Annotated in this window: 48 protein-coding genes (1 of these 48 running past the window's edge); 32 read left to right on the top strand and 16 right to left on the bottom strand. The window is 40.3% G+C overall.

Going from position 1 to position 57,671, the window contains the following annotated elements; all coding sequences use genetic code 11:
* From IQ259_RS01300 to IQ259_RS01290, 3 genes are all read left to right on the top strand, one after another.
* Positions 1 to 626, top strand: the 3' portion of a protein-coding gene (locus tag IQ259_RS01300) for a pitrilysin family protein (protein ID WP_193879681.1). 658 nt of this gene lie to the left of the window's left edge; 626 of the gene's 1,284 nt are visible here — the last part of the coding sequence; the start codon falls outside the window, past its left edge; it ends in the stop codon at positions 624 to 626.
* Between the two features lie 100 nt (positions 627 to 726).
* The gene (locus IQ259_RS01295) at positions 727 to 1,590 is read left to right on the top strand and encodes a fructosamine kinase family protein (protein ID WP_193880097.1); all 864 of its coding nucleotides are present in this window, start codon (positions 727 to 729) and stop codon (positions 1,588 to 1,590) included.
* 88 nt (positions 1,591 to 1,678) lie between these two features.
* Positions 1,679 to 2,317 carry a Uma2 family endonuclease gene (locus IQ259_RS01290; protein ID WP_193879678.1) on the top strand — a complete coding sequence of 213 codons (639 nt, stop codon included), beginning with the start codon at positions 1,679 to 1,681 and terminating at the stop codon, positions 2,315 to 2,317.
* Between the two features lie 42 nt (positions 2,318 to 2,359).
* On the opposite strand, the gene IQ259_RS01285 is transcribed toward IQ259_RS01290, so the two are convergent.
* Together IQ259_RS01285 and IQ259_RS01280 are read right to left on the bottom strand one after the other, a co-directional pair.
* Complete coding sequence (locus IQ259_RS01285) at positions 2,360 to 3,391, bottom strand: tetratricopeptide repeat protein (RefSeq protein ID WP_193880093.1); 1,032 nt, start codon at positions 3,389 to 3,391, stop codon at positions 2,360 to 2,362.
* Positions 3,392 to 3,703: 312 nt separating this feature from the next.
* Positions 3,704 to 4,342, bottom strand: a complete 639-nt coding sequence (locus tag IQ259_RS01280) for a sigma-70 family RNA polymerase sigma factor (RefSeq protein WP_193879674.1) — start codon at positions 4,340 to 4,342, stop codon at positions 3,704 to 3,706.
* Between the two features lie 211 nt (positions 4,343 to 4,553).
* Here IQ259_RS01280 and IQ259_RS01275 point away from each other — a divergent pair, with 211 nt between their 5' ends.
* The 5 genes from IQ259_RS01275 to arsS all read left to right on the top strand — a co-directional run bounded on the left by IQ259_RS01275 (position 4,554) and on the right by arsS (position 9,326).
* Positions 4,554 to 5,150: a glyoxalase-like domain protein gene (locus IQ259_RS01275; RefSeq protein ID WP_193879671.1), complete on the top strand. Its 597-nt coding sequence runs from the start codon at positions 4,554 to 4,556 to the stop codon at positions 5,148 to 5,150.
* A gap of 84 nt (positions 5,151 to 5,234) precedes the next feature.
* The gene (gene cutA / locus IQ259_RS01270) at positions 5,235 to 5,546 is read left to right on the top strand and encodes a divalent-cation tolerance protein CutA (RefSeq protein ID WP_193879668.1); all 312 of its coding nucleotides are present in this window, start codon (positions 5,235 to 5,237) and stop codon (positions 5,544 to 5,546) included.
* 793 nt (positions 5,547 to 6,339) lie between these two features.
* Positions 6,340 to 7,308 (top strand): arsenosugar biosynthesis arsenite methyltransferase ArsM, encoded by a 969-nt coding sequence (arsM, locus tag IQ259_RS01265; protein WP_193879665.1) that lies wholly within the window; start codon positions 6,340 to 6,342, stop codon positions 7,306 to 7,308.
* Positions 7,309 to 7,323: 15 nt separating this feature from the next.
* On the top strand, positions 7,324 to 8,283 hold the full coding sequence (locus IQ259_RS01260; protein ID WP_193879662.1) for an inorganic phosphate transporter: 960 nt from the start codon (positions 7,324 to 7,326) through the stop codon (positions 8,281 to 8,283).
* Positions 8,284 to 8,318: 35 nt separating this feature from the next.
* The gene (arsS, locus tag IQ259_RS01255; RefSeq protein WP_193879659.1) at positions 8,319 to 9,326 is read left to right on the top strand and encodes an arsenosugar biosynthesis radical SAM (seleno)protein ArsS; all 1,008 of its coding nucleotides are present in this window, start codon (positions 8,319 to 8,321) and stop codon (positions 9,324 to 9,326) included.
* A gap of 1,200 nt (positions 9,327 to 10,526) precedes the next feature.
* Here arsS and IQ259_RS01250 read toward each other — a convergent pair.
* Positions 10,527 to 10,853: a hypothetical protein gene (locus tag IQ259_RS01250; RefSeq protein WP_193879656.1), complete on the bottom strand. Its 327-nt coding sequence runs from the start codon at positions 10,851 to 10,853 to the stop codon at positions 10,527 to 10,529.
* A 125-nt stretch (positions 10,854 to 10,978) separates the two neighbouring features.
* Entirely contained in the window at positions 10,979 to 11,938 is a 960-nt protein-coding gene (locus tag IQ259_RS01245; RefSeq protein ID WP_193879653.1) for an orange carotenoid-binding protein, read from the bottom strand.
* Between the two features lie 466 nt (positions 11,939 to 12,404).
* On the opposite strand from IQ259_RS01245, the gene IQ259_RS01240 reads away from it, so the two are divergent.
* On the top strand, positions 12,405 to 12,713 hold the full coding sequence (locus tag IQ259_RS01240) for a type II toxin-antitoxin system VapC family toxin (RefSeq protein ID WP_228014282.1): 309 nt from the start codon (positions 12,405 to 12,407) through the stop codon (positions 12,711 to 12,713).
* A 290-nt stretch (positions 12,714 to 13,003) separates the two neighbouring features.
* Positions 13,004 to 13,714 (top strand): mobilization protein, encoded by a 711-nt coding sequence (locus IQ259_RS01235; RefSeq protein WP_193879650.1) that lies wholly within the window; start codon positions 13,004 to 13,006, stop codon positions 13,712 to 13,714.
* A 247-nt stretch (positions 13,715 to 13,961) separates the two neighbouring features.
* Here IQ259_RS01235 and IQ259_RS01230 read toward each other — a convergent pair whose 3' ends face one another.
* A complete protein-coding gene (locus IQ259_RS01230) occupies positions 13,962 to 14,291 on the bottom strand; it encodes a hypothetical protein (RefSeq protein WP_193880086.1) in 330 nt (109 codons plus the stop codon).
* Positions 14,292 to 14,737: 446 nt separating this feature from the next.
* Here IQ259_RS01230 and IQ259_RS01225 point away from each other — a divergent pair, with 446 nt between their 5' ends.
* Entirely contained in the window at positions 14,738 to 14,971 is a 234-nt protein-coding gene (locus tag IQ259_RS01225) for a Nif11-like leader peptide family natural product precursor (protein WP_193879647.1), read from the top strand.
* A 780-nt stretch (positions 14,972 to 15,751) separates the two neighbouring features.
* Positions 15,752 to 16,855: a saccharopine dehydrogenase family protein gene (locus tag IQ259_RS01220; protein ID WP_193879644.1), complete on the top strand. Its 1,104-nt coding sequence runs from the start codon at positions 15,752 to 15,754 to the stop codon at positions 16,853 to 16,855.
* A gap of 144 nt (positions 16,856 to 16,999) precedes the next feature.
* Here IQ259_RS01220 and IQ259_RS01215 read toward each other — a convergent pair whose 3' ends face one another.
* From IQ259_RS01215 to IQ259_RS01205, 3 genes are all read right to left on the bottom strand, one after another.
* Positions 17,000 to 17,692 carry a DevA family ABC transporter ATP-binding protein gene (locus tag IQ259_RS01215; RefSeq protein WP_193879641.1) on the bottom strand — a complete coding sequence of 231 codons (693 nt, stop codon included), beginning with the start codon at positions 17,690 to 17,692 and terminating at the stop codon, positions 17,000 to 17,002.
* A gap of 61 nt (positions 17,693 to 17,753) precedes the next feature.
* Positions 17,754 to 18,929, bottom strand: a complete 1,176-nt coding sequence (gene devC / locus IQ259_RS01210) for an ABC transporter permease DevC (RefSeq protein WP_370567989.1) — start codon at positions 18,927 to 18,929, stop codon at positions 17,754 to 17,756.
* A 111-nt stretch (positions 18,930 to 19,040) separates the two neighbouring features.
* The gene (locus IQ259_RS01205) at positions 19,041 to 20,237 is read right to left on the bottom strand and encodes an ABC exporter membrane fusion protein (RefSeq protein WP_193879636.1); all 1,197 of its coding nucleotides are present in this window, start codon (positions 20,235 to 20,237) and stop codon (positions 19,041 to 19,043) included.
* A gap of 327 nt (positions 20,238 to 20,564) precedes the next feature.
* On the opposite strand from IQ259_RS01205, the gene IQ259_RS01200 reads away from it, so the two are divergent.
* Complete coding sequence (locus IQ259_RS01200; RefSeq protein WP_193879633.1) at positions 20,565 to 21,182, top strand: TetR/AcrR family transcriptional regulator; 618 nt, start codon at positions 20,565 to 20,567, stop codon at positions 21,180 to 21,182.
* Positions 21,183 to 21,212: 30 nt separating this feature from the next.
* On the opposite strand, the gene IQ259_RS01195 is transcribed toward IQ259_RS01200, so the two are convergent.
* Together IQ259_RS01195 and thrS are read right to left on the bottom strand one after the other, a co-directional pair.
* A complete protein-coding gene (locus IQ259_RS01195; protein ID WP_193880079.1) occupies positions 21,213 to 23,120 on the bottom strand; it encodes a heavy metal translocating P-type ATPase in 1,908 nt (635 codons plus the stop codon).
* Positions 23,121 to 23,322: 202 nt separating this feature from the next.
* Positions 23,323 to 25,164, bottom strand: coding sequence for a threonine--tRNA ligase (gene thrS, locus IQ259_RS01190; protein WP_193879630.1), 1,842 nt, complete (start codon positions 25,162 to 25,164; stop codon positions 23,323 to 23,325).
* 362 nt (positions 25,165 to 25,526) lie between these two features.
* Here thrS and IQ259_RS01185 point away from each other — a divergent pair, with 362 nt between their 5' ends.
* A complete protein-coding gene (locus tag IQ259_RS01185) occupies positions 25,527 to 25,844 on the top strand; it encodes a DUF2605 domain-containing protein (RefSeq protein WP_193879627.1) in 318 nt (105 codons plus the stop codon).
* Between the two features lie 255 nt (positions 25,845 to 26,099).
* Positions 26,100 to 26,417, top strand: coding sequence for a DUF2973 domain-containing protein (locus IQ259_RS01180; protein ID WP_193879624.1), 318 nt, complete (start codon positions 26,100 to 26,102; stop codon positions 26,415 to 26,417).
* Between the two features lie 68 nt (positions 26,418 to 26,485).
* On the opposite strand, the gene IQ259_RS01175 is transcribed toward IQ259_RS01180, so the two are convergent.
* Positions 26,486 to 28,777 carry an amylo-alpha-1,6-glucosidase gene (locus tag IQ259_RS01175; protein WP_193879621.1) on the bottom strand — a complete coding sequence of 764 codons (2,292 nt, stop codon included), beginning with the start codon at positions 28,775 to 28,777 and terminating at the stop codon, positions 26,486 to 26,488.
* Between the two features lie 762 nt (positions 28,778 to 29,539).
* On the opposite strand from IQ259_RS01175, the gene IQ259_RS01170 reads away from it, so the two are divergent.
* The 7 genes from IQ259_RS01170 to IQ259_RS01140 all read left to right on the top strand — a co-directional run bounded on the left by IQ259_RS01170 (position 29,540) and on the right by IQ259_RS01140 (position 35,813).
* Positions 29,540 to 31,546 (top strand): DICT sensory domain-containing protein, encoded by a 2,007-nt coding sequence (locus tag IQ259_RS01170; RefSeq protein WP_193879619.1) that lies wholly within the window; start codon positions 29,540 to 29,542, stop codon positions 31,544 to 31,546.
* Positions 31,547 to 31,822: 276 nt separating this feature from the next.
* Complete coding sequence (locus tag IQ259_RS01165; protein WP_193879603.1) at positions 31,823 to 32,116, top strand: BrnT family toxin; 294 nt, start codon at positions 31,823 to 31,825, stop codon at positions 32,114 to 32,116.
* A complete protein-coding gene (locus IQ259_RS01160; RefSeq protein WP_228014279.1) occupies positions 32,079 to 32,330 on the top strand; it encodes a BrnA antitoxin family protein in 252 nt (83 codons plus the stop codon). Before IQ259_RS01165 ends, IQ259_RS01160 begins: the two co-directional genes overlap by 38 nt.
* 299 nt (positions 32,331 to 32,629) lie before the next feature.
* Positions 32,630 to 33,049 (top strand): photosystem I reaction center subunit II PsaD, encoded by a 420-nt coding sequence (locus IQ259_RS01155; protein WP_193879596.1) that lies wholly within the window; start codon positions 32,630 to 32,632, stop codon positions 33,047 to 33,049.
* Positions 33,050 to 33,184: 135 nt separating this feature from the next.
* Entirely contained in the window at positions 33,185 to 34,702 is a 1,518-nt protein-coding gene (gene trpE, locus IQ259_RS01150) for an anthranilate synthase component I (RefSeq protein WP_193879593.1), read from the top strand.
* Between the two features lie 188 nt (positions 34,703 to 34,890).
* Positions 34,891 to 35,139 carry a helix-turn-helix transcriptional regulator gene (locus IQ259_RS01145; RefSeq protein WP_193879591.1) on the top strand — a complete coding sequence of 83 codons (249 nt, stop codon included), beginning with the start codon at positions 34,891 to 34,893 and terminating at the stop codon, positions 35,137 to 35,139.
* 98 nt (positions 35,140 to 35,237) lie between these two features.
* Entirely contained in the window at positions 35,238 to 35,813 is a 576-nt protein-coding gene (locus IQ259_RS01140) for a restriction endonuclease (protein ID WP_228014278.1), read from the top strand.
* 8 nt (positions 35,814 to 35,821) lie between these two features.
* Here IQ259_RS01140 and IQ259_RS01135 read toward each other — a convergent pair whose 3' ends face one another.
* Complete coding sequence (locus IQ259_RS01135; RefSeq protein ID WP_193879588.1) at positions 35,822 to 36,904, bottom strand: site-specific DNA-methyltransferase; 1,083 nt, start codon at positions 36,902 to 36,904, stop codon at positions 35,822 to 35,824.
* Positions 36,905 to 37,183: 279 nt separating this feature from the next.
* A complete protein-coding gene (gene yidD, locus IQ259_RS01130; protein ID WP_193879586.1) occupies positions 37,184 to 37,420 on the bottom strand; it encodes a membrane protein insertion efficiency factor YidD in 237 nt (78 codons plus the stop codon).
* A 62-nt stretch (positions 37,421 to 37,482) separates the two neighbouring features.
* Between yidD and IQ259_RS01125 the strand changes: the two genes are divergently transcribed.
* The 8 genes from IQ259_RS01125 to IQ259_RS01090 all read left to right on the top strand — a co-directional run bounded on the left by IQ259_RS01125 (position 37,483) and on the right by IQ259_RS01090 (position 51,983).
* On the top strand, positions 37,483 to 38,190 hold the full coding sequence (locus IQ259_RS01125; protein WP_193880069.1) for a diacylglycerol/polyprenol kinase family protein: 708 nt from the start codon (positions 37,483 to 37,485) through the stop codon (positions 38,188 to 38,190).
* Between the two features lie 544 nt (positions 38,191 to 38,734).
* A complete protein-coding gene (locus IQ259_RS01120; RefSeq protein ID WP_193879584.1) occupies positions 38,735 to 39,091 on the top strand; it encodes a CTB family bacteriocin in 357 nt (118 codons plus the stop codon).
* 373 nt (positions 39,092 to 39,464) lie between these two features.
* The gene (locus tag IQ259_RS01115; protein WP_339383882.1) at positions 39,465 to 39,833 is read left to right on the top strand and encodes a CTB family bacteriocin; all 369 of its coding nucleotides are present in this window, start codon (positions 39,465 to 39,467) and stop codon (positions 39,831 to 39,833) included.
* A 989-nt stretch (positions 39,834 to 40,822) separates the two neighbouring features.
* Entirely contained in the window at positions 40,823 to 42,643 is a 1,821-nt protein-coding gene (locus IQ259_RS01110) for an HlyD family efflux transporter periplasmic adaptor subunit (RefSeq protein WP_193879582.1), read from the top strand.
* Positions 42,644 to 42,966: 323 nt separating this feature from the next.
* A complete protein-coding gene (locus IQ259_RS01105) occupies positions 42,967 to 45,135 on the top strand; it encodes a peptidase domain-containing ABC transporter (RefSeq protein WP_193879580.1) in 2,169 nt (722 codons plus the stop codon).
* 30 nt (positions 45,136 to 45,165) lie between these two features.
* Positions 45,166 to 45,480, top strand: coding sequence for a hypothetical protein (locus IQ259_RS01100; RefSeq protein WP_193879578.1), 315 nt, complete (start codon positions 45,166 to 45,168; stop codon positions 45,478 to 45,480).
* 185 nt (positions 45,481 to 45,665) lie between these two features.
* On the top strand, positions 45,666 to 45,884 hold the full coding sequence (locus tag IQ259_RS01095) for a hypothetical protein (protein ID WP_193879576.1): 219 nt from the start codon (positions 45,666 to 45,668) through the stop codon (positions 45,882 to 45,884).
* A 747-nt stretch (positions 45,885 to 46,631) separates the two neighbouring features.
* Positions 46,632 to 51,983 carry an AAA family ATPase gene (locus IQ259_RS01090; protein WP_193879573.1) on the top strand — a complete coding sequence of 1,784 codons (5,352 nt, stop codon included), beginning with the start codon at positions 46,632 to 46,634 and terminating at the stop codon, positions 51,981 to 51,983.
* A gap of 122 nt (positions 51,984 to 52,105) precedes the next feature.
* Here the strand turns inward: IQ259_RS01090 and IQ259_RS01085 are convergent, their stop codons facing one another.
* Together IQ259_RS01085 and IQ259_RS01080 are read right to left on the bottom strand one after the other, a co-directional pair.
* On the bottom strand, positions 52,106 to 52,855 hold the full coding sequence (locus IQ259_RS01085; RefSeq protein WP_228014277.1) for a DUF3226 domain-containing protein: 750 nt from the start codon (positions 52,853 to 52,855) through the stop codon (positions 52,106 to 52,108).
* A 13-nt stretch (positions 52,856 to 52,868) separates the two neighbouring features.
* Positions 52,869 to 54,017 carry an ATP/GTP-binding protein gene (locus IQ259_RS01080; protein ID WP_193879570.1) on the bottom strand — a complete coding sequence of 383 codons (1,149 nt, stop codon included), beginning with the start codon at positions 54,015 to 54,017 and terminating at the stop codon, positions 52,869 to 52,871.
* A gap of 329 nt (positions 54,018 to 54,346) precedes the next feature.
* Between IQ259_RS01080 and IQ259_RS01075 the strand changes: the two genes are divergently transcribed.
* Together IQ259_RS01075 and uvrC are read left to right on the top strand one after the other, a co-directional pair.
* Entirely contained in the window at positions 54,347 to 54,721 is a 375-nt protein-coding gene (locus IQ259_RS01075; protein WP_193879569.1) for a hypothetical protein, read from the top strand.
* A 177-nt stretch (positions 54,722 to 54,898) separates the two neighbouring features.
* The gene (uvrC, locus tag IQ259_RS01070) at positions 54,899 to 56,779 is read left to right on the top strand and encodes an excinuclease ABC subunit UvrC (RefSeq protein ID WP_193879568.1); all 1,881 of its coding nucleotides are present in this window, start codon (positions 54,899 to 54,901) and stop codon (positions 56,777 to 56,779) included.
* 14 nt (positions 56,780 to 56,793) lie between these two features.
* Here uvrC and IQ259_RS01065 read toward each other — a convergent pair whose 3' ends face one another.
* Positions 56,794 to 57,498, bottom strand: a complete 705-nt coding sequence (locus IQ259_RS01065; protein ID WP_228014276.1) for a hypothetical protein — start codon at positions 57,496 to 57,498, stop codon at positions 56,794 to 56,796.
* Positions 57,499 to 57,671: the final 173 nt, after the last annotated feature.

Raw genomic sequence — 57,671 nt, 5'->3', positions numbered from 1 at the left:
ATAACCGCCAACCATCCGTTATTAATAGTCAACAGTCAAGTATTAATCCTGAATCTGCATTTACCGAAATTGTGCGTCGGGAATTTGTTGATGAAAGCCTACAGCAAGCACGAATGATGATGATGTGGCGAGTTCCTGGATTAGCCGAATTACACCAAACTTACGCGCTAGATGTATTAGCAGGAATTTTGGGACATGGAAGGACATCAAGACTGGTAAGAGATTTACGAGAAGAAAGAGGGTTAGTTTCTTCGATCGCAGTTAGTAATATGAGCAATCTACTACAAGGTACATTTTATATTTCCACTAAATGTGCTGTGGAAAATTTAGCTGTTGTAGAAGAAGCGATCGCCCAACACATCCGCAGATTACAAACAGAGTTAGTCACTGATAAAGAAATCGCCCGTGTGCGTAAACGCGTCGCCAACAGATTTATTTTTGGAAACGAAACCCCAAGCGATCGCGCCGGCTTATATGGTTTCTATCAATCTTTAGTAGGCGATTTAGAACCAGCCTTCAACTACCCAGCCCACATCCAAGCCCAAGAAGCCAACGATTTACTCTTAGCTGCTAATCAGTACCTCTGCCCAGAAGCTTATGGTGTAGTTGTGATGAAACCATTGTAAATTTTAGTCAATGGTCAATGGTCATTTGGCTATTGACTATGCTGTACATCCCTTTGATAGCTGACGTAATTTCATACTTCACACTTCATACTTCAGAATGATTTGGACTGAAATTGATGCTCATATTAGTCAGGTAACTGGCGAAAAATTCCACACTCAACAACGGCATTCTGTTAGTGGTGGATGTATTAACCAAGGTTACGCAGTTTCCAATGCTGAAATAACATACTTCGTCAAACTCAACCAAGCATCGCAAGTCGCCATGTTTGAAGCTGAGATGCTGGGATTAAAGCAAATGTTAGCCACAAATAGCATTCGCGTACCAAAACCTATTTGTTGGGGAACATCTGGTGATTCTGGCTATATCGTATTGGAGTGGGTAGAAATGGGCAGCGGTAACACCAAATCTGGGGAAGAAATGGGACGCAAGTTAGCAGCAATGCACAAAACAACCAACCAAAATGGTTTCGGCTGGGAGATGAATAACACTATTGGTTCCACTCCCCAAATCAACACCTGGAAAGAAGACTGGGTAGAATTTTATGTCAAACATCGCCTCGGCTATCAATTTAAGTTAGCCAGAAGGCGGGGAGGTAATTTTCCTAAACAAGATGAATTACTAACAGCAATTCCTGAACTATTGCTAGGACATGAAGTGCAACCATCTTTAGTACACGGTGATTTATGGGGAGGAAATGCTGGATGTACTGTGTTAGGAGAACCAGTAATTTTTGACCCAGCAACTTATTATGGTGACAGAGAAGTTGATATCGCCATGACAGAACTTTTTGGTGGTTTTCCAGCATCTTTTTACCAAGGTTATAACGAAGTTTTCCCTCTAGATGCTGGCTATGAAAATCGCAAAATACTATATAACCTCTATCACATTTTGAATCACTTCAATTTATTTGGTGGCAGCTACGGTTCCCAAGCAAATCGGATGATTGACCAAATTTTACGATAAGGATTTGGTAATAATAGAGAAAACAATAATCTACATTAATGTGGTAGAACACTAGCCTACAGTATTAAGAAAAGTTGAGGGAAAAACTATGCAATCTCCTATAACTTTCTTCACGATCGAAGAATATCTCCAGCTAGAACAAACCAGCGAAATTCGCCACGAATATCTTGGTGGTCAAGTTTTCGCCATGTCCGGTGGTAGCAAAGAACATAATACAATTACCTTAAATATTGCCAGCAGAGTACGTTCTCATCTTCGAGGTGGTTCCTGTAGCGTCTTCATGGCTGACATGAAAGTGAGGATAGAACTAGCTAATCAAAATAAAAACATATTTTACTATCCCGATGTTATAGTTAGTTGCGACTCTCAAGACCAAGACCGCTTTTCATTGAATTATCCTTGCTTAATTATAGAAGTGCTATCACCCAGCACAGAACTAACAGATAGACGAGAAAAACTTGTTAACTACCGAAATTTAGAAACATTACAAGAATATGTTTTAATTTCCCAAGATGAAATCAAAGTAGAAGTTTATCGCAAAGATGCTCAAGGAAATTGGTCACTGACAATTTTAAGTAAAGATGACAAATTGCGCTTAAATTCTGTTGGTCTAACCCTGACAATGGCAGATATTTACGAAGACGTAATCATGGACGCATTAAAACAGGCATCTAATAAATATGACTTGTCGGATTTTGATAATGAAAGTAGGCAAGCGGTGCGTTAGCCTTTGGTATAACGCACCCTACCAAATCTAATCAAAACAGTATTAATTTCGCTTGTTCTGCAATTTAGTTAATCTATCTTTCAACACTAGTTCTTGCTTGGTATATTCTAGTGTGTTTGCGATCGCAATTGCTCTTTCGTAAAAATTCCGTGCAGTAGTATAATTACCCAACTGCTCATACAACTGAGCATAAGATTCAAAAGATTTTAACTGTTCTGGCAGATTTTGTAATTCTTGAGCGATAATCAAACGCTGTTGGAGTAATTCAAAAGCGCGTTCAGTGCGTCCTACAGAACTGTGCGCTTTAACTAAACCATCAATGGCACGTAATTGGTTGGTGCGATCGCTATTCATTTTCGCCATTCGCATTGCTGCACCATACGTGCCGATGGTATCTTGATAATTTCCAGCAGCTAAATAAGCTTCACCTAAATTATTCAAAGTATTTGCTTCACCAGTCGCATCACCTTTTTGACGGCGGTAAGTTAAAGCAGTTTCATAAAGTTTAATTGCTTTATTGTAATCACCTAATCTGGCAGTTACTAAACCTAAATTGCTCAAAGAAAGTCCTTGACCTTCAATATTTTTCACACCTTGAGCAATTGTCAATGCTTCTTGAACTGTGCGACCTGCGGCTACAGTTTCTCCTTGTTGGAGAAGAATCGCAGCTATATTATTTAAAGCGAAAATTTGTGCTTGAAAATCTTTGGTATCCCGTGCGATCGCTAACCGACGGCGTAAGGCATCTTCCCCTTCCTTAAATTTCTCTTGTTGAATATAAGCCTTGGCTAACAACTCATAAGTTAATCCCTTAGCTCTAAAATCGCCAATCGAGTGATAAATTTCTAAAGCTTGCAAGCAGGAATTAATAGTTTTATTGGCATTTCCTGACCGATATTGTTGTTCACCAATTCGCAACAAGCTATCAGCATCATCTCTTGATTGCTGCCAATTGGCACTACTTAATGGACGGTGCAATTGTTGTGTAATATCACTAGCATTTGCGGCGATTGGACTCAATAAAAAAGTAAAAAGTAAAAAGTGAGCCAGCGCAGTCTTGGGGGTTTCCTCCATGAGCGACTGGCGAACTCCGAAGGAGTAAAAAGTGAGCCAGCGCGGTCTTGGGGGTTTCCCCCATGAGCGACTGGCGAACTCCGAAGGAGTAAAAAATTGAGATTGCTCCACACGTCGCCAGATAGTTACACCCTTGAGAAGCCAAAAGCCATAGCTTTTGGAACGAAAGGTGTTAGCAAAATCCAAAACCGTATGCTTTGGGAATAAATGTCGTTGCTGCATAAAACTTACCCGTGAAATTTCGGTTTTCAGTATAAAGTTTCAGTAAAAGTTTTATTTGATGCGGCAAAATTACTAAATAAACAAGTGCTATTACGTAGCTAATGATTGGACTAAATCTTCGCCTAAGTAGATAGCGCGGATGTCATAAGGTAATTTGTCCTCTAGCATACGATAGCCTTCCTGGAGAAAATTGGCTACTTCAGCAGGGGCAATTTTTTCGCCTTCCGCTTGCAAATAAGCAGCAATTCTGGTTTCACTCCAATGAAAAGTTTGAGCCATCAACACCATCAATCGTAATATTGGCGGTAGTTGGTCTAATGCCTTTTCGACGTAGCACCATAAAGGTGGTGAAGTAGCTTGTAGGGAGTAATGAATAGCTTCTGTTGGCGGTAGTTCAATCTCGTTAATACAAAAAGCTGTGATATTAATTAGCCAATTTTGCAAAGTTAAGCCTTCTTGACTTGGTTGTGGGTTTTCTAAATCAAGTCCACCAAGTTCATAATAAATATGTCGCCAAGTCAGGGCAAACAGATAATCTGCCTGTACAGGCGATCGCGCCGAATGCTGAATTAACGTGTAGACTATCGGGCTATAACGGCAAAAAATTACCGTAAAATACTTACCAGCCTCAGGATAGCGCTGAAACAGATTTAGCAGTTCCTGGTCATTGTGATGAAACAAAGACTTAACTAGGGGGTGATTAGTTTCGGGAAAATAAGGAATTTGCATAAGCCTTTTAGCTAAGAGTTGTTAAGATAATGTTTATAACAACAGCCCCAGAGTCAAACCCGTGAAATTCTACCCGTAAAATTTTAGTAGGGGTCTGTTTGCGGCCGAAGCTCAGACTAATTTAGTATTGATACACTAGAAACAAGGACTTAATCTTAGTCTTTATCAATAAAAATAAAAGCGGCTTCTTTATACAATCTTCAATTTGTTCATGGTTATAGCAGCTAATGTGATGCAGTTTTTACTTGCTCCCTTGACTTTAGGCTCATTTTTGCCTTCTTTGCCTTTAGACAGTCTATTTTCTACTCAAGGCATTATGGTGATGTTGCTGGCAGCTTATGCTGGCGCTATGTGGATGTTCCTCACCAGTGCGCCCAAAGTCCACACAGTTATGGTGTCCGATTTGGAAATTGCTCGACAGTTGTATGAAGGATTGCTAGATTTACCAGCCGCTGAAGTGCCTTTGCATTACTACTACAACTATGAACAAACCCTTGGCCCAACAGGGATTGATCCGCTGTATATGTCCACAAGTCCTAGCTGGTCTAGCAAAACCATGAATAATGCCAATGAAGGACTTTGGTATCAAATAAAGAAAAATACCCAGCTACACGTCATTACAGGAGCCAGTTTAGGCAACAAAAATCAGCAGCGTCACGTTTGTTTTGACCGCGATTGCCTAGACATGATTTTATTGCGAGTGGAAACTCGTGGTTTAAAATTCAAGATTCGCAACCAAAAGCCTCTAAACTTTTTGGTTAAGGACTATGAAGGGCGGATTATCGAGTTAGCTGAAGTAGCCAATTAGTTAAAAGTGCTGAGTGGTGTGCGTTAAGGCAGCGCATAACACACCGCATCATCGCTCTGAGTCCGGTAAAAAAGGTTTTTAAAGATGAAGATTGCGCTAACGAACTTGCCGCCAGAACATGGAGAACGGATTGCTCGTTTACTGGTAGAAGAACATGTTGTAGCCTGTGTCAATATGTATCCAGTCCAAAGCATCTATTCCTGGAAAGGAAAAATCTGCTCAGAGGCAGAAGTCACATTGATGATGAAAGTCTCAACAGCAGGAGTAGAGCGTTTAAAACACCGCCTCTGTGAACTTCATCCCTATGAATTGCCTGAGTTTGTTGTGCTTGATGTTGACAACCAAGCCTCTCTGCGTGAGTATGTTGACTTTGTTCGCTCTGAAACCCGCCTCTGATCAACTGGAGAGGATATATTGGAGTACGTTACGCTAACATATCCTGATTCTTAAAACACTGACTCAATTGGGCTTGTACCTCTCCTCGATATTTTGTTAAAAATAGCTCACAGCTTGTTTATAGCTATAAGTTTTTTCCGTAAGCGTTTCACTTATTTTATTTGACTCTGGGCTGATTTCTCTTTTGTTACCCGATTACTGAATCGGTGTTCTAGGTTACAAGCCGATGCACTCAGGGAACTAAAGCGATCGCTTTCTCAAAACCTACTTCCTATGGTCAACAAAGAATTAGCACCACAACTGGGCGCTACATTAGACCTAACCATGCCGACAGTACAAATGTCACTTGCCGCTAATATAGCATTTCCCAAATCGCTGCTTACGGTTGCAGACTCCTATTTAAGGAGTTGAAGAAAGCGGTACTATAAACTTGCTACTCCCTTCTGGGGAGTTAATTAACTGCATTTATCCAGCTAAAGTGAAATTCATTTAAGCAATAGTCAGTTATATTAACGTGAGTTCGATGAGTTATAAAGCCATAAACCCTTACCCAGGATTTTTGATGAGAACTAAGAGTTTCTAAAAATCTCTATGTTTATTGAGAATAAAATCAGTAACCCTTGAATCTGCCAATTATTGACGCTGTTCTCAACAAATGACTGAGGTAAGCTTGAAACCTGACTTTCAAAACCTTTGATTCACAGGGATTATAGCGTTTTAAATCCGTCGAACTCACATTATATTAGAATGCACAGAGTTGAGTATCTACGAAAAAACCAATATCAAGACTGTAATGACTTATCTAGAAACAGCGGCAGAATTTTACCGCGAAGTTGCAGAAACACCACAAGTAGGACTTTGTTGTGTCCAAAGTTCGCCCTTGCAATTACCGGGCTTGAAAATTCCTTTGCCCATGCAGGAAATGAACTACGGTTGTGGTACAACTGTTCACCCCACGGAACTCACTAACCAACCAACTGTTCTGTATGTTGGCGTTGGTGGTGGCTTAGAGGCGTTGCAATTCGCTTATTTTTCTCGCCATGCTAGTGCTGTAATTGCCGTTGAACCAGTTGCGGCCATGCGAGAGGCTGCTACACGTAACCTAGAAATTGCAGCTACAGAAAATGCCTGGTTTGATCCAACTTTTGTCGAAATTCGTCCAGGGGATGCTTTTGATTTGCCTGTAGCTGATGCTTCTGTGGATATTGTCGCGCAGAATTGCCTGTTCAACATTTTTGAACCAGAAGATTTAACCAGAGCTTTAAAAGAAGCATATCGTGTGCTAAAACCAGGTGGACGGTTGCAGATGAGTGATCCCATTGCGACACGCCCCATTCCCGCCCATCTTCAACAAGATGAGCGACTACGAGCCATGTGTTTATCAGGCGCACTTACCTACGAAGAGTATACCCAACGCATTATTGATGCTGGCTTTGGTCAAATTGAAATTCGCGCCCGTCGTCCTTATCGATTACTCGATTCTCGAACTTACAGCCTAGAAGAAAACCTACTTTTAGAAAGTCTTGATTCGGTTTCTTTCAAAGTTGCGATCGCAGAAGATGGCGCTTGTATTTTTACTGGCAAGACAGCAATTTACTGTGGTGCAGAATCATTGTTTGATGACGGAGTAGGTCATCTGCTTCAACGTGGTATCCCCGCAGCAGTTTGTGATAAAACTGCTGCTAAATTCGCAGATTTAGAGCCAGAAGAAATCATGATAACTGATTCAACTTGGCACTATAACGGTGGTGGTTGCTGTTAAAATTTAACCTCCAAAATGTTAATTATTAGTTTGTTTTTGGCTACGCTATTTTTAGCTTACTCTAATGGAGCGAATGACAACTTTAAAGGTGTAGCAACGCTGTTTGGTAGTGGTACAACCAGCTACCAAACAGCAATTTTATGGGCGACTGTTATGACCTTTGCTGGTGCATTAACTTCGATATTTCTGGCTGGTGCATTAGTAAAAAATTTTTCTGGACAAGGCATTTTCCCCGATGAAATTGCCAATGTCCCAGAAATTCATTTAGCAGTGGCGATCTCATCTGGTGTAACGGTGTTAATGGCTGCTTTAACAGGATTTCCAATTTCTACAACTCACAGTTTAACGGGTGGGTTACTAGGGGCTGGATTAGTAGCGATCGGTCTCAAAGTTAATTTTACTGCATTAGTAAGCTCTTTTATCTTACCTTTATTTTTTAGTCCCATCATCGCTATTTTCTTAGGAGCAGGAATTTACAAGTTATTTGAATATTTCCATACTCAATTTAACTTGTTCACCAATCAAAAAATGCTAGATACGCTGCATTTTATCAGCGCTGGAGTCGTTAGTTTTGCCAGAGGAATAAATCACACTCCTCAGCTTGTTGCTATTATTCTAATTATTGAATATTTTTCAATTCAAGGCGGAATGTTAACTATAGCAATGGCAATGGGACTGGGTGGCTTACTCAACTCTCAAAGAATTGCCGAAACCATGAGTACAAGAATTACTCCGATGAATTCTATTCAAGGTTTATCTGCCAACATTGTTACTGGATTTTTAGCGATCGCAGCTAGTTATTTAGGACTTCCTATTTCTACAACTCACGTTGCAGTTAGTTCCATTGTTGGTGTGGGATTAACCGAAAAAAAAGTTAATTTCCGTGTTTTTTATCAAATTATCATTTCCTGGATTTTTACTTTACCCATCGCCGCAATTATTAGTGGTATAGCCTATAGATTATTGCAAAGTTAGAGATACAGTTTATTTCAAATTAGGAAAATAAACCCATGCAAACTACCTCAATCAACGAACCAAATACAAAAGTTACTGAATTCAAACATAAATTAAATATCCCTTTAACAAAAAATAAAATTACTGTTTTACAAATTAACCTGGGTAAACGTTGTAACCTGGCTTGTAGCCATTGTCATGTGGAAGCAAGCCCAAAGCGAACAGAAGAACTCTCTCCAGAAATTTGCACACAGTTGATTGAATTAATTCATAAATTTCCCGAAATTGAGATTATTGATTTAACTGGTGGCGCACCAGAAATGAATTATGGTTTTAAACCGCTAGTAGAAGCAGCTAGAAAAACGGGCAAACAGGTAATTGTCCGGTCTAATTTGACTATTTATTTTGAAGATGGCTTTGGTGATTTACCAGAATATTTTGCTCAACATCAAATCAAAATAGTTGCCTCTTTGCCTTGTTATTTAGCAGATAATGTTGATAAAATGCGTGGTGCTGGAGTGTTTGATAATTCTATCAAAGCTTTGCAGTGGCTCAATAAAGTTGGCTATGGTCAAGAACCTAATTTAATTTTGGATTTAGTTTATAATCCCCAGTTACCTACAGGCGAAAAATTTTCTTTAGCCCCTGAACAGAATAATTTAGAGAGAGATTATAAAAAGTTTTTAAAAGAAAATTTTAATATTGTATTTAATCACCTGTTTACCATCACAAATCTACCAGTTGGTAGAACAAAAATGTATTTAGAGCGCAAAAAACTGTACACACCTTATTTACAGTTTTTAGAGTCACATTTTAATGCCAGTACAATTGAGCATTTAATGTGTCGTCATGAAATTTCAATTGATTATTTGGGCAATATTTATGATTGCGATTTTAACCAAATGATGAATCTGCCAGCAAAAAATGCCAATGGAGAAAACTTGACAGTTACTCAATTACTTGCAGCTAGTAATTTAAACCTAATTCCTGAAGTAAAAACAGCGTCTTATTGCTATGGTTGTACTGCTGGGAGTGGTTCTAGCTGTGGTGGCGCTTTAATCTAAAATTGAGTGCAGAAAGAATTAAAGACCTAAAAATTTAGGTTAATGTCATCAAACGATAATCTTGCTACAAATTTTATTAAATGTGGGTCGATAACCTTGAAAGGGGTTATATGATGAGATTAGTTAAGTCTCCTTACACCACACTATAAAATCGTAGAAATTCTATGTTTCTACGATTTTTATTTTGGATAGAAAGACTATCTCTGTGAATTAGTTCTATGTAGTTACCAAAAAAATTCTGTTACTAAAATTGTTACGAGCGTGTAGCAAACTAGTTAGCTACTTTATCATGATATGTAGTTAAGCTCCTCACACCACACCGAAGCGGTAAAACTATTAGTTTCACCGCTTTTTTTCTCTCTCGTGGAGGGTTGTTGCCACATAACATGTCTACTAAGTAGGTCGGTGTTAAAAATTGTCGTTATGACAAGGCAGAAGGCAGAAGGGAAGAGGTTTTCAAGCTACTTTACTTTCCGTTACATAGTTCGGTTTATTTGCACCTTTCAAGTTATTGCGTATCAGAAATTGTTAATTCGAGTTAGCGTTGATTCTTGACGTTTAATAAAAGCAAGGGCGTTGCTGAATTTAGGGATGAAATAATGAACCGCAAAGTACGCAAAGTACGCATACGCCTGCGGGGAAGCAAGCGTTCGACTGAGCTCACGCCGAAGTCTACGCGCAGCGTCTCGTAGAGAAGAAGAGGTTTTGGGAGATAAATATCAGAAAATCATCCCGCATTTATGCAACACCAAAGCAAGCTGTGTTTCGCCGAGGTCACTTTTCTCCTTCATCTTGTTGGCGATGAATAAAGATGAAGCGGCTCATGTTTTTAACCACGCGATCGCCTGTGCTAGAGTGTAGGCGATGTCTGCAATGATGCTCCTCCTACACCCTGTCCTAACTTAGGGCTTGATCGCTGATGACTCCAGAAGGTGCGATCGCTATTTTAAACCCTTCACTACCACTACTCGCTGTTGATGTCTGCGTTTAGTTGCTGCTACAAGCTTTGAGTAACAGACTGGTAGCAAAGGTAGCTTAACCATATAAGATAAATTGACGGCGACTAAAATTTAGTCTCATTAGCCTTGTTGTGAATTCATTTTAAATCCTAAATTACCTAGGTCTTTTGAGATCAATTAAAGTGCAGCAGAAAGCATTTTGGGCTATCTGCTGCTGTCAAGTATTAAGCTGAGTTATTTTTTACATGCGTGTAAGCGCTGCTACTTTGGTCAGCTTATCTTTTTCCAGTCCCTGTAGCTCATCAAGATGCAGCCAACCTTCTTTGATCAACCTAGCGAAGACAAAGATCAGAACTGAATACCTGTAGTCGTACTTACCATCTATCTCGTGTCTCCTGGCACTTAAGAAATCATGTAACTGCCACATGTGATTAGGCTTTGTAATCACATTCACTCTTTGGTGAACTTCTTTGATCACAGCTTCAATTTCTCGATCATAGGCTCTATCAAAAGCGGCTTGGGCTATTTTCTTCTCCGTCGTAGACCATTCAACTTCAGTCACTTGCATTACTCTTAAAATCTAGGTGGTTGCTTATTTTATCGACTTGTAACATTTACTTCAAAAAAGAGGAGCGCCCTTGGCTAGAGAGCGCCCACACAGTCATTAAATGTGTATCTGCACAGAGCAGTTCTCTAGCGAACTAAATTTAACAGTTCTTTAGGAGATGCCAACAAATCAATTGCCACAAAGAAAATTTTGCCCTTGGGATTGATTAAGAACCGCCAAGCCATATTCATTCCTACCTCAGCACCAAACCACGGAGTTTGGACTTTGCCAGTAACTTTGACTTGGGTGTAACCATCTTCGGCTGGTTCAGCAACGCCTCGCTCTGGTATCAATTTGAGGTTTTGGCATTCTTCATTAAAAAATCGCAGGATAGCATCTCTACCAACGATTGGTCTTTGGAAAGGAGGTTGCAGAGCAGCATCAGGCGCGAACAGATCAATTAATGCTCCAAAGTCGTTAGCATTAAGGTTGTTCATGTAACTCAGCACCGTTTCATTAGTAATGCCTTCGATGGTGACTTGAGTTCTTTGTGACATTTCCTTGGGAGCAACAACAGGTTCAGAGACTCTGGTGTAGTCACCCAACTTCTTCGGATCAAATCCCATGTCAACTACAGAATTACGTAAGACTGTAATTTGTTGTCCTTGATCCAGTTCTCTGACTGCTTGCAGCACTGCTGAAGCATTGGCAGAAAGCTGATAACCAGCAGGAATCGGAGCAACAATACCTTGATCCATCCATTGTCCAAGTTGATACCAGAAACCTAACTTGATATTTGCAGACCAAGTAGCATAGGTGCGACAAATTGGCGTGTCAGCATTGTTGGCTAGATCACACATAACCTGGGACTGTTCAGCGAAATTCATTTGCCGAATTTGATTCAGAGTTGCTTCTGCAAACTGCATACTAGCAGCCCCTGGAGCAGCAACAGTAATTGTCTTACCCATTTCAAGATAAGCGAACCAAGTCCATGCCAGCTGATCTTCAGCACTAAGTTGTTTAAATCTAGCGATTGTGGCTGGCACTGCATCAGCAGATAGGGTTTCTGGAAAAATACCACGAGCCGAGTCAATCGTAATTGGCATATTACAGACCTAAGTTTATTGTATTTACAACTAGCAAGAAAACTGAGGCAAGAGCATTTGCACGCTTTTGCTTCAGAAATCTGTTACAAAATTATCATAAAATGTTGCAAAAGTTAATATAACTTGACATTTTTTTCCCAAGATATGTCCTTCGCCTTGCGGAAGGTAGCATTTGTTCAAACAACAGCCATCTCTGCATTCAATGAGAAACTCATACCGCGATCGCAATATTTTCAGGTATCTGATCCGTGTAAAGCGTTATAATCTGGGGCAATTCGAGAGTAGCGATCGCTGATCCTATGATTGCACGGTATGCGATACCTCCGATAAACTAGGCTAACGCCTGTTTTTCGAGATGAGCGATCGATCGCCTTTCAGAAAACCTCAAAAACAAAGCGGTGGAAAAGTAAGTGCGATCGCATTATTAGCTGCTTAAATTGTCTCACATGTAAGTCGTAGACGAATTTTGTTACCACAAATAGTATTGGCAGAATTAGCTTATTTGGTAGGACGTAATGCAGGTATAGCGACAGTAGTAGCTTTTTTGCAAAGACTATCTGCGAGTCGATTTAGTTTAGTAGCTTTAACAGATCAAGATGTAATTCATGTGGCGGAAATCTTGGATGAGTATGCAGATAGTCGGATTGATTTTGTAGATGCAAGTGTTATGGCTATAGCTGAACGCTATGGCATTAAAAAAATATTTACTTTAGATCAGCGTGATTTTAGATTATATCGACCTCAGCACTGCGATAGCTTTGAGATTTTGCCTTAAAGAAAATAATAGTTAACAAAAGAGCGATGTCTACGACGGGCTACGGCTCCCAGCTACCTTGTCAGGAATAGAGAGGTTAGAACAAAAACCCAAAGCAGAATTATAGCAATAGCCAAGGTAGTCAGGAAATCGATAGATGATAAAACTTGACACCAAAAGATTTTTAACTCTGTCACCTGTCCCCTGTCAGCTGCTATAACACTGCAAGAAAGTATTTATTTCTTACGCAATCAGCTACAATCGGCGCTGAAGAAAGGAAGTGACTTCAATAAATGTTAGGGGTATCTGTTATGCCAACGATTCATTTAATAGATGGTGAAAAGGGTGGGGTAGGAAAATCTTTAGTCACCCGGACAATGATTCAATATTGTCTGGATAAGAAAATCCCCTTTGTGCCAATAGAAACAGACAGGTCTAATCCTGATGTAGCTGGTGTTTATAAAGGGATGTGTCAGTATGCTGTGTTTACAGAAGACGAGCGCCAAGCAGATAAGGCCGATAGAATCTTTGAGATGGCAATGTCTAAACCAGTAATTGTGAATCTGGCTGCACAAACTCATCGCGCCGTGAAAAACTGGATTGAGAAAAATCAGTTAATTGAACTGGGAAGTGCTGAAGGAGTCAGTTTTTGCAAGTGGTTTGTAACTACAGGTGGCTATGACAGCCTGAATTTGTTTGTACAGTCTGTCAATAGCTACGGTGATAAAATCCCTCATGTGCTAGTGCGGAATTGTGGACTATGCGACGATTGGGAACACGTTGATTCTGACCCAAACATGCAGCAGTTAGTTCAAAAATATAACGTTCAGGTTGTAGATTTTCCAAAGTTGGCATACAGGGAAAGAAATATTATTGATCAAACTCGCATGACCTTCTCAGAAGCACGAGAATATAAAGAATTTGGCATTCTCAGTAAACAACGAGTAGTCCATTTTCTCAAGTTATCTTATGCTGCTTTTGAAAAAGTCGGTATTTGGTATGAAGAAGTTAAGCAGGCTTGAGAAAGTGCTAGTATAACAAGTCAAACGAAGGAATTGTTATTTTATCAACTTTTTGCCTGTCTTAAATGGTGACGTTATTTCCGCAGTGCTGTACTGGTTACGCAACGGATAAAGTTCTTTTTATTTGCGCTAACTGTGCCGTTTTGGAAAAAGTTGGCATTTAAAAATTTGGTAAGCCAATGCTGAGAAATCAAGCTTCTCAGTATTGGCTGCTGAAAGCTTAAACACATCCTAAAGAAGCGCAGATTTATCTACCTTTTTGATTTTGTAGATTACGTAATTGTTCTACTATATAGTCTTCTAGTTCTTGTTTTTCTCTACTACTTGCCTTGCGTTGATAAGTTCTTCCTGTTTCTTGTATAAACTTTCGTTTCTCTAGTTGAGAACCTTTGGATTTACTTCCTACTTGTTTTAAATTTTTCTGTAATTCTTCCCAGGTTTGTTCCCCTACACTCTCACCTAGCTTTTGTAATGCTTGAGGTAATAATGTTTTTGCCTCTCTTTTAAAATCTTCGTCTGTGTCTAGGGTATTTAACTCTATACTACTGAAATCAATATCAATCTGAAATTTACTCATTAAATTTTTAAATAATACCACAACTTACTAATTATTGCATAAAGTCATAAATTTGAAATGATTTACTAATTACTTCCGTGTAGTAGTATCTAGGATACAGAAGTGTGCGATCGCTTACCTAAGTTTAAATGAATATAACAGATGCGATCGCTAACTAAAAAATGTTTAAAATTTTATTCAAGTTGAGCAAGGAATAAGTCTTAAGCAATATCTAAGTTATTTGATATTGTTGCTTGTTCTTCCCAACGGTACAAGACAAATAAATAAAAATGGTGCAATTTAAAAGTAGTGCGAAGCTCGTAAATTATGGATGCTGCTAAATCTTAGTGGAGAAGCGATAATCATTACCGTAACCTAGTGGGTGATTTTTTGATAATTTCTACAAATCCAGAGGAGTCGAATTAAAACATTTAAATTTGGCTATTCAATATAGGAGATGAACTGTCATGACACGGCAAAACGCTGCACAACTTTTGAAAGCAGTCAAAGAAGATCAAGCATTAAAGGAAAGACTGAAAGCAACAGCTAATCCAGAAGCATTTATTAAGATTGCAAAAGAACGCGGCTATGATTTCACAATCGAAGAAATAGAGGCTGAGATTGATAAATTATCTGAAGAAGATTTGGCAGCCATTGTTAATCCAGGCTGGGGGCTTAGACGGCACATTAATCCTAGGTAATTCTTGAGATGAAAGGCTAAAAGTATAGACAAAAAAATATATACTTAAATAAGCTTTTTATCTTAACCTAGAAATATTAATTTTGCGAAATAGCTGAAGGGCTACTGAAATTCTGCGCTGTAAAAAATAGGAACCGTTTTAGGTAGTTTACTTCAGCCATTTTTCAAGAAACAATAATCAAGGATTGTGAGTTGACTCTTCTACTGAAAGGTTAGCAAGAAGACTCTTTTAGTGTTGGCAATTGTAAATTTATGCTGAACGTGATTGTGCTAAATCACGTATAAGCAAAATTCTAGAATAAATGTAATCTGTTAGGCTACAAGTCTCTTCATGATTCAGGACTTTATTGCTCTCAATCTGTCCTAACAAGAGCTTAACCAAATCTGTGTCACTGAGTCCAAGGAGCGTGCTGCTTTGGGTTTGTTCGACTACAGACCAAAGCTGACGTAATATTTTTGAGTTCACAAGGCACATTCTCATTACTATCGTTCCTGGCTTGGATGAATGTGTATCAGCACTATTCAAAATATAAAGAAAATATTAAATTATTTTGTCTACTGGCAACCTATAATATTACAAAAGCTTATTAAATATATGTAGACTTATATATTTGACAAAATTTGTTGATTGAAACAGAGTTCAGATATCAAAAGACAATTTTTATGTATGCGTTAGTCCTGCACTTATCTTCCTATATTGGTAGACAAGTCATACTTGTAACCGATGACAAACGCAGCAAGAAACTGGTCAAATATAAGTAATGTTACCCTTATCGGAGTAATGACAGACCGCGTTTTAATTCTTGGAGGAAGGGGGCGAATTGGTAGCAGTGTCGCCCAGGATATTGCTGCCCATACGCAAGCCAAAATTACCATCACTGGACGCTCCCCAGAGACTCATAGCTTGCCTTTAGGAAAGCGAGAGCAGTATTTAATTTTAGACTTAGCAGAAGTGGATAAACTACGAGAGGCGATCGCTAACTCTGATTTAGTAGTCCACTGTGCTGGCCCGTTTCACTACCGTGATGCCAATGTTCTGAAAATCTGTATTGAACATGGCGTTAACTATGTAGATGTGAGCGACCACCGTTCTTTCACCAGTAAAGTTTTAAATTATCACGAACAAGCTGTTGCCGCTGGTGTCACTGCAATAATTAACACAGGTATTTTCCCTGGCATTTCTAACAGTATGGTGCGTCAGGGTGTGGAACAATTTGATGAAGCAGAGAAGATAAATCTGTATTATTTAGTCGGTGGTTCTGGTGGGGCTGGCATCACCGTGATGCGAACAACTTTTCTGGGCTTACAACATCCTTTTGAAGCTTGGATAGACGGTAAATGGCAAGAAGTCAAACCTTATAGTGAAAGAGAATTAGTTGACTTTCCACATTATAAACGTAATGGAGTTTACTGGTTTGATATGCCAGAAACCTTTACACTGCCCTATGCCTTCCCCTCAGTTAAAACTGTAGTTACCAAATTTGGTTCATTTCCAGATTATTACAATCATCTGACCTGGATTGCAGCACATGTTTTTCCTAAATGGTTAATGCAACGTCGTGGCATGATTGAATTTTTATCTCATGTCAGCCATACAATGACAGATTTCACTAATCGTTTTAGTGGTATTGGCGTAGCAGTACGCTCTGAAGTTATAGGCAAAAAAAATGGTGCGACAGCTGTTTATATTTCAACTGTGTTGCACGATAATGCCAGTGTAGCTACTGGTTGCGGTACTGGTAGTATTGCTCAATTAATCCTCGAAGGCAAACTTAACAAACCTGGAGTTTTACCTGTAGAAAATGCGCTGCCAACAGATTTGTTTACACAGGTAATGGAAAGTCGAGCCATTAAGATTAATCATACTTTTTTAAATTACCAATGAGTGTGTTTAGTAGCGTAGATAAAAAAAGGTAGGATTCCCTACCTTAAACCCAAAAGAAAGCATTTTGTAACCAAATACAGCATTTAATATCACACAGGTTTGTGACGGCAGTGTTACAAACAGACGACGAGTTTGTGAATAATTTCACATCTTGACTGCTTGCACTAGCTTGCCATCTTCCATCTGCACAATGCGATCGGCAATGTCTAAAATGCGATGGTCATGAGTCACCATTAAGATAGTACAGCCTTGTTCTTTGGCGAGTTTTTGCATGAGGTTCACGACATCTCGACCTGACTGACTATCGAGGGCGGCGGTAGGTTCATCTGCTAAGACAATCTGTGGATAGCTTACCAAAGCGCGGGCGATCGCTACTCGTTGTTTTTGCCCGCCTGAAAGTTTATCAGGATAGTAATGCAAGTGATTTCCCAAACCAACCTGCTCTAGCATCTGAATTGAGCGGGTTTGCATTTCTTGGGCGCTAATATTTTGGTGTAATTCCAAACCTATTTTGACGTTCTGAACTGCTGTCAAACTACCATGCAGGTTGTGTGCCTGAAAAATATAACCGTTATGGCGGCGTGTCTGCACTAATTGTTCGGCTCTAGCACCGCAAAGTTCTTGTCCTAAAACCTGCAAGCTACCAAACTGTGGAGAACGCAACCCACCCACTAAAGTCAACAGAGTAGTCTTACCAGAACCAGAAGGGCCAGTCAAAATAATAATTTCACCAGCATGAATTTCTAAGTTAATTTTAAACAAGACTTGCTTACGTAACTGCCCATGACCAAAATAGTGATTGAGATTATCTATGGAAATAATCGGTTTGTGAGTCATGAATAATTCGTAATTCGTTATTTTTAATTCCTTAGTAGTCACAAATGACAAATGACTAGTTCTAGAACATATCCGCAGGGTCAGCAGATTGAAGTTTACGAGTAGCGATCGCTCCTGAAATCGCACACATAATAAAAGTTAAAATTATGACTTGCAACCCCCGCATTAAAGTCATATACATTGGTAAATTTGTGGCGGCGCGAGTTAGCTGGTAAAGTCCCAAAGATACTGCTACTCCTGGGATAAAACCTAGTAGTGCTAAAATCAATGCCTCTTCAAACACCACATTTAGCAAATAGTAATTGCGATACCCAATAGCCTTAAAAGTGGCATATTCTCTAATATGGGCATTGACATCAGTGGAAAGAACTTGATAAACAATAATTACTCCCACAACAAACCCCATTGATACACCCAGGCTGAAAATAAATCCAATGGGTGAGTTGGTTCGCCAAAAGTTGTTCTCAAATTCAATAAATTCGGCATGAGTCAGCACCTTGACATCATCTCTGAGGTGTGATTTTAATGCCATTGCGACTTTTTTGGAGTCATAGCCTGGTTTTACCTGAATTAAACCCAAACTGATAGTACTTGACTGCCGGCGGGGAAATATCCGCAAAAAGTTTTGATCGCTAGTAATTAGGCTTCCATCCGCCCCAAAAGACGCACCAACTTGGAATAATCCCGTAATTCTAATTGTGCGGCGTTCTATTTCTGTGGTGAGAATTTTACCTTGATCAATTTGCGCGATCGCTTTTTGATAATCACCTCTAGCACCACGGTCAAACAGAACATTATTAGGTAGTGCGATCGTCTGCAATTGTTGGTTGACATCGGGTAAGTCAAAGGCTGGTTTATTGGGATTGAACCCAATGACTAACACCCCCGTTTCACGTCGCGTTTGGGGATTCTTCCAAATACTGTTACTGAAATACATTGGTTCGGCTGAGTTTACCCCCGGTACATCCATCGCTTGGTACAAGCGTCGCCGCGAAAACGAAGACAGACTTTGTATGTTCCGGCCTTGGGGACTGAGTAACACGATGTCTGCTTCTAAACTCCGATGCAGTCTCGTGTTACTGTCATACAGTGCAGTCTCAAAGCCAAGCTGCATAAACATCAGCACATCAGCAAAGGCAATGCCTGATAATGCTACCAACAGACGACTTTTTTCATGACTCAGTTGCAGCCACCCTAAAGGTGTGCGTCGCTGTATTTGTTTGATAAATCCCATCATAATAAGTGCTGAGTTTTGTTAGCGGTAGCGGGGCGTTCAGCCCGTGCTGAGTGCAACTTTCTCTCAAACCTAACCCCCAACCCCTTCCCTACAAGGGAAGGGGAGCAAGAATCAAAGTCCAATTACTGCTTTGACTTGCATATTGCTGAGAGTGGCTGCTTTTTGACTGGATGTTTTATCCAGTCGGATATACACTTCTACTACTCTGTTATCGATATTGCTCATGGGGTCAGTATTGACTAGATTTTGTCGCCGTACTTGTAAACCTTTGCGTTCTACTGTTCCCTGCAATTCAATCGGCAAAAAATCACCCATTATTTGCACTTTTTGTCCTGGATTGACTTTGCCGATGTCGCTTTCATAAACTTCAGCGACAACATACATCTGGCTGGTTTGTCCAATATCCGCAATGCCATTATTGCCTACTAACTCCCCAGGACGGGTGTGGATTTCAAATACTTGACCATCTTGGAGCGATCGCACGTAAGCTTGTTTTAGATTTATCTTTGCCCGATTCATGGCAGCTACCGCCCGATTCACTTCTGCTTGCACAACTTCTACATCCACTTTCGGTACTTCGGTAATTTGGTCTAGTGTGGCTGTGGCTTCTTTGAGTTGTTGCTGACTAGCCGTTTGAATACGATGCAACTGCGCTTGGGCTTCTTGGAGAGTTTTTTGGGCTGTTTCTAAATTTAAACTTTTGCTATCTCGTTGGGAAACTGAAATTGCACCTTCTTGATAAAGGGTTTGATAGCGCTTGTCTTCGATGACAGCGTTTCGGACTTCGGCTTGTAACCGCGCCACAGTTGCGGTTTGGGCAGCAATATTACCTTGGCGTTCTGCTTCTATTCCCGCAATTTTGGCTGTTTGAGCCGTAATTTCGCCCCATTTCGCCCCGGCTTGGGTACGATTTAGATTAGCCTGGGCGACTTTTACTTGTTCTTGTGCTTCTTTAAATGCTGCTTCTAAGCGATCGCGATTGTCTAAAATGGCAATTACTTGCCCTGCTTTTACTTTATCCCCTTCTTTAATTAACAATTGCTCGACTCGACTGACTTCAGTTGATGTCGAAGCTGAAAGTTTAATAACTTTTCCTTTTGGTTCGATTCGTCCTAAAGCTGTTACCGTTTTGATTTCTGGTAACATTACTGTTGCTTCTTGCGCCTTTTGATTAGCCGCTTCCCGAAATTTCAATGCAGTAAAAATACTGCTGCCAATTACGGTTAAAAATACAATAGCGGCGATAAAAAAGGGTGGACGGAGAATTGACTGACGAGATATCGGCTTACCTAGCTTTGAGTTCTGCACAATAGCATACCTTTGAAGCCATTCCAAATTGGTTGATTCAAATTCAGGAAAGATAGAATTTTGGTAAATGTCGTGACCCAGTTTGGATGTAGATGCTCAACGGTTATGAGAGAACAATGAAGTGTGGAATATAAAACTAAACCGTGTAGTTATATAATTAGAGTATACTAAACCGATTAGTTTATTCAAGTGACGATGCTCCGCCCCGCCGGAGGCGATCGCCAAAAAGTATTTATTATTTAAGAGCATTGCTAGACAAGCTTTCGCGTCAGGTGTTACAGCTACAGAAATTCTTAAGACGGTTTGCAAGATAAGGAATATTGAAAAATGGCACGCCCAAAAGCGGGAGAATTTGAACGGTCAAATTCAACAGAGAAAGTCGAAAAGATTCTCCAAGGGGCAATGCAGGAGTTTCTCGCCCACGGTTATGCTGCTACGAGTATGGATAAAGTAGCAGAAGCAGCCAGTGTTTCTAAAGCCACAGTATACAGCCACTTTCAAGATAAAGAAGGGTTATTTCGGGCATTAATAGAGAAACTGGCAAGAAAGCGGTTTCATTCGATTTTGGGAACGCAACCCCTCCAAGGAGAACCTTACATTGTGCTGCGACGGTTAGCCAAAACAGCATTAGATCAGATGGTTAATGATCAAGAATATCAAGCATTTGAACGGCTACTGATGGGAGAATCAGCCCGGTTTCCTGAATTAGCACAGGTGTTTATTGGTAGCATTGCCAAACCAGCAATCGAGACTATCAGTAAGTATTTAGCATCTTGTTCCGAATTGAACATACCAGATCCAGAAGCCACAGCCAGAATACTCATTGGTTCATTAGTGCATTTTGTGATCACACAGGAAATTATGCACGGTAAGAATATCATGCCAATGGAGAGCGATCGCATTATTGAGGCTTTAACACACCTGATTGTCAATTGTGCCGATTAATTGCAATGCTAGTACATTACAGGAAAAAGATTATCTCAGCAATCGCAAACCGTTAAGGGTGACTAATACTGTAGAACCTTCATGCCCAATTACACCAATAGGTAAGTTAATATTCCCCAAAAAGTTACCCAGCATCAGCAAAATAATTGATGTAAGAGCAAAGGCTATGTTTTGTTTTACTACAAATTGCGATCGCCTGCCTAATTGCATTGCTACCACAATTTTTTCTAATTTGTCTGCTATCAATACAATATCTGCCGTTTCTAAAGCGACATCACTACCTGCACCGCCCATCGCTATACCCACGGATGCTTGGGCTAAAGCAGGTGCATCGTTGATTCCATCGCCTACCATCGCCACAGTTTGATACTGTTTTTGTAAACTGCGGATGAGATTTAGCTTATCTTCTGGTAAAAGTTCTGCGTATACCTGAGTGATGCCGATCGCTTGGGCGACACTTTGGGCTGTACGCTCATTATCTCCCGTCATCATGACAATCTGTTCTACTCCCAGCTGACGCAGACGGCGAATGGTGGCGGCGGCTTCTGGTCTGATCATATCTGTAATTGCGATCGCACCCATTACTTTCTGGTCTTGGGCAACCCAAACAACAGTTTTTCCCTCATATTCCAGAGAATGAGCCAAATCTTGTAATTTTTGCGGTAACTGGGCAACATACTGCTGAACAAAAGCGGCATTTCCTAACGTAACTTTTTGGTTGTTGACTATCCCCACAATACCTTGCCCTGGTATAGCTTGGACATCAACACCACGCACCCAATTTAAATCATCAGCCTTCTGGACAATGGCTTTAGCAATGGGATGCTCAGAAAATGATTCTAAAGCTGCTGCTGCTTTTAATACATCTGCTTGTGTATATTCATCAGCAGAAATTACTTGAGATACTTGCACCTGTCCTGTAGTTAAAGTACCAGTTTTATCAAAAGCGATCGCCCGGACTTTGCCCATCTTCTCTAACTGCGCCCCATTTTTGAACAAAATCCCCTGTCGCGCCCCATTGGCAATTCCTGACAGCAATGTTGGCATAATTGCAGCCATCAACGCACAAGGAGAAGCCACCACTAAAAAAGTTAAGGCGCGATAAATAGTCGTGTCCCAATCCCAACCCCAAATAAACGGCGGTAAAATTACCAGTAATATTCCAGATACAACAATTACCCTGGCATATCCCCGTTCAAATTTGGCAATAAACTCTTGGGAAGGTGGCGCTGATTCTTGGGCTTCTTCCACCAACCGAATCACTCGCTGAATCAAATTACTAGCAGCTGGCTTGTGTACTTTCAACTTCAGCGCCCCGTAACCGTTGAGTGTTCCAGCAAAAACCTCCTCACCAACTGTTTTCTCTACAGGTAAAGATTCCCCGGTAATCGCTGCTTGATTGATGGTGCTGTAACCAGACAAAATTATGCCATCAGTAGGAATTAATTCTCCAGGTTTGACAACAATTTCATCCCCCACCTTTAGCTGAGTGATGGGTAGCATCTGTTCCTGTCCTTGATGCAAAACTCTGGCTGTATCCGGTGTCAAACTCATCAAACTGCGGATACTTCTCTCAGTGCGCCCCATAGCGTAGCCTTCTAATGCACCGCTAATAGCAAAGATGAGAATTAAAATTGCCCCATCAATAATTAAGTGATATTCTCTGCGCCATAAACCCAAGCCAGCTGCACCAATAGCCGCCACAATCATCAGCAAGTCTACATCTAGTTCTCTCTCTTTAATTAAGGTAGTCAGTCCCTCACGGGCGCTTTCGTAACCACCAATTACATAAGCAGCACTTAACAACAGCATCGCCCAACCCAACCAACCCAGATGCAAGGCGAACCATCCGAAAAATAACAACAGTCCACATACCAAGGCTGCTAAGATATCTGCGTGTTCTTTAGTGAATTTTGTTAAATGCTGTGAGTAGAGCATGAGAGTGAAATCATTGACAACTTCTCTCACGCTAAACCTTGACATTGATGTTAATGTCAAGCAATTATTTTTCCGTTTGGAAGTATTGTGATGGCAGGTTTCCTCTTCTGTTCCCTGTTCCCGCCCCGAAGATGTCTAATTAGCTGAATGATTAGTTAATATTAGTTTTTCGGCTGGGTATCATCACCCAGCCAAGTAATTGCTAGAAGTTATCGAAATTTGCGATCGCACTCTTCATCTTCTCTACCACTTCATCCACAGAAATTGCGCCTAATTCCCCAGAAGCGCGGGTACGGATGCTTAAGGAGTTGGTTTCAACTTCCTTCGCGCCTACCACTGCCATTACGGGTATTTTGTCTTTCTCGGCGTTGCGGATTAATTTACCCAAGCGATCGCCACTGGTGTCAACTTCCGCACGGATACCCAACATCAGCATTTTCGCTACGACATTTTTAGCAAAATCTAGTTGTGCATCACTCACAGATAGCAATCGAATCTGCACAGGTGCTAACCACAAGGGGAAATCACCTGCATATTCTTCAATTAATATCCCAATCAGCCGTTCTAAAGAACCGAAAGGTGCGCGGTGAATCATTACCGGACGCTTGCGCGAACCATCTTCAGCGACATACTCTAAATCAAAACGTTCTGGTAAGTTGTAATCAACTTGCACGGTTCCTAATTGCCATTCTCTTTCCAAAGCGTCTTGGAAGATAAAGTCGAGTTTTGGCCCGTAAAAAGCTGCTTCCCCAATACCTTCAAAGTGATCCATTCCCAGCTGTTCTACGGCGCGGCGAATTGCACCTTGAGCTTTTTCCCAAGCTTCATCAGAACCGATATATTTATCACTAGCAGGGTCACGAAAACTAAGTCTAGCTTTGAAGTTCTTTAATTGCAGACTCTTGAACACCGACAAAATCAAATCGACTACGTTGAGGAATTCGTTGTCTAACTGTTCTGGGGTAACAAATAAGTGGGAGTCATCCACAGTAAAGCCGCGCACCCTAGTTAAACCGCCTAATTCCCCTGATTGTTCGTAGCGGTAAACAGTGCCGAACTCTGCCAAGCGCATCGGTAATTCCCGATAAGAACGCAACTCGCTCTTATATATTTGGATGTGAAAGGGGCAATTCATCGGCTTGAGGACAAAGCCTTGCTCAAGTAAAGCTGCGGCTTCATCCTCTGCCATTAAGGGAAACATATCTTCTTTATACTTTTGCCAGTGTCCAGAAGTTTTAAATAAATCCACTCTGGCAATGTGGGGAGTTACCACAGGTAAATAGCCGCGCTTTAGCTGTTCCTGCTTCAGGAAGTCTTCTAAAATACTCCGCAACAAAGTACCTTTAGGTGTCCACAACGGCAAACCCGGCCCCACTTGATCGGAAAAGATAAATAATCCGAGTTCCTTACCAAGTTTGCGATGATCTCGGCGCAGTGCTTCTTCTTTGCGGCGTTTGTACTCAGCTAGTTGTTCTGGAGTTTCCCAAGCAGTACCATAAATCCGCTGCAATTGCGCTTTGGTTTCATCCCCACGCCAATAAGCACCCGCAACGCTTTCTAAATCGATGGCTTTAGGGTTCAAATCCTTGGTGTTTTCGACATGGGGGCCGGCGCACAAGTCCCACCATTCGTTCCCTAGGTGATAAATGGTGATTGGTTCTTTCAGATCCGCCAGAATTTCTAATTTATAAGGTTCGTTGATTTCTTTGATGCGGCGTTCGGCTTCTTCCCGGCTGACTTCTTCTCGATTGACTGGCAATTTGCGATTGATAATCTTAACCATCTCTTTTTGGATGGTTTTGATGTCTTTGTCAGTAAATGGCTCTGGACTATCAAAGTCGTAATAAAATCCATTTTCTATCCAGGGGCCGATTGTAACTTGCGCCTTGGGAAACAGCTTCTGCACTGCCATTGCCATCACATGGGATGTTGTGTGACGAATCTTTTTTAATGTTTCTGATTCGCTGGTACGGGGTAAATATATTTTTGCTGGTTGTTCTGCGTTGTGCGGATCTTGATTAGGCGACATCGGCTGCTGAACCATTGGCGAAGTGATTGCAAAAGGTAATTTATTAGTTAAAATCCTGAAAACCTACCCAAATATAACATAGGGTTATCTTTCAGCTTGACAGACTTTTAGCTGTACTGGATGAACTCTAGCATTCTCTATGCGATCGCTTCATCATTCCATGTAGAGCAATTTCATGAAATCAGTTGCAGCAAGTCTTCACTCTACATATCATAGCTATGGCTAAAAAAATGTGTTCTGTTTAGAAAAAAAGTTAATTTTTGTAATGATTATGACAGATTTTTTGGAAATCTTTCTGTAGACATAGCATATAATAATATTAAGTTTTGTAAAAAACGTTAATATTAATGAGAGAAATAGAAGTATCCTTCATATCTATGCAAGACTCAAATTTACCAGGGACTGAGTTGCTAAAAACTGTTTTAGAGCCTTTGTTAGAAGACTTCCAATATTGGTTTGCGCGATCGCGTAATTTTTTGGAAACAGAGCAACTCTCATTTATGAGTCATCAAGAACAATCTGATCTGCTATTACGAGTCAAGCAAGCACAAGCAGAAGTGAACACGACAAAAATGCTGTTTACAGCCACTGATAAACAAGTCGGAATTGATATGACAACTTTAATGCCTTGGCATCAATTGGTGACAGAGTGTTGGAATGTGGCTATGCACTTCCGGCAAGCACAAGAAAATTAAGGTGTAGCTACTAGTTAAGACCCGTGATACATGATATCAATTGCATAGATACTATAAAATACTTAATAAATTTTTTATTAACAAATAATGTATCCTATGCTACCGTAAATTGAATAACAGTTGACAAATTTCACCACATAAATAATAAAGGCGTACCAAAAGTGCGTTAAACATTTACACCCGCTGTAATTCAAAAAATCAGCGAAGTTTTTCATTATAAGCTTTTTAAACTTGCTACCTCTTGAGGAAACCCCTATGTTGCACCTACTTTACATTCTTGCTTTTACGATTCTTGCTTGTATTGCTGTCGCCAATTTAATTCGCAATCTAGTCATGTTTAGTTTTGACCGAGAGCGAAATTATCCAGTTAAATCTTCCGCAATGGGTAATCAAGGTTATTTTGCGTCTAAAAATCAGTTTGCACCCCATCCTGAATTATTGGATAGCGCAGGTAATTTAATTAAAGAACCACTTTTGGTCATGCGTTCTATCAACGTTGAAGATGCTCGGCAACAGCTAGATGCTCTTTATGAAGCTTCTCCAGGACAAAAGAGCGAAAATCAGGAGTTCTAGAAGATGAAGTATAAAATCTTTCTTTTTCGAGACTTTATACTTCATCATTGATACTTCATCTTTGAAGATTACGCTTCGATAACTACCCGGAGATTGCCACGTTTTTTAGCTACGCGACAAGCAGTAGTACTACCAGAACGCTCGAATTCCAAATCTAGGATAGTCGGGCCAACTCGCAAATTATGAAATGACAGATGATTAATCGACTCTGGTAAAGCGGGGTCGATAATTCGTAAGCAGTTATTTTGAGCGTCAGGCACTAAATTGACGATCATTTGCAGCAGTTGGAAGACACTACCAGTCGCCCAAGCCTGCGGTGTACAAGCGACTGGATACTGTATGGGAGCATGATCACCATTACGTTCGTAGCCGCACAAAAGTTCTGGAGGACGTTGGTAAGGCTGTGTACTCGTCATGTCGAATAAACCTTGAAAAAGTTCCAAGGCTTGATCGACTAAACCGAGCGATCGCAAACCCATCGCAATTATAGAATTATCATGAGGCCACACTGAGCCAATATGATAACCCATCGGATTATAAGCAGGAGACAAACTGCTCAAAGTCCGAATACCCCAACCATTAAACATATCTGGTGCGCGTAACCTTTCTGCCACACTGTAGGCTCTTTCGGGGGTAAAAATGCCTAAGTGTAAACAATGGCCAGGGTTAGATGTAATACTATCCACCTGTTTGCCATCGCCATCTAAAGCTAAGGCGCAGAAATCTTGGTCTTCCATCCAAAAATCTCGATTGAAACGCACCTTGAGATTTCTGGCTTCTTCTTGCCAACGGTCTGCTAAATCCAGGCGCTTTTTCATTTTGGCAAATTCGGACAGGCGCATCTTGGCTGCGTAAACATAAGCTTGCACTTCACATAAGGCAATGTGGCCGTTAGCTAAATCTCCCTTCCGGTCAACAATACAGTCCCCTGAATCTTTCCAGCCTTGGTTAGCCAAACCGCGCTTGGATCTACGGGAATAGGTAAGATAGCCTGTTTCTTGAAGATTGCGATCAATCCACTCCATTGCGGCTAAAGCATGTGGCCAAAGCTGTTCTACAGTTTCTTGGTCGTGAGTCCAAGCGTAGTATTCTGCATACAACATCAACCACAGAGGCGTAGCATCAACTGTGCCGTAGTAAGGTGTATGGGGAATTTCTTGACAACGAGCCATTTCCCCCAAGCGTAACTCGTGCAGAATCTTACCTAATTCTTCTTCCCGCCAATCATCCTCAGTTTTACCCTGGTATGCTGCCAGCAACATCAAAGTTTCTTTGGCAATTTGGGGGTTTAACATCAAGGTTTGGGAAGCCGTAATTAGAGAATCTCGCCCAAACAGTGCTGAAAACCAAGGTACGCCAGCGGAAACAGTCTTGTACTTACCGAAAGACTGGCGCAACAAATACAAATCTTGCTCGGCGCGATCGATTACACGGTTGAATAAACTTTTGTCTGAGCTAATGCGGGTAATTTGTTGCACCCAATGTTGTTCTTCCATCAATTCTGCGGCTTTGGCCTGTCCTAAGGTAAAAGCTGCACTGACGGTAGAACTAGAGGTGTTGTTAGTTAACAAATTGATGCGGTAGCCCAGCTTTTGGGTTTCATGAGATGCTAACTCTAGCTTCCACACCGCTGTGTAACCTTTGAAGTAGTCTGGTAGGCGATGCTGAAATTGGATACGAGATTCCATCACCAAGCCATCTAGACCTTGATAAGCCAATGTCAAGAATTCTTCTTTGTGTATCGGTTGCTGAGTTTGAAAAGACCCGGTGCGATCGCCACTTAAGACTGTACCTTCTTCATGGGTAGGTTCTACTTGGCGTAAAAGCTTACCTCGTTGATCTCGACCATAGCCTCGCACTTCAAACAAATCAACAAAATCTGCATCAAAGCTAATACTGAGTTCAAAACTGACAGTGCTTGTACTGTAGTTTGATACTTCTATTTCTTCAAATAGTGCGCCATTGAGGACGATTTCTCGGCGAATGCCCACATTATCGGCTTTGAGTCCTTCGTCGATTCTGGGATTAGTACACAAAACTGTCAGGGAAAATCCTTTTTCCGCCGTGCTGCCCAGGAGTATAGGCGATCGCCCTTCAATTTGCAGTTCCAGACGGTTAAGAAATCGCGTATCACAACAAAACAATCCCATACTGGGGTTGCCATCATTCAGGGAACAGCCTGAAATGTTCCCCATTGTATCTGTGACGAGGAATAAATCATCATCTTTAACCGTCAGGGTTGGTTGTGGTCTTTCACTTACAACACAAGGCCATTCTGGGATAGGAAGTTGTTCTGCTGGGATAAAAGTCTTTCCGTCCAAAGAAATTTTTTCTTGGGTGATTAGCAAATCCGGTGTCATCAGCCAAAGTTCCGTGTACAGGGCTATGTTGTCGTAGTCTTAGTAACTTTGATGGGTTCAACAGCAGTAAAGTCTAAACAAAAGAATACTGCTCAGAACTGTAAAAAAGACGTTATGGAAAACTTGTTTGACAAAATTTACATAACAAATCTTTATAAATTTATATTGTTTAAGTTTAAAGTCAAGGCTGATAATAGAGGATTTTCACTTAAGATTACATCAACCCTGGTATATACTCTGCCTTTACTAGTTTTATCTTCTATTTTCAAAATAAAGCTACGTAAATAAACTTTTGCTTAACTCAATAGCCGAACTGACCGAGAATGTATATTGAGCTTAGTAGCTTATTATTTAAAACGTCCCGATGTTAAACAACTACATTTAGGTTAAGACCACAGCATCTGTTGCGAATGGCTACGCCACGTGTACGCCCTTCTATGCTAAGGTGCAAACGGTATTTATTGCCGTTCTTGGTCTATTTTCAACTCTAGGCTAAGACATTTGTAAAGAAACTTACAGGCACTCCTCCTCGTGCATTTGGGCAGAGTAACTTGCCATCTGAAGACTAAAAGTTGAACATACAGTATTTTGACTTTTAGCAGCATTGAGTGGAAGCAAATCACTGCAACTGCCTTGTAACAGTGCAGTTTAGGATTCTTTACATAATGCAACTGTTTACCTAGCTTGAGAGTCCGTTGTAATTTGTACAATGCAGCTGTGACGTGGATCTTTTCTGTGAAAGTGGCTCCTTAAAGAATATTCATGAGCATTTCGACTTCCGTGCTGAGTGATCTGCTACAGTCCATCCCTTACCTCCGTCCCCAGCTATACTTCAAAGCTTCACTAACCGCCCTCTCCCACGCGATGGAAGATCAGGTTTTGGCGGCGACTTTAGATAAGCCCTTGATAATTGCGACCTTTCAACGAGAGCGATTTTATCGCCAAGAAGCCCATCGCTATCAAAGGCTGGCGCAATGCAGTAATCAAATATACGTCTTATCTGCACCGGAAACGGACTTTGCCAACAGCTCGGAATACTATGAAAAAGTTGCCTTTGAAGCAGATGATGCTTTAACTCAAGAGTGGCACTTAGTGGTAATTGCTGATAACTATGCTACTTGCTTGGTGTGTCGGGAAAGCCTCGGCTCCATTGCCAAAAATCAGCAAGTACCAGAATTTAGCTCTAGTCTTGACATAGACACAGCACGTAGGTTTGAGGGCATTTGGACATCGGAGCGGGGAGTTAGCATCAAAGCAGCACAATTGCTATTAGACAGGATTTTAGTTTATAGACCAGACCTAGCCAGCAAAATGAAGGAGGCACGTCAACGGTTTGGCATTGGGGAGCCAAGAACTTACTCTCAAATCGGACAAACCGAATTTGCTTGCGATATTGATACAGACCCATTTGTGCAGCGATTGGTGACTTATTTGCAAGCTAGTCAGTATAAATTGCACAAAGCCTATCGCTCAATTATTGCCCAAGCACGAAAAGAACGCTTAGTCAACTCTATTAGTACAGCTATTCGGCGATCGCTCGATCCCCATGAAGTTTTGCAAATCGCCGCCCAAGAACTAGGGCAACACTTAGGGGCTAATCGTTGTTTAATTTACCGCGCTCAAGCGACAGAAGCACAGGCCATAATTGAACACGAGTTTTTAACTCCTGGTGTTTTATCTGTGTACGGACAAACCTGGGATTTAGATAATAATCTTTTATTTCAGGAAGTTGTGCAGCAAGGCGAAGGTGTTTGCGTGGCGGATACACTGAACGACTTGCGAATCAGTAGTTCAGCAACACTGTCCTTAATCGCCAAAAAATTTAGTATTCATTCTTGGTTGATGGAACCAGTGTTATCTCAGGGACGACAGCTAGGCGTTATCGAATTACACTATTGCAGCTTACCACCCCACCAGTGGCAACCAGGGGAATTTGATTTGGTAAAAGCGATCGCCACCCAAATCGGAGCCGCCCTGATTCAAGCAGAAGCTTACGCCAACTTAGAAGAACTCAACCAGCAGCTAGAAGCCCTCGATCGCACTCGCAGCAATTTGATAGCCATCACAGGGCATGAACTGCGTACCCCCTTATCTACCATTCAAGTATGCTTAGAAAGCCTCGCCAGTGAGCCTGATATGCCTCTGGAATTACAGCAGATTATGTTGAACACCGCCCTTACCGATTCTGAACGGATGCGGAAACTAGTCCAAGATTTTCTCACCCTTTCTAACCTCGAAAGTGGTCGTGTGGAATGGCATCCAGAATCACTCACCTTGCAGGAATGTGTGGATTTAGCACTCAGCCGCATTCGTACCCGCCCCACAATGGATGATCCACCCAAAATCAAGACACAAATTGCCGAAAACCTGCCTTTGATTAGAGCAGATGGTGATTGGCTGGTGGAAGTATTGGCAAAACTTATAGATAACGCTTGCAAATTTACGCCATCAGAGGGGGAAATTTCTATTCAAGCCATTCACGATGACACTCAGATGGTCGAAGTCACCGTGGCTGATACTGGACGCGGTATCGAACCCAATCGTCTGGAAGTGGTGTTTGACCGCTTCTATCAAGAAGAGGGAGCGCTACGGCGTACCGCAGGTGGCACGGGGCTAGGATTAGCAATTTGTCGTCAAATTGTCAACGGGTGGGGTGGGAAAATTTGGGCAGAGTCAATAGGCAAAGACCAAGGTAGTCAGTTTCATTTCACCATTCCCATTGTTCTGGGTAGCCAGGAAGAGAAGCATACAAAGGCTAAGGGTAAATAGTCAATAGTCAATATTCTTTAAATCTTAATATACGGAAAAGTTCTGTCTGTTATGCTTTTTCGGATAATATCTTTTCACATACGGAAATAATTCTTTAAAAACATGATGATTTGGTTTTGGGTTACGGCGCAATTATAGATTGACTATATTGTTACGAATATCTCTTACGCGCCTTCACCTAACCTCCAGAAGTGCAATGAAGCTTTGGTGGGTGGGGCTTTGAGTTTAGAGAGGCAGTTCTTGAGGCACGGAATGGGAATCCGCTAAAATCAAGACATGAAATTTGAGTGGGATCAGCAAAAGAACCAAGCAAATATCGCAAAGCATAATCTTGACTTTGCAGACGCATCTAGAGTGTTCACACTACCTCTCCGTATTTCCCTTGATGAACGGCAAGACTACGGAGAAGATCGATGGATCGGAATTGGGATACTTGATGGACGTGTGGTAGTTGTAGTCTTTACAGAACTAGACGAGCAAACAATTCGTATTATTTCACTTCGCAAAGCTCTGCCTTATGAACGAAAACGATATGAACAGTACCTCAGAGACGAATTGGGAGAAGATTGACTCACTCACGGAAGAAGAAATAGACACCTCTGATATTCCGCCGTTGACTGAGGAGTTTTTCAATAAGTCACGATGGTGGAAACCCGTAAACCCATTAAATGTTCTTGTTCAAGTAGATCCCAACACACTGGCTTGGTTTCAAGCTCAGGGTGAGGATTATGAAAAGAAAATGACTGCGGCATTAAGGATTTATGCAGAAGCTCACAAGGCGTAGTCAAATGGAGTGCGATCGCCAGCTACATAAGTAGTCGCGCAAAATTAAATTCATTCGTAGAGAGAGGGAACCGGTGACAGGTTATAGGTGACAGGTGACAGGGAAACACTATGTGTAATTAATTCTGTTTAGGTACATAGTAGGAATTATTTCTGGTTAATAGTTAATTTGACAAATTCGTGGACTTTGAACTAATAACTTTGGACTTTAGACTAAAAACTGTTACAGACTATGACGCGATCGCAATATGATCGTAATGGCGGTGTTACGATGCCCTAAAAACCTTGAGAGAATGCTTTATGGCAGAAACACTTTCTGGAAAAACCCCACTGTTCGCCGGTAGCACTGGCGGCTTGCTCACTAAAGCAAAAGAGGAAGAAAAGTACGCTATCACTTGGACTAGCCCCAAGGCGCAAGTGTTTGAACTACCCACAGGTGGCGCTGCTACCATGAACCAAGGCGAAAACTTGCTTTACATAGCTCGTAAAGAATACGGGATTGCTTTGGGCGGTCAACTCCGGAAGTTCAAAATCACAGACTACAAAATCTACCGGATTTTACCTAACGGAGAAACCACCTTCATTCACCCAGCTGATGGTGTCTTTCCTGAAAAAGTTAACCCAGGACGTGAGAAAGTACGTCACGTACCTCGTAGTATTGGACAAAACCCCAGTCCAGCACAACTCAAGTTCAGTGGTAAACAAACCCACGATGCCTAAAAAATAGGTACATGAAGGGACTGGGTAAGAAAAAAGTATGAAGTATGAAGTTTGAAGTGTGAAATTTCATGCTTTAGCCTTGATTCTTTAGGCTTTATCCTTCTCAGTCCCCACTTCCCAATTCCATAGCAGTTTATGATTTTTCCCGATTTTTCTGATTTTTCTCAACTAGCTTTGCAAGGTAACTTTGTCCCGGTGTATCAAGAGTGGGTGGCAGATTTAGATACACCAGTTTCTGCATGGTATAAAGTTTGTGCGGGTCAGCCTTACAGTTTTTTGCTGGAATCGGTGGAAGGCGGTGAAAAAATCGGACGCTATAGTTTTGTAGGTTGTGATCCGCTGTGGGTGTTGGAAGCCAGAGGAGATAGAACAACTCAGACACACCGCGACGGTTCGCAAGTGGTGTTTACAGGCGATCCATTTACAGCTTTAGCCCAATGTTTGGAACCTTATCAGCCAATCAAGTTACAGCAACTACCGCCAGGAATTGGAGGATTGTTTGGTTTTTGGGGCTATGAATTGATTCGCTGGATCGAACCGCGTGTACCAGTGCATCCCCAGGACGAGCGGAATATCCCAGATGGGTTATGGATGCAGGTAGACCAACTGTTAATTTTTGACCAGGTGAAGCGGAAAATTTGGGCGATCGCTTATGCTGATTTGCGTGACCCCAACGTAGACTTACTGTCAGCGTATCAAAAAGCTGGCGATCGCGTCACCAATATGGTCAGCAAGTTATCTCTACCACTTTCACCGCAAAAAACTATTCTGGAATGGACACCCCCAGGCAATCAGAAAACAGGGAGCGCCGAGGTAGAATATACCAGCAACTTCACCCGCGCCCAATTCTGCACCAGCGTCCAAAAGGCAAAAGAGTACATCAAAGCTGGTGACATTTTCCAAGTGGTTATTTCCCAGCGACTCTCCACAGAATACACTGGTGATCCTTTTGCCCTGTACCGTTCATTACGGCAAATTAATCCTTCTCCTTACATGGCTTATTTCCACTTCCAGGATTGGCAAATTATCGGTTCCAGTCCAGAAGTCATGGTAAAAGCCGAACTTGACCCAGATGAGGGAATTGTCGCCACAGTGCGCCCCATTGCTGGGACACGTCCACGCGGTAAAACAACCAAAGAAGATGCAGCCTTAGCGGAAGACTTATTGCAAGACCCCAAGGAAATTGCCGAACACGTCATGCTGGTTGACTTAGGACGAAATGATTTGGGGCGGGTTTGTCAAAGCGGTAGCGTCAAAGTTGATGAATTGATGGTGGTTGAACGCTACTCCCATGTGATGCACATAGTTAGTAATGTGGTGGGTAAATTAGCACCAAACAAAACCGCTTGGGATTTACTTAAAGCTTGCTTTCCCGCCGGTACAGTGAGCGGCGCACCCAAAATTCGGGCGATGGAAATCATTAACGAGTTAGAACCGAGTCGCCGGGGTGTTTATTCTGGCGTATATGGCTATTACGATTTTGAAGGACAATTAAATAGTGCGATCGCTATCCGCACAATGGTAATGCGAGACAATATAGTCAGTGTTCAAGCTGGTGCAGGTTTGGTAGCTGACTCTGACCCAGAAAAAGAATACGAGGAAACACTGAACAAAGCTAGAGGCTTGCTTGTCGCCATTCGCTGTTTGCGTTGAGCCAATTTGTATTATGGGTCTTTCAAGCAGTTGAATCAGACTTGACAGCTTATTATGACAAACATAAAACCTATTTTGGGTTTATCCCAGATTAGGTTTTAGTATATAAATCGAAAATTTATTACATTAGTCAAAACTTAATTTCCATAAGAACTAACTAAGCTGTCGCAAAGAGAAAATTAATTTGCGTGTCTAAATCTGTTTTCAGTGAAAAGTATCATCTATTTCGTAAATTGCTTGTTCAAGCTCGCCAATTAGCTAACCTTACTCAATCTGAGTTATCAGCGAAGCTTTCACGCCCACAATCATATGTCTCCAAATATGAGCGTGGCGAGCGTCGTTTAGATTTAATAGAGTTTTTGGAAGTAGCAGAAGCTCTTCAAATTGAACCAGCAACTTTTATCAATCAATTACTTGAAGAAAAAGAGGACAAATAATTATTATTATCCAGTTTTTAGATTTCAACAATGCTGATAGCCTTATTAGTAACAACTATAGTTTAGAGTGGAAAGAAATAAGTGACACACTCGCCTTAATGCCATTGCATGTTAAGCCTTCTGATCAGAGAGGAAGACAAGGAAAGCTAATATTCGACCCAGTTGGAACAAACGAATACATTAAAAATGCTTTAGTTAAGCTAAAATGGCAGAACAATATAGTCATTCCTGCTGAATATAGGTTTTTAGGAAAAGAAATCGATTTTGTAAAAGCAGGTATTATTCTTGAGATACAGTTTTCCAACTATCCATTTTTATTAAACAATACACTACGTTCTGAATTATTATTTAAAGCAGGTACTATGTTTGCAAAGTACTCTACACAACTGGTAATTATTATTACAAAAGCTCAGATGTTTCCTGCTTCAAACAGCACTCTTTACTATGAGCAGGCTGCTAAACAACTGGAAGCTTTGATTAAAAATCATGTCTTCGATGTGCCAATCAGACTTATTGGATTGTTTGAACAACCAGACACCATTACATCAGTTATATCCACAGTGTATCAAGAAAAAAGATATTCTAGAATTGTTCAGGCTAGAATTAGTTGCCAGGGTCAATTAATTTCTGGTAAATTGGCAACTAGTCGTTGCAAAATTCATCTTATACAATAGACGATATATTAGTCTTGAAATCTAATTTCCGCTTGAAAATGAATATTTTTCTTTGAAGAATTTTTCCCATTTAATTTTGGATCTATAGGGATATTTTCATTTCGCAAAATAGCAGCAAAAGCAGCTTCTTCATAAAGCAATCTTTCTTGCATTTCTTGTAAATGGTATTCTTCTGGGTATATTTTCGCTTTACTTCTTTCTGATGGTTTTTCTCCAACTTGCATATCAAATCTAAATTTCTCAATTGGCTGACCTGTACGCTCTACATAATCACGTAGCGTTTTTAGATTTGGAAAACAGCCATTTTCATCAGGTTCTCCACTGAGCCGTCTAAGAGCCACTTGATGATATCTTGGGTCTATTTCTGTCCCCATAAAATGCCGTCCATATTCCTTCGCAACAATCGCTACAGTCCCCGTTCCCATATATGGATCAAAAACTAAACCATCCTTTATAGTTGTCGCTAATACAATCCTAGTTACCAAATCTTCTGGAAATTGACAAGGATGTATAGTTTGCTCTTCATGATTATGTTTTACATTTCGGAAAAGCCAAATATCTCCTGGATTTTTTCCGGCTGGATTACATGAAAGTTCTCCTTTACGCTCACCTCGATAATGCTTTTTATTTTGATATTTTTGTGGGACTCTAATAGCATCCAAATTGAATATATAATCATTAGTCTTAGTAAACCAAAGAATTGTTTCATGTCTACATGAAAATTTCTTTTGAGCATGAAGACCATGTTGCCGAGCCCAAATGATTCTATTTTTCGGAATCAAACCACATGACTCTAAAATTGGGAAGAAGCGAATATCAAGAGGAATAATTGTACCTTTGTCAGCAAAAGCACCAACTTGCCAAAATAATGAGCCTGTTTTTTTAAGAATTCTACTGCACTGCTGAAGTATAGATGCTTGCTCTTCTAAATAAATATTGAGAGCTTGCTTCGCTTCATATTCTTTACCTAGATTGTATGGAGGTGATGACACAATTAAGTCTACACACTCATCTGGTAAGTTACTTAGCAATGATTTACAATTTCCTAAAGTAATCTGGTCTAGTGGTAGCTTCTCTTTTCCAGCCTTCACTGCTATATCTACCCTTTATTAGAAAAAATTTCAGTTACTGAATAAAATAACCTAAAATGGGTTAGTGAACAAGGTATCTGACTGTAAAATATCAAAATTGCCTCAAACACTGGTGAGGTAAGCATTTTGTCAATTTTCAGTTGTGCGATCGCACAACTGAAAATTGAACGTTAGCGCCAAGCAACGCTGGTAGCAATCTTAACTATCATTACTTGTTTGACAAAATCAAAATTTTACTGAAGTAAGATTTACATAATAAGATTTTTTAGACACTATGGCCTATTCTTTTTTTACACAACAATCTTCCACTGGTACAGGATCATAACCTCCCGGATGAAATGGATGACAACGCAAAATCCGCCGAATTGCCATCCATCCACCGCGCACAACTCCAAACCTTTCTATTGCTTGCATAGCATACATTGAGCAAGTTGGCTGAAAGCGACAAGTCGGGAGAAACAAAGGCGAGATAAACATTCTATAACCCCGAATCAGCCATATAAATAATATTTTCATTCCTGTCGCCCAAATCTTATAAATTAGAAACAAAGGTAAAAACTGTCTATCTTGTGACATCTTTGTTGACTTTGATTCCTGGTTTAACATTAATTCCACCTTTGTGGCTGCAAATTGCCATAGTTGCAGTTTGGATTTTGCTGATTCTCCTTGTCTCATGGGTAGTAAATCGCTTTGTCACTGACGATTCAGAAATAGTCAGGAAAATAGTTCACATTGGCACTGGTAATGTGATTTTGCTGGCTTGGTGGCTAAATATCCCGGCGAGTTTAGGCATTACAGCTTCGATTTTAGCGAGTTCTATTACTTTATTGTCTTATCGATTTCCAATTCTCCCCGGTATTAACAGCGTCGGCCGCCAAAGTTTAGGAACATTTTTTTATGCTGTGAGTTTTGGCATTTTAGTTGCCTGGTTCTGGCATTTGCAACAACCACAATACGCCGCAATTGGAATTATGGTGATGACATGGGGAGATGGTCTAGCTGCATTGATTGGGCAACGCTTTGGTAAACATAAGTATAACATCTTTGGGGCGCATAAAAGCTGGGAAGGCTCTTTGGCTATGACTTTAGCCAGCTATATTGTCAGTAGTTTGATTTTGCTTGGTGTTCAAGGAAATATCTGGCAAACTTGGGTGGTATCATTGGCAGTGGCGATCGCAGCTACTGTTTTAGAAGCTGTTTCCTTTTTGGGTATTGATAATTTAACGGTTCCTTTAGGTAGTGCAAGTCTAGCGTTTCTACTAATACAACTATTGTCAGCCAGCTAGACTGAGAAAGAATTTATTATCTACAATGTTGGGTAAAATTAGCTACTTATGTAGTGGGTTAGAAGTGCGTAGGGGAAGCATCGTCGTAGACATCGCCAGTCTTAATTTTTACATATATAGTTCACTTGCTATTTATTTTAATTTTGCTATGAATATTTGCTTGGCAATTTCTGACTACTAGCGCTTTAATGTTTTTTGACTTACTGCTATTAGTTTAATTACTAGGGAGCAGCTTATAAACAATTAATAATTAAGAACTCAAAATTTAGTAGTGATGAGAGAGTATTTTAAACTCTGCATCCTGACAAATGAATCATTTAAATAGGTATTTTCTAAAAAACATCTATTATTGACCAGAATTTACTATTTTGACTCGAAGGATACTAGAATATCTAAGACATATAAAAGATTTTTTGATATCTGCTTCGAGTCGTAAAACTGTAGTTTTTATTTCTATCTGTAGATTTATGATTTCCTGACAAACAGTGCTTATAGTTGGGTACTTAGGTGGTCAAACCACCAAACGTAAGTGAGGCTAACAATCATGTCACATCAAATATTTGTATCAGAGTTGTTGATCGAATTATCCGAACAACAACAAGAATTAGTTGCCGGTAGTGCGGACTTTGAGTTGGCTGGCAGTAATTTTGCCAAAAGAGGCGCTCTTTTAAAAGGACTAACATTATCTGGGCCTACTGGTAGCACTGGCTACTCTGTTGGTAAAACTTCGGCAGTCAATACTGCTGCACAAGATTTCTTGACATTGGGCGCACCATCTGTGCCTACAATTGGTGCATTGGGTGCTGCTCCAACGCTCAACGGTATATCAGAAGCTCCAGTAGATGCAACTGGAGGTACAGAAAGTACACCAGGTGGTGGTAGCTTACCAGGTATGCAATAAATCCAACCAGTCTAAACCTTCCCCTAGGAAACCAAGAGAACTGTATAGTCACACCAGAGCGCCCCGCAAATATAAGTAAGAATGGGTATGTAGGGGTGATTAATCAAACAATCAAAAGTGGAATTAATTCTTCTTACCTCTACTAATCTGCAATTTTTATTCTGAATAATTCACAGAGTATTGCAGAAGTCAACTTGCTCATATTTTTCATGCAGAATAGCCATCTCTGCGATCGCTATGCTGATGAGTAATTTGAGCGCTCTTGGTTTTTTCTTTGAAAATCAGCATGTATGGATTCTAGACAAAAGACGGCATATATGCGTTAATCACTAGAATTCTTTGCTGATTTATTACGTAAGTGAGGCTAACAATCGTGTCACATCTAATGATCACGTCTGAGTTATATGTTGGACTATCTGATAATCAACAAGAGGTTGTAACTGGTGGTGCAGACTTTGAGTTGGCTGGGAGCAATTACGCCAATAGATTATCTAATTTACAAGGCTTTACTACTTCTGGCCCCAATGGTAGCGTTGCTAATTCTATGGGTACAACGTCAGCAGTCAATACCGCCGCACAAGATTTTTTGGGATTAGGCGCACCATCCGTACCTACAATTGGTGCTTTGGGTGCGGCTGCAATTCCCGGCGTAGAATCTGGCACACTAGGTGCTTCCATACCAGAGGTAGGCGCAGGCGGTGAAGCTCCAATAGGCAATCTTTTAAAGAGTTGCCACAAGTAACTCGAAAAATTCAACTATCATCCCCTGATGGAATCTGCAATTGACTAATTTAAATATTAGCTCAATCAAGGTTTTGGGTGATGGAGTTGAGCAATTTGGTTACTGTAATCTGATGTTTGGGAACTTTAGCTAGATGGAATTTCAGAATTTTCTTGGTTTATCTCTGGAATCTCATCACAGTTCTGTAGTGCTACCTTGAAATAGCTAAAACAGAGCATCTAGCCTAGATTAGTTAGTCGGGATTTGTGATTGCATGGTTGGCTCTTTTTTACTACTGTTTTCAAATAAAAGAGTCATAATTTTTTCACCTTTAAACTTAATTTTGGGAATTATTGTTCCCGAATTAAGAAGAGGGGAGAGGAGATAGTTACTACTCACTCAACGTAAGTGAGGTCTTTGAGGGAGTCTGAACATTCTCCTCTATTTTCTCTCCGCATTACCCACGTTAGAGATGTGAGAAAAGTTATTGCTGTGCTTGGCACACACTTTTCTCTTCCCCCATAACTGATTATAAAGGATTATTGGTGATGATGTTTGCCGCTTTTTATAAAGGTAGTTTTTGTCAGAATTTCTCTGAGCGATCGCCTGATTACTAAAATCTGGAATTTGCTTGTTGATTGCTGCTTTTGCCGTGAATAATCTGCTAATTTCCCGACTATTCCTTTTGACTTATTCCCAAAGAAAAGATGAGAGAATCAATGCTAAAAAATGAAATTTAATCCTAGCCTGAAGCAAGCCGTTAAAAGCATCTACATACTTTATAAGTAGAAAGGTGCAAATAAACCGAACTATGTAACGGAACGTAAATTAGCTTGAAAACCTCTTTCCTTCTGCCCTTCGGGTTCAGCAGTTGCTCATGGGGGAAACCCCCAAGACCGCACTGCTTCACCTTCTGCCCTCTGCCTCCTGCCTTGTCATAACGACAATTTTTAACCTACTTAGTTCACACTTCAGTTTATACATCAACTTCAAACACAAGGTGCAGTACAGTGAATTCTTTAGACGCTCAGGAAAATTATACTGATAATAATTTTAATGAACTGATTTCAGAAAAATTACCTGTATTTGATGTTAATGAATTTCTCCCCAGTATTAGTAAATGGATCAGCGTTGCTGGAGGAGTAATGGTCAGTGTTTTTGCCCTGGCCGTGAGCTTATCTTCTATTCTCAATTACAATGTCACAGTTAAAGTTCCGGCAACAATTCGACCTTTAGGAGAAATAAAAGTTGTTGAGTCTGCTATTACTGGAACTGTACAAAAAATCGAAGCTAAAGACAATCAGATAGTCAAACAAGGCCAAGCGATCGCTTACGTTGATGATTCTCGGCTTCAAAATCAAAAAAGCCAGCTACAAAACAGCATTCAGAAGAGTAAATTACAACTAGGTCAAATTGATGCTCAACTTGGTGAAGTTAATATTCAACTTGCAGCCCAGACTGACTTAATGAACCGAACAATTATAGCTGCTGAAGCAGAATTGAGCGGTACTGAACGCAACTATCAAGACCAGAAAATTAAAGCTAGAGCTGAAATGATCCAAGCACAAACAGCTTTAACTTTAGCAAAATTACAAAAAGACCGATTACGAGAAGAAAAGCTCTTAAAAGTAACTGTAGCTGAAACAGAAGCTGCCTTGACATTAGCTAAAGTTCAACGCGATCGCTTCCAGGGCGAAAAATTATTACAATCGACAGTGCAGGAAGCCGAAACAACCTTGAGAATCGCACAAAAGCAAAAAGAGAGATTGCTGCGCGATAAACTTTTAACAACTACCGTGCAAGAAGCAGAAGCCGCCTTGCAAATGGCAAGATTACAACGCGATCGCCTACAGCCGATATTACCATTAGGAGCCGTTTCTCTGAATTTCTTTGAGGAAAAAGCCCAAGCAGTCAAATCTGCTGAAGCTAAATTAGAGCAAGCTAAAGCCAATGCGAAAAATAGTTTAGAAGAAAAAGAACAAGCCGTGAAAGCGGCTGAAGCTAAACTTGCACAAGCTCAAGAAAATGCGAAAAATAGCCTGGAAGAAAAAGAACAAGCCGTGAAAGCGGCTGAAGCTAAATTAGAACAAGCCAAAGCCAATGCTAAAAATAGTCTAGAAGAAAAAGACCAAGCCTTCACAATTGCCGAAACAAACTTAGCTAAAGTTAAAACCGCACTCAATCCGAGTAATTCTCCTGTAACTGTAGCATCAGAACGAATTAAGCAAGAACAGGCAAGAGGTGAGGCTAATTTAGCAGCCTTAAAGAAAGAAAAAGAAACTCTGCACCAACAAAGCATAGAATTCCAAAAACAACTAGACAGCACTCAAAAAGAACTCCAACAAGTAGAAAATGACTTGAGTAAGAGTGTAATTCGAGCGCCGATTGACGGTATTTTACTGCAATTTAAACTACGTAACCCTGGACAGGTAGTTCAACCAAGTGAAGCGATCGCGCAGATTGCACCTCTAGATGCGCCAATGCAAATAAAAGCTAGAGTCCCCGCTCAAGATATTGACAAGGTAAAAGCAGATCAAAAAGTCCAAATGCAGGTTTCTGCTTGTCCTTATCCAGATTACGGCACACTCAAGGGTACTGTGAAAACAGTCGCACCAGATGCTTTAGCAGTGCAGAACAACAGTACATTACCCACTGTACAACCAGCACCAGCTTATGAAGTGACAATTACACCGCAAACTTTATATGTCGGTAGAGGTGATCGCCAGTGTCATCTTAAACCAGGTATGGAGGGACGCGCTGATATAATTTCTCGCCAAGAGACAGTCATGCACTTCATTCTGAGAAAAGCAAGATTAATTGCAGATATGTAATAGAAGTCTGTAGACGCGCAGCGGCTTGCCGCAGGCTAGTTTGAAGTCTGAATTATGAAGTAAAAATACAGAACATAAAAAAGCAGGGGGGAAGGGAGCTCTTAGCAGGGGAGAAAAGCCACCTACAAGAGATGGGGTTTTAACCAAAGGTGAAAGGGAGCAAGGGAGCCTCAACGAAGTTCGGTTTGTACCTACAGTCCCCTCTTCTCCCTGCTCCCTGCCCCCTGCCTCTAATCAATCAAATCTGCCTTTCTTAATTACGTTAGCGCATCGTCTCCCACAGAATGTCATTACGAATTACGAATTACCATAGGTCTAAGATCATGTTTGGTTTATTCAAACGTAAAAAAAACTATCAGTGTGTTTTACAGTCGAGTGAAGAGGACTGTGGAGCCGCTTGTATAGTTTCAATTTGCAAACATTACGGACGCTTCTTAAGCATGACTAAAAGCCGAGAAGCGGTAGGAACTGGACAGTTAGGGACAACCTTACTGGGATTAAAACGCGGATCTGAGACGTTGGGATTTAATACTAGAGCCGTCAAAGCCGCACCGGCGATTATTGACAGAATTACAGAAATCAATCTACCAGCTATTATTCATTGGCGCGGCTATCACTGGGTTGTGCTGTACGGTAAGCGAGGGAAAAAGTATGTGATTGGCGATCCAGCTATAGGCTTACGCTACGTTAGCCGAGAAGAATTAAGCACTGCGTGGAATGGAGTCATGCTCTTACTAGAGCCAGATCCCACTCGCTTTTTTGTACAGTTTCAAGAGGAACAGAAGCATGGTTTAGGACGCTTTTTTCAGCGCGTATTACCTTATCGAGGTTTGCTAAGTCAGGTATTGCTGATCAATATTGTCTTAGGTTTACTGGCTCTTGGTAGTCCTATTTTGTTGCAACTACTTACAGATGATGTTTTAGTGCGGGGAGATACTCAATTACTAACAGTTGTTGTCTCAGCTATTGTGGTGACAAGTTTATTTAGCAGTAGTTTGCAAGTGTTGCAGTCCATTATGATTGCTCATTTTGGCCAACGGTTGCAATTAGGACTTGTCTTAGAGTTTGCGCGGAAAATTCTCCAGTTACCTTTAAGTTATTATGAATCACGCCGCAGTGGCGAAATTTCTAGTCGGCTGCGAGACATCGATGAAATCAATCAGTTAGTATCGCAAATAGTCATTCTTTTACCCAGTCAGTTTTTCATTGCAGTAATTTCTTTCAGCCTAATGCTGTTTTATAGCTGGATTCTGACACTTGCAGTCATGATTGTTGCTTTCTTAATGACTGCATCTACTCTACCTTTTTTGCCTATTCTCCAACAAAAAACTCGCAGTTTATTGGTTTTGGGGGCAGAAAATCAAGGGGTATTAGTAGAAACATTTAAAGGCGCACAGGTAATTAAAACTACCAACGCTGCTCCCCAATTTTGGGATGAATTTCAAAGTCGTTTTGGTCGTCTAGCACATCTAACTTTCGGCACTATTCAAATTGGAATTATTAACGGTACTGTTGCTAGACTAATTTCTACTATTGGTGGGGTAGTTTTATTAGGGCTAGGAAGCCTTTTGGTGATTCAAGGACAATTAAGTATTGGTCAAATACTTGCTTTTAACGCTTTACAAGTCAATGTTTTGAATTTAATTAACCTATTAGTTGGCTTTGGAGATGGATATTTTCGCTCTCAAACGGCTGTCTCTCGCCTTTTAGAAGTAATTGAAGCGACACCAGAAGTAGTTGGTGGTAGTCAAAAACCGAATGTGCAAATACCGGGTGATGCTGATATTCGTTTTTCTCAAGTCACTTTTCATCACGCAGGTAGAGTTGACTTGTTAGAAGAATTTTCCCTGAAACTTCCTGGTGGAAATGTGATTGCTTTGATTGGAAAATCAGGCTGTGGCAAAAGTTCTTTAGCAAAACTAGTCGCAGGTTTGTATCAGTTGAACTCTGGTAATATCCGCATTGGATTTTATAACATTCAAGATATTGCCCTTGATTGCTTACGCCAGCAAGTCGTTTATGTTCCTCAAGAACCTCATTTTTGGAGTCGCTCGATTTTAGATAATTTTCGCTTAGGTACGCCCTATATTTCCTTTGAAGAAATTGTCAAAGCTTGCGAAATTGCTGATGCAGATGGTTTTATTAGTCAACTACCAAATAATTATCAAACTGTTTTAGGAGAATTTGGTGCTAATCTCTCTGGTGGACAACGACAACGATTAGCGATCGCTAGAGGAATTCTCACAAATCCACCTATATTGATTTTAGACGAAGCAACAGCTGGACTTGACCCTGTTAGTGAAGCACAAGTCTTAGATCGTCTTTTAGAATACCGCAAAGGTAAAACTACAATTTTGATCACTCATCGTCCTAGTGTAGTGAATCGCGCTGATTGGATTGTACTAATAGATAAAGGTCAAGTACAACTACAAGGCACACTAGAAACATTTCTCTCTCAAAAAGGAGAGCATTTAAAGTTTTTATCTTTCTAAAAATTTTTCTCATTGTGAGGAGTAAATATTGTGTCTGAAAATAACCAAATTAATAATTCAGAATTATTTATCGAATTGTCAGAACCAGAGCAACAAAGTTTAGCGTCTGGACAAAATTTAGATTTTGGTGGTAAAAGTGATTTTTTCTTTCAGCAAACCAATATTCAAACTGAGGCTGATAATAATTTAAATTCAGGAAGTGAGTCTAGTACACAAACTACTAAATATAATTTTTCCCAAATCACATTGGGAGTTTCTATAACTTTTGGTTTGCCTATAATTAGCTTTAGAGGTAATAAATTGAGTCATTGGATGAATAATTTATTAAAAGAATTGTTTTCATAAGAGTTTTTGAAATTTCAATTGTCAATATCATTGATTGTGTTTACTTGAATATTTTTATTCTACATGAACCAAAAGAAGGATATTTTAATTATTAATTTACAACTAAAGAATAGTTTAAAAAAAATAAAATAGACAATAATAAAAGTATAGGTTTTATACACCTATATAACTAAGTGAGGCAAACAATGATGTCAGCTAAATTCATCACATCTAATTTATTTGTTGAATTATCAACAGAGGAACAGCAGCTTGTATCTGGTGGACAAGCTAATAGACAACCGTTACCTGAAGAACCAATGCCATTGGGTGGACAAGCATCTGATGGAAATGGCTTCCTACCTTACCCCACATATATCTGTCGTCCTGCTGACGACAACGTTGGTGGTGGTAATAACGGCCAATAAATGCCAATAAATATTAAGTTGTTTAAGCTTAAACACAGGGTAATTACCAACATTTTACGGTTCGTATATATTGGGGAGAGACACAGATTGATTGATCATTATTCACTCAAGATAAATTAACTTTTGAGTGAATGTAAAACATCCTTGGTGTTCTCTTAAGGTATCAAATTAATTTACTAAATCAGAGAGATAGCCTTTGATGAAAAGAGCTTAAATATTAGCTCTCCCCTTACTTATGAAAATACAAATTGTCTGAGACAAATCTTGAAAAGAGTGTAAAATCTCAGTTTTAAATTCACCAAATTTTGGTAAATTTAATAGCTTCTTATCCTCATACTTAGTATTTCTAAACCACTGGTATGACCATATAATTACTAACTCGTAATTCGTAATTAATGGTACAAGCCCCTCAATTTATTGATGGAGATAAAAAACATTATTCCTTTTTTCAAGCCCCCGACTTTAGTCGTGGGGTAACAACTACGAATTACGTTAGCGTAGCGGTAGCGAGTCCGCGTAATCCTGCGGAGAAGCAAGCGTTCGGCTGAACTCACGCCGGAGTCTACGCTTTTAGCGTCTCGTAGAGAGCGTCATTATCAATCTTAGCTAAACATCATAATTAACTGATTTTGAGAATGCCTTTTCAAGCTGCATCAGAAAAATTAAGACAGCACTCTTGTCACTTTTAAAAGCGTGCAAACTATACTGGGTAGGCTGGTAAAAATAACTCTGATGCTTAATTAATCTATGATTGCACTGGAAGGGTACAAAATCTTAAGAGAACTTTATGACAGCCCTAATTCTCAGGTGTATCAGGGATATCGAGAGTTCGATCGCCAACCAGTGGTGTTGAAATTACTCCGACAGGAATATCCCCCGCCAGAAGCGATCGCTCGGTTTAAACTTGAATACGAACTGACACGCCGCTTTCAGGTTCCGGGGATTATTAAAGTCTATAGCGTAGAAAGGTATGAAAACAGCTTAGTACTAGTATTAGAGGATTTCGGTGGACAACCTCTGCGGAGTTTGCTACATCAACAGTCTGTAGCGCTTCAGAATTTTCTGCACATTGCGATTCAAGTAGCAGAGGCTTTGGGCGCGATTCACCAGCAACAAATTATTCATAAAGATATTAATCCTGCCAATATTCTCCTCAATCCCCTAACTCAACAGGCAAAAATTATCGACTTTGGGATTGCTACCCTGTTGTCAAAGGAAAATCCTACCTTACGTAACCTGAATGTTTTGGAAGGAACCCTGGCGTATATTTCTCCCGAACAAACCGGAAGAATGAATCGGGCGATCGACTATCGCAGCGATTTTTATTCTTTAGGTGTGACTTTTTACGAACTTCTGACGCAGCAGTTACCATTTATTAGCGATGATCCGGTAGAACTAGTCCACAGTCATATCGCTAAACAAGTAATTCCCCCGCGTCAACTGAATCCTGAAATTCCTTTAGTGATTTCCCATCTGGTAATGAAATTGCTGGAAAAGACGGCTGAGGCGCGTTATCAAAGCGCCTTTGGTTTGCAAGCAGACTTACAGCAATGCCTTGATTTATTAACAAGTACAGGAGAAATCAAACCCTTTCAACTAGGACAAAAAGATAGTTCCGATCGCTTTCAAATTCCCCAACAACTTTACGGAAGGGAACAAGAAGTAACAGATTTAATGGCAGCTTTTGATCGGGCTAGTCATGGACAAAGTGAAGTTATGTTGATTGCGGGTTATTCTGGCATTGGTAAATCAGCCTTAGTTCAGGAAATTTATAAACCGATTACCCAAAAACGGGGATATTTCATCTCTGGAAAATTTGATCAGTTTCAACGCAATATTCCCTACAGTTCCCTAATTCAGGCATTTACAGACTTAATTCGTCAACTTTTAACCGCAACGGAAGTCGAAATCAACCTTTGGCGCGAAAAACTATTAAATGCTTTGGGTGATAACGGCCAGGTAATTATCGACGTAATTTCGGAAGTAGAACTGATTATTGGTAAGCAACCGCCTGTTGTCGAACTACCACCACAGGAAGCACAAAACCGATTTAATTTAGTTTTGCAAAACTTCATTACTGTCTTTACCCAAAAAGAACATCCTTTAGTGATGTTTTTGGATGATTTGCAATGGGCAGATAGTGCATCGTTGCAGTTGATTAAGATGTTAACTACTCAGTTGGATAGCCGATACTTATTGCTAATTGGTGCTTATCGAGATCACGAAGTAGATGCAACTCATCCTCTGCGGAGTACGATCGCTTCTCTAGAACAAGCAGGGGTGAAAATTCACGAACTCACCTTAACACCCCTAGAACTACCACAAATTCATGCACTCCTCAGTGATACCTTCAACAGTCATGATTGGGCTAAGTTAACTCCGCTGGCGGAACTATTAAAGCAGAAAACCAACGGTAATCCCTTCTTCATGAATGAGTTTTTGAAGTCGCTGTATACAGAAGGACTAGTACAATTTGATTTTCAAAAGCGGGAGTGGGATTGGCAACTGACAAAAATTCAGGCGGCGCAAATTACAGATAACGTCGTTGAATTGATGGCGGGTAAAATTCAAAAGCTATCGACAGCAACTCAGCAAGCCTTAAAATTAGCATCCTGTATTGGGAATCAGTTTGAGTTAAAAACCTTAGCGATCGTTCAGAAAAAATTCTTACCAGAGGCGGCAGCTGAGTTATGGGAAGCCGTGGATATGGGGCTGATTTTACCCCAGGGTAACGATTATCAATTATTGCAAATTGGCGATCGCGAAGTAGCAGCAAACCTGACAAACTTGGATATAGTTTACAAATTCTTACACGATCGCGTCCAGCAAGCCGCCTATTCACTCATTCCCACCAAGGAAAAACAAGCAGTTCACTTGCAAATTGGGCAATTGTTATTGCAGAGTGTCACCACCGAGGAGCAAGAAGAAAAGATTTTTGACATTGTTAACCAGTTAAACTTTGGCTGGGAATTGATCACAGATGAGCAACAGCGCCAGCAATTAGCCCAGTTAAACCTGACAGCCGGGAAAAAAGCCAAAGCTTCCGCCGCCTACGAACCTGCTTTAGAATACCTGAAAACAGGAATTGATTGTTTAACAGCATCCTGTTGGCAGCAGCAGTATACTTTAGCTTTATCTCTGCACGAAGCCGCCGTTGAAGCTGCTTATCTAGCTGGCGCGTTTGAATACATGGACGAATTAATCGAAGTGGTGCTACATCAAGCCCGCACCACCATTGATCAAGTGCAGGTTTATGCTGTCAAAATTCAATCTCTCATTGCCAGAGATGAACTTTTAAAAGCCACAAAACTGGGTTTACAAGTTCTCAAACTTTTGGGAACTCCCCTAACGCCTAACCCTGGACAAGTGCAAATTCTCCTAGGATTGTTAAAAACCAAACTCGCTTTAGCTGGTAGACAGGTGCAAACTTTAGCTGATTTGCCTAATCTCACCAATCCCACTAAATTAGCTGCAATTCGCATCCTAGCCAGCATTGCTTCAGCAACTTACCTAGCAGCGCCTAATCTTTTTCCTTTAACTGTGTTTAAACAGGTGGAACTTTCGGCTATACATGGTAACGCTGCCGAATCTGCCTCTGCTTACGCTAGTTATGGCTTGATTCTTTGTGGCGTAGTGGGAGATTTGTCAAAGGGATATGAATTTGGTGAGTTGGCATTGCAACTGATAGAACGTTTTAATGCCAAGAATCTGCAAGCCAGAACTTTATTAGTAGTCAATTGTTTTGTGCGTCACTGGCGAGAACCACTCCTGAATACCATTGCTCCACTACAAGCAGCCTTTCAAATTGGGCGCGATACAGGTGATACTGAATACGCTTCATTTGCTGCTAATGCTGGCAGTAGCCACGCCTATTTTTGCGGACAAGAACTGTTTGAGGTAGATAAGTACTTAGCTACTTATGTAGAAGCAATTCAAAAATTCAAGAAAAAACCAGTTATTGACTTAATTCAAATGTATCGTCAGGCGATCGCTAATTTACAAGGCAAAAATCCTAACCCTTGTGAGTTGGTGGGAGAATTCTACGATGCAACAAAGACGCTACCGCTACATATCGAGACTAACCATCGCACGGCTGCTTTTACTGTTTATTCTCATCTCCTGACGCTGAATTATCATTTTGAAAACTACACTACCGCCTGGGAAAATGCTGAGTTGGCAATTCCTTATTTAGATGCTGTGGTGGCGTTATTTATTGTCGGCTGGTTCTATTTTTATGATTCCTTGGCGCGGTTAGCCTTAGCATCGACAAAAAATTTAACGGAACGGCAAACACTCCTCAAACAGGTGACAGGAAATCAGAAGAAGCTGAAAACTTGGGCGCAATTTGCACCGAGTAACTACGCCCATAAATTAGCACTGGTAGAAGCAGAATGGCATCGAGTACAAGGAGAAATAGCAGAGGCGATCGCTTCTTATGATCGCGCTATTACTTTAGCCCAATCAAATCAGTATCCCAATGAAGCCGCCTTAGCAAATGAGTTAGCTGCTAAGTTTTACCTTGCCCAAAATAAGCTGAAGGTGGCGCAAGGATATATGCAGGATGCTTGCTATCTCTATTTGCAGTGGGGCGCAACCGCTAAGGTTAAATATCTCGAAACTCAGTATCCCCAACTCTTAGGGCGCAAGTTAGAAAGAATTAGCATACCTCATCTTTCCACACAGAACACTAACGCCGCCAGTATCACAAGTAGCAGTGGTTCAGCATCGCTGGATTTAATGACGGTGATGAAAGCTTCCCAAGCTTTATCTGGAGAAATTCAGTTAGATAAATTGCTGGCTAACTTGATGCGAATTTTGATGGAAAATGCCGGGGCGCAACGAGGATTTTTGTTACTGGAAACTAAAGGAAAATTTTTAATCGAAGCCCAGGGAAGCTTTGAACAAAATAATATTCAAGTACTGGAATCTCTAACTATTGAAGATAGTCAGATTCTTTCTGTGGCAATTGTCAACTATGTTATTCGTACCAAAGCTAGTGTAGTACTGAACGATGCCACCCGCAAAGGTGAGTTTATTCGTGATCCATACATTCGTCAATCTCAACCGCGATCGCTTTTGTGTGCGCCTTTACTTAACCAAGGAAAGCTCACAGGTATTGTCTATTTAGAAAATAACTTGACAACGGGAGCCTTTACCCCTGACCGTTTAGAATTGCTAAATGTACTTTCAACTCAAGCCGCGATTTCCATTGAAAATGCCCGTTTGTACACCGACTTAGCGGCACTTAACCAAGCTTACGAACGGTTTGTTCCTCGTCAGTTTCTGCAATTCCTCAACAAAAAAAGCATTGTAGATGTGCAGTTGGGTGATCAAGTACAACAGGAAATGTCGGTATTATTTACCGATATTCGCTCCTTCACTACCCTATCCGAAAGTTTAACTCCCGCTGAAAATTTTCAATTTATCAACTCTTATTTGAGTTGTATGGAACCCATAATTATTAAACATAACGGTTTCATTGACAAATACATTGGCGATGCCATCATGGCTTTATTTGCGGGAAATGCTGATGATGCAGTGCAAGCCGGAATTGCGATGTTACAAGCTTTGGTAACTTACAATCAAGCACGGCAAATGCAAGGCTACTTACCGATTCAAATTGGGTTGGGAATTAATACCGGAACGCTGATTTTGGGAACAGTCGGCGGATTGAATCGCATGGATGGTACAGTAATTAGTGATGCAGTCAACTTAGCTTCACGGATTGAAGGCTTAACCAAAACATTTAACACACCACTGTTGATTACAGACCAAACATTTCAGCGGTTAAAAAATTGCGATCGCTATGACATTCGAGTAGTTGGACAGGTAAAAGTAAAAGGGAAGATGACTGCTGTGACTGTCCATGAAGTCTTTACTGCTGATATTGTGGAAGTTCGTCAAGGTAAGTTAGCCACTACAGAATTATTTACTGAAGCACTTACATTTTACGACAAGCAACAATTCGCCTTAGCTGCCCAACATTTTCAAGACTGCTTGCAACAAAATCCATTAGATCAAGTCGCACAAATTTATCTCAATCTTTGTCAATCAGAGTTGAAGTTATCAACCATTTTTACAGAAGAAATTAAGTTATAGCAGTGTTATGTAAGTGCGATGGCTCACATTGTTAATGTGATGACTTGCATTGTTAATGTAACGGCTCACATGACGAATTTATTTACAGCAGGAAACAAGCAACAAGAAACAACTGTATTGAATTATGCTATTCCTGTAATTTCATCAAGAAATATTTTTACAAGATTTACGCTTTCTAGATTAAGTGTATGTTCATTGAGCCAGCGATTATCCTGTATTGAAACTTGTAAAGTCCTTCCTGGTCTGAGTATACTGCTGATACTTGATATAACTGCTTTATTTTTACCTGCTGGTTTATTTAATTCCCGTAAATCATCTTTACTTAATTGACTCATATCAATACTAGAAACATAATTGAGTGCAAGTTCCAGCAAATCTGGATAGTTTAACTTGGCACATTCAAGCAGAATATCTTCTAAAGTTCCGGCAACAACATTGTTAGGCATAATAAATATGCCGCATCGTGGAGAACTATTTGTAACTTTTCCAAGTGCAGAAGGCAAAGGTAATCCGATAGATGAAATTTCATTAGTTAATGCAGTGAATCTTTCAAACGGTATTTCATTGCTATCAGCATCTAAAACAAAACCTACACCAAAAATTTCAGAAGATGGAATTAAGGCTAAACTCTCTTCTACAGTATTTGCTAAACGTGTAATTCCAATAGCGCTATGTAAAGCAATGGATAATTCATTATTTTCTAAAAAAGTAGGGACGGGTACACGTTTCATTAAATCGTCATCTACAGGAAATGTTTTTGGTACAAGTGGTTCCCAAAATGAATCTAGTGCCGACAATTTAGTTACTCGGCGCAAGCCATAGAGTTTGAGTAAACGAATTAAAAATTCAATATCTTGTGGGCCTTCTGCCACTATATAGCAATACCTAACCATGACTACCTCTAATATCCAGCCCGCGCTCAGAGCGTAGTCTATGCAAAAGATTACCAGAAAATCTTTGTGGTGGTTTACCTTGTGGGTTTAATCGAAAAGCTACAATATTATCTGTACTCATATCTGTTTGTAACATCGCATCAACCGCTTCCAGACTATGAGTTGTGGCAAAAAGCTGTACGTTTCTCCTACAACAAGCTTCAACAAGCCATGAAAATACTCTACTGAGTGCTGAAACATGAATAGATGTTTCAATTTCATCAATCAACAACACACCATTTTTAGTAGAAAAAAGAGTCAGAGCAATAACTAAAGTTCGCTTTAGTCCATCGCCAAATGTATATAAAGGAGCAAAACCTAATTGTTGATGTTCTATATAAAGAGTTGCTTTAGCCGTAGACGTAGATAATATCTGAATATCTATAATATTCTTGTCAAACCATTGGATTATCTCTAAGACTTCTTGTTTACCGCCTTGATCTTCCAGAATTATTTGTGTTAGACGCTCTAAAATAGGTTGGGATGAAGAATATGAAGGAGATACAGTTGCATTATTGACAAAAGGTTTACTTCTTCTCCGCCAAATAAATCGCTCATTTTCCCACACTTGAAATATTTCTTGGCGTTCTTCTACTTCATGAGTAAACAAATCTGTTTGTTCTACTTTTGGATAAGCTATAACTTCTAATTCTAGTCCTGAGCGTACAGAGTCAGTTTCAGTAGTAGAAATATCTTCATTGAATTGCTCATTATTATGTCTTTCTTCTCCGCTACCATAAATTTCTTCTAGTTTTGCTTTCAGCCCAATTATAGAGGTACTACCACCAGTCCTGATCAAGATTTCGCTTTTGTAATCTTCATTATTAGAGGAGTTTATATTTTGCGGAAAAATCCATTTTAATGCGTCAATATCTGGGCGAGGAATAACTAATGCCCTACCAAGATAAACTCTGCGTTGTGAAACTTCAAGCCATTGAAATGGATCAAGTGGATTACATAAAATTGAAATAGCTTCTAGAATACTGGTCTTTCCTGAATTGTTATCACCAACAAAAATATTTACCTGTCCTAATTGAGACAATTCTACCGTCTTCAAACCGCGATATCCATTTATTTGTAGATGGTCGAAGACCTGATTCATGTTGATAATTCCTGAAACTTGCAAGTTTTAACTAAAATAACTAAGTTGAAAATCAATCATATTTCATTGTTATGTAAATGCAATTACCTACATTACGAATGTAAAGACTTACATTGTTAATGCGACAGCTTGCATTACGAATGTAAAAGTTCGCATAATGAATGTGACGGTTCACATTGCGAATGTAACGGCTCACATTGGAAATGTATTTATCTGCAACAATAGCCCACTTTCTCCTTAAATATTATTTTACCGAAAAATTTTATCTTACTGATATTCTTTAAGCTTCAATGGGTACATTAAATATATCTTATACTACGGAAGCATCAATGCCTACTCAAGACACTACACGTCGTTTGTCTCGTCAAACAATTGTTCAAGACACCACCTCATTACACGGTTTGCAAACGATCAACAACTATACAACAACCCGTGCTGATGCCACAGAAGAAAACTTGCAAACAGCTTATCAAACTATGTTGACACTGCAACAAGTTGAAAATGAGAAACTAGCTTTATACCGTGCGGCGGTTGATGCGGCGCGATTAGCAGAGTGGGAATTTCACAATGGTGTGTTAGCGATGAAAGAAGTTGTACGCGGACAATATGGTTCAGATAGTAATCAAGCGCAAGCGGTAGGACTGAAGAAAAAATCAGAACGCAAGCGTCCCAGTCGCAAAAAGTCGGTGGCAATCGCCAGTTAATTTACTTACTTTCAGAATTTATACTTGTGTAATACCAATCGGTAATTTTAAATCGGGAAACAATCTCACGCTAGTGTTCTGCTTTGCGTGAGATAATTTATTTTTAGATTCAGCAACGCCAAATTTATTCTCTAAAATAGAGATAGGTAAAAGCGTAAGATTACCGAAAATCTAATTGTGACAACATCTGCTCAAATACTACCACTGGTTAAAGATCCAGAGCGTCTGGAAAGCCGATTAGCTGAAATCCCGCCGGAACCAGGAGTTTATTTTATGCGGGATGGTAGCGATCGCATTATATATATAGGTAAGTCACGAAAATTGCGATCGCGTGTTCGTTCTTATTTCCGCGAAGGTTACAATAAAAGCGATCGCATCGCCACAATGGCTAGACAGGTGACAGAAATTGAGTTCATCGTCACTGATACAGAAGCCGAAGCCTTGGCGTTGGAAGCCAACTTAATCAAGCAGCACCAGCCATACTTTAATGTGTTGCTCAAAGATGATAAAAAATATCCTTATGTCTGCATTACTTGGTCAGAAAATTATCCCCGAATTTTCATCACTCGCAAACGTCAACTAGGCAAAGAAAAAGATAAATTCTACGGGCCTTATACAGATACAGGTTTATTGCGGGAAATCTTACGCATCAGTAAGCGAATCTTTGCACTGCGACAACGACCACAACCATTATTTAAAGACCGTCCTTGTTTGAATTATGACATGGGGCGTTGTCCTGGTGTCTGTCAACAACTGATTTCACCAGAAGAATATCGCAAAACTGTGCAGAAAGTGGCGATGGTATTTCAAGGACGCACCCAGGAATTAATTGATATTTTGACAGAACAAATGCAAAAAGCCGCTGAGTCCCTAAATTTTGAATCGGCGGCGCGGATACGGGATCAAATTTCTGGGTTAAAATCTCTAACGGCGGATCAAAAAGTCTCCTTACCAGATGATACAATTTCGCGGGATGCCATAGCTTTAGCAACTGATGGCCAAAACGCAGCCTGCATTCAATTATTTCAGATTCGCGCCGGGCAATTAGTCGGACGCTTGGCATTTGTCGCCGATGCACAAGCTGAACCAGGTGCAATTTTACAACGCGTTTTGGAAGAACATTACCAAACTGCTGATGCGGTGGAAATTCCCGCCGAGATTTTGGTACAGCACGAGTTACCCGATGCAGAAATATTGGCCGATGTTTTAACTCAACGCAAGGGAAGAAAAGTTACAACTTTAGCTCCCCAGCGCCAAACTAAGGCAGAATTAATTGAGATGGTGGAGCGTAATGCCCAATATGAATTACAAAGAATGCAAAAATTGGGCGATCGTAATACTCAAGCAATGCAAGACTTAGCTGATATTCTCGATTTACCCGACTTACCCCACCGCATCGAAGGTTACGACATTTCCCACATTCAAGGTTCAAATGCTGTCGCTTCCCAGGTTGTGTTTATTGATGGTTTACCTGGTAAGCAATACTATCGTCATTACAAAATTAAAAATCCCACAGTCACAACAGGACACTCAGATGATTTCGCCAGTTTAGCCGAAGTTATCCAACGGCGGTTTCGCAAGTATAGCGAAGATTCACAACTACAACGCGCCGGAAATCCTGACTGGCCTGATTTAATTATGATTGATGGTGGTAAAGGTCAGCTGTCTTCTGTCGTGGCTGTGTTGCAAGAGATGAATTTGTTAGAAGACTTGCGGGTTGTGAGTTTGGCGAAACAGCGCGAGGAGATTTTCTTACCAGGAGAGTCACAACCTTTACCAACTGATGCAGAACAACCAGGAGTACAGTTACTGCGACGGTTACGAGATGAAGCGCATCGCTTTGCTGTGAGTTTCCATCGTCAACAGCGTAGTGATAAACTGAGGCGATCGCGTTTAGATGAAATCCCCGGATTAGGACATCATCGCCAAAAGCAACTCTTAGGACATTTTCGCTCAGTTGATTATATTCGCCAAGCTACACCCGCACAAATCGCCGAAGTTCCGGGAATTGGAACACGTCTAGCACAGGAAATTTACGATTATTTTCACCCCTCTTGAAAAAGTTTGACTTTTTAGTCATCAATCATTAATCTGCTTAAAATTTCATTCCATTTCTCTTTGTGTATTTTTTGTAGTTCATTATCAGACGATATTAATTTAGAGTATTCCTCAATAAAATCCGTGATAGACTCGATTAACCTTAAATAATATTTAATTGTCGGTAGAATTCCATTCAAAATTACCTGACAACCATGTTCTGATGCAATTTCTTTAATCAGGTTATTAATTTTGTCTAATTCTGATTGCTTAATATCTTTTGACGCAAAAATGTAATATCTTCCAGCATTGTACTTAATAATCTTCTCTCTAGCACGATAGACAATTTGTAAAGTTATTTCTTGACCATGTTTTACTTCTATAGCTTCAACAAGATGATTATTTTGGTCAAATATTTCAATATCTCCAGCAGTCTTAGAAGTTCTATCAGAAGCTGTATGACTGCCTAATTCTTTGAGTGTACATGAACTATATCTGGATACTTCTCTAACTAAAATCTGATATATAGCATAGAAAGCGATCACAGGTAATTTTGAGCCACCAATAGTTTTATAATCATAATTAAAATGTTCTTCTAAAGCACTAACTACACTGTTTATATCTAATTTTTCAGGATTTGTTAATTTAATAATTTCGACTAAGTTATTGTCCTTAGCTAATTTGATCAATTTAAGTAGTAATTTTAATACTTCTTCTGATTTCTCAGGATATTTTTGCACAAAATCAATAATATTTAGAAAAGCTATTTTTAGAAATTTAGGGCTTATATAGCAATCCGGAATGATTCATGAGAAAATACTTAGAAGATAGAAAGGTAGCGCTTGCAACTAAGGTGAGGGTGTAGTGATGTGGATGCAATCATTAGAAGATTTTATCAAAAATAGTAAAGAAC

The sequence above is a fragment of the Fortiea sp. LEGE XX443 genome (genome assembly GCF_015206815.1).
Lineage (GTDB): Bacteria > Cyanobacteriota > Cyanobacteriia > Cyanobacteriales > Nostocaceae > Nostoc_B.
Note: the sequence above shows the minus strand (reverse complement) of the source record. Positions and strands in the feature narration are given on the sequence as shown.

What these genes read in the sequence shown, in the direction of transcription:
- IQ259_RS01200 (WP_193879633.1), top strand. Translation starts at nt 20,565, where the DNA reads ATGGCACGCCCAAAAGCGGGAGAATTTGAACGGTCAAATTCAACAGAG.
- IQ259_RS01170 (WP_193879619.1), top strand. Translation starts at nt 29,540, where the DNA reads ATGAGCATTTCGACTTCCGTGCTGAGTGATCTGCTACAGTCCATCCCT.
- IQ259_RS01220 (WP_193879644.1), top strand. Translation starts at nt 15,752, where the DNA reads ATGACAGACCGCGTTTTAATTCTTGGAGGAAGGGGGCGAATTGGTAGC.
- IQ259_RS01290 (WP_193879678.1), top strand. Translation starts at nt 1,679, where the DNA reads ATGCAATCTCCTATAACTTTCTTCACGATCGAAGAATATCTCCAGCTA.
- devC (WP_370567989.1), bottom strand. Translation starts at nt 18,929, where the DNA reads ATGATGGGATTTATCAAACAAATACAGCGACGCACACCTTTAGGGTGG.
- IQ259_RS01280 (WP_193879674.1), bottom strand. Translation starts at nt 4,342, where the DNA reads ATGCAAATTCCTTATTTTCCCGAAACTAATCACCCCCTAGTTAAGTCT.
- arsS (WP_193879659.1), top strand. Translation starts at nt 8,319, where the DNA reads ATGCAAACTACCTCAATCAACGAACCAAATACAAAAGTTACTGAATTC.
- IQ259_RS01155 (WP_193879596.1), top strand. Translation starts at nt 32,630, where the DNA reads ATGGCAGAAACACTTTCTGGAAAAACCCCACTGTTCGCCGGTAGCACT.
- IQ259_RS01250 (WP_193879656.1), bottom strand. Translation starts at nt 10,853, where the DNA reads ATGCAAGTGACTGAAGTTGAATGGTCTACGACGGAGAAGAAAATAGCC.
- IQ259_RS01180 (WP_193879624.1), top strand. Translation starts at nt 26,100, where the DNA reads ATGTTGCACCTACTTTACATTCTTGCTTTTACGATTCTTGCTTGTATT.
- cutA (WP_193879668.1), top strand. Translation starts at nt 5,235, where the DNA reads ATGAAGATTGCGCTAACGAACTTGCCGCCAGAACATGGAGAACGGATT.
- IQ259_RS01230 (WP_193880086.1), bottom strand. Translation starts at nt 14,291, where the DNA reads ATGAGTAAATTTCAGATTGATATTGATTTCAGTAGTATAGAGTTAAAT.
- yidD (WP_193879586.1), bottom strand. Translation starts at nt 37,420, where the DNA reads ATGAAAATATTATTTATATGGCTGATTCGGGGTTATAGAATGTTTATC.
- IQ259_RS01175 (WP_193879621.1), bottom strand. Translation starts at nt 28,777, where the DNA reads ATGACACCGGATTTGCTAATCACCCAAGAAAAAATTTCTTTGGACGGA.
- IQ259_RS01285 (WP_193880093.1), bottom strand. Translation starts at nt 3,391, where the DNA reads ATGGAGGAAACCCCCAAGACTGCGCTGGCTCACTTTTTACTTTTTACT.
- IQ259_RS01275 (WP_193879671.1), top strand. Translation starts at nt 4,554, where the DNA reads ATGGTTATAGCAGCTAATGTGATGCAGTTTTTACTTGCTCCCTTGACT.
- IQ259_RS01095 (WP_193879576.1), top strand. Translation starts at nt 45,666, where the DNA reads ATGATGTCAGCTAAATTCATCACATCTAATTTATTTGTTGAATTATCA.
- trpE (WP_193879593.1), top strand. Translation starts at nt 33,185, where the DNA reads ATGATTTTTCCCGATTTTTCTGATTTTTCTCAACTAGCTTTGCAAGGT.
- IQ259_RS01075 (WP_193879569.1), top strand. Translation starts at nt 54,347, where the DNA reads ATGCCTACTCAAGACACTACACGTCGTTTGTCTCGTCAAACAATTGTT.
- IQ259_RS01165 (WP_193879603.1), top strand. Translation starts at nt 31,823, where the DNA reads ATGAAATTTGAGTGGGATCAGCAAAAGAACCAAGCAAATATCGCAAAG.
- thrS (WP_193879630.1), bottom strand. Translation starts at nt 25,164, where the DNA reads ATGGTTCAGCAGCCGATGTCGCCTAATCAAGATCCGCACAACGCAGAA.
- IQ259_RS01140 (WP_228014278.1), top strand. Translation starts at nt 35,238, where the DNA reads ATGCCATTGCATGTTAAGCCTTCTGATCAGAGAGGAAGACAAGGAAAG.
- IQ259_RS01080 (WP_193879570.1), bottom strand. Translation starts at nt 54,017, where the DNA reads ATGAATCAGGTCTTCGACCATCTACAAATAAATGGATATCGCGGTTTG.
- IQ259_RS01160 (WP_228014279.1), top strand. Translation starts at nt 32,079, where the DNA reads ATGAACAGTACCTCAGAGACGAATTGGGAGAAGATTGACTCACTCACG.
- IQ259_RS01195 (WP_193880079.1), bottom strand. Translation starts at nt 23,120, where the DNA reads ATGCTCTACTCACAGCATTTAACAAAATTCACTAAAGAACACGCAGAT.
- arsM (WP_193879665.1), top strand. Translation starts at nt 6,340, where the DNA reads ATGACTTATCTAGAAACAGCGGCAGAATTTTACCGCGAAGTTGCAGAA.
- IQ259_RS01090 (WP_193879573.1), top strand. Translation starts at nt 46,632, where the DNA reads ATGATTGCACTGGAAGGGTACAAAATCTTAAGAGAACTTTATGACAGC.
- IQ259_RS01105 (WP_193879580.1), top strand. Translation starts at nt 42,967, where the DNA reads ATGTTTGGTTTATTCAAACGTAAAAAAAACTATCAGTGTGTTTTACAG.
- IQ259_RS01185 (WP_193879627.1), top strand. Translation starts at nt 25,527, where the DNA reads ATGCAAGACTCAAATTTACCAGGGACTGAGTTGCTAAAAACTGTTTTA.
- IQ259_RS01235 (WP_193879650.1), top strand. Translation starts at nt 13,004, where the DNA reads ATGCCAACGATTCATTTAATAGATGGTGAAAAGGGTGGGGTAGGAAAA.
- IQ259_RS01245 (WP_193879653.1), bottom strand. Translation starts at nt 11,938, where the DNA reads ATGCCAATTACGATTGACTCGGCTCGTGGTATTTTTCCAGAAACCCTA.
- IQ259_RS01120 (WP_193879584.1), top strand. Translation starts at nt 38,735, where the DNA reads ATGTCACATCAAATATTTGTATCAGAGTTGTTGATCGAATTATCCGAA.
- IQ259_RS01225 (WP_193879647.1), top strand. Translation starts at nt 14,738, where the DNA reads ATGACACGGCAAAACGCTGCACAACTTTTGAAAGCAGTCAAAGAAGAT.
- IQ259_RS01260 (WP_193879662.1), top strand. Translation starts at nt 7,324, where the DNA reads ATGTTAATTATTAGTTTGTTTTTGGCTACGCTATTTTTAGCTTACTCT.
- IQ259_RS01215 (WP_193879641.1), bottom strand. Translation starts at nt 17,692, where the DNA reads ATGACTCACAAACCGATTATTTCCATAGATAATCTCAATCACTATTTT.